Source organism: Clostridium sp., assembly GCF_018372875.1.
Taxonomy (GTDB): Bacteria; Bacillota; Clostridia; order Clostridiales; family Clostridiaceae; genus Clostridium.
In genome coordinates this window covers 1-57,671 of the sequence record NZ_JAHAIF010000005.1, presented here as the reverse complement: position 1 = coordinate 57,671, position 57,671 = coordinate 1, and the positions used below count along the sequence as shown (strand labels likewise).

At 31.0% G+C, this 57,671-nt stretch carries 48 protein-coding genes and 1 rRNA gene (1 of these 49 running past the window's edge); 5 read left to right on the top strand and 44 right to left on the bottom strand.

All coding sequences use genetic code 11. The features are described 5' to 3' along the window. The 13 genes from KIB46_RS03110 to KIB46_RS03050 all read right to left on the bottom strand — a co-directional run. Positions 1 to 1,020 carry the 5' portion of a glycoside hydrolase family 1 protein gene (locus KIB46_RS03110; RefSeq protein WP_291670820.1) on the bottom strand. 417 nt of this gene lie to the left of the window's left edge, so 1,020 of the gene's 1,437 nt are visible here — the first part of the coding sequence; it begins with the start codon at positions 1,018 to 1,020; its stop codon lies off the left edge, out of view. 16 nt (positions 1,021 to 1,036) lie between these two features. After that, complete coding sequence (locus tag KIB46_RS03105; RefSeq protein WP_099328522.1) at positions 1,037 to 2,221, bottom strand: MupG family TIM beta-alpha barrel fold protein; 1,185 nt, start codon at positions 2,219 to 2,221, stop codon at positions 1,037 to 1,039. 65 nt (positions 2,222 to 2,286) lie between these two features. After that, positions 2,287 to 3,600, bottom strand: coding sequence for a PTS transporter subunit EIIC (locus KIB46_RS03100; protein WP_291670815.1), 1,314 nt, complete (start codon positions 3,598 to 3,600; stop codon positions 2,287 to 2,289). Between the two features lie 16 nt (positions 3,601 to 3,616). After that, complete coding sequence (locus KIB46_RS03095; protein ID WP_080023389.1) at positions 3,617 to 3,913, bottom strand: PTS sugar transporter subunit IIB; 297 nt, start codon at positions 3,911 to 3,913, stop codon at positions 3,617 to 3,619. A gap of 12 nt (positions 3,914 to 3,925) precedes the next feature. Then, positions 3,926 to 4,237 (bottom strand): PTS lactose/cellobiose transporter subunit IIA, encoded by a 312-nt coding sequence (locus KIB46_RS03090; RefSeq protein ID WP_291670812.1) that lies wholly within the window; start codon positions 4,235 to 4,237, stop codon positions 3,926 to 3,928. A gap of 442 nt (positions 4,238 to 4,679) precedes the next feature. Further along, on the bottom strand, positions 4,680 to 5,930 hold the full coding sequence (gene purD, locus KIB46_RS03085; RefSeq protein ID WP_291670810.1) for a phosphoribosylamine--glycine ligase: 1,251 nt from the start codon (positions 5,928 to 5,930) through the stop codon (positions 4,680 to 4,682). Positions 5,931 to 5,965: 35 nt separating this feature from the next. After that, on the bottom strand, positions 5,966 to 7,471 hold the full coding sequence (gene purH / locus KIB46_RS03080; protein WP_291670808.1) for a bifunctional phosphoribosylaminoimidazolecarboxamide formyltransferase/IMP cyclohydrolase: 1,506 nt from the start codon (positions 7,469 to 7,471) through the stop codon (positions 5,966 to 5,968). Between the two features lie 16 nt (positions 7,472 to 7,487). Then, positions 7,488 to 8,096, bottom strand: coding sequence for a phosphoribosylglycinamide formyltransferase (purN, locus tag KIB46_RS03075; RefSeq protein ID WP_291670806.1), 609 nt, complete (start codon positions 8,094 to 8,096; stop codon positions 7,488 to 7,490). Further along, on the bottom strand, positions 8,084 to 9,085 hold the full coding sequence (gene purM / locus KIB46_RS03070; RefSeq protein ID WP_291670804.1) for a phosphoribosylformylglycinamidine cyclo-ligase: 1,002 nt from the start codon (positions 9,083 to 9,085) through the stop codon (positions 8,084 to 8,086). The genes purN and purM overlap by 13 nt, the downstream gene beginning before the upstream one ends. 10 nt (positions 9,086 to 9,095) lie before the next feature. Further along, a complete protein-coding gene (purF, locus tag KIB46_RS03065; RefSeq protein ID WP_156559219.1) occupies positions 9,096 to 10,526 on the bottom strand; it encodes an amidophosphoribosyltransferase in 1,431 nt (476 codons plus the stop codon). Positions 10,527 to 10,531: 5 nt separating this feature from the next. Further along, positions 10,532 to 11,242, bottom strand: coding sequence for a phosphoribosylaminoimidazolesuccinocarboxamide synthase (gene purC, locus KIB46_RS03060; RefSeq protein WP_055184891.1), 711 nt, complete (start codon positions 11,240 to 11,242; stop codon positions 10,532 to 10,534). Then, complete coding sequence (gene purE / locus KIB46_RS03055; RefSeq protein ID WP_291670798.1) at positions 11,242 to 11,721, bottom strand: 5-(carboxyamino)imidazole ribonucleotide mutase; 480 nt, start codon at positions 11,719 to 11,721, stop codon at positions 11,242 to 11,244. The genes purC and purE overlap by 1 nt, the downstream gene beginning before the upstream one ends. A 131-nt stretch (positions 11,722 to 11,852) precedes the next feature. Further along, positions 11,853 to 15,608: a phosphoribosylformylglycinamidine synthase gene (locus KIB46_RS03050; protein ID WP_291670795.1), complete on the bottom strand. Its 3,756-nt coding sequence runs from the start codon at positions 15,606 to 15,608 to the stop codon at positions 11,853 to 11,855. Between the two features lie 492 nt (positions 15,609 to 16,100). Between KIB46_RS03050 and speD the strand changes: the two genes are divergently transcribed. Both speD and speE read left to right on the top strand, forming a co-directional pair. Continuing rightward, positions 16,101 to 16,514, top strand: coding sequence for an adenosylmethionine decarboxylase (gene speD, locus KIB46_RS03045; RefSeq protein WP_291670793.1), 414 nt, complete (start codon positions 16,101 to 16,103; stop codon positions 16,512 to 16,514). 13 nt (positions 16,515 to 16,527) lie between these two features. After that, positions 16,528 to 17,370: a polyamine aminopropyltransferase gene (gene speE, locus KIB46_RS03040; protein ID WP_291670791.1), complete on the top strand. Its 843-nt coding sequence runs from the start codon at positions 16,528 to 16,530 to the stop codon at positions 17,368 to 17,370. A 277-nt stretch (positions 17,371 to 17,647) separates the two neighbouring features. On the opposite strand, the gene KIB46_RS03035 is transcribed toward speE, so the two are convergent. From KIB46_RS03035 to KIB46_RS02970, 14 genes are all read right to left on the bottom strand, one after another. Then, a complete protein-coding gene (locus KIB46_RS03035; RefSeq protein ID WP_291670789.1) occupies positions 17,648 to 18,541 on the bottom strand; it encodes an HD domain-containing protein in 894 nt (297 codons plus the stop codon). Positions 18,542 to 18,630: 89 nt separating this feature from the next. Continuing rightward, positions 18,631 to 19,341 (bottom strand): ABC transporter permease, encoded by a 711-nt coding sequence (locus tag KIB46_RS03030; RefSeq protein WP_156559230.1) that lies wholly within the window; start codon positions 19,339 to 19,341, stop codon positions 18,631 to 18,633. Then, positions 19,334 to 20,257 (bottom strand): ABC transporter ATP-binding protein, encoded by a 924-nt coding sequence (locus KIB46_RS03025; protein WP_291670787.1) that lies wholly within the window; start codon positions 20,255 to 20,257, stop codon positions 19,334 to 19,336. The genes KIB46_RS03030 and KIB46_RS03025 overlap by 8 nt, the downstream gene beginning before the upstream one ends. A gap of 15 nt (positions 20,258 to 20,272) precedes the next feature. Next, positions 20,273 to 21,187, bottom strand: a complete 915-nt coding sequence (locus KIB46_RS03020; RefSeq protein WP_291670785.1) for a chloride channel protein — start codon at positions 21,185 to 21,187, stop codon at positions 20,273 to 20,275. A gap of 304 nt (positions 21,188 to 21,491) precedes the next feature. Beyond that, the gene (locus KIB46_RS03015) at positions 21,492 to 21,911 is read right to left on the bottom strand and encodes a gamma-glutamylcyclotransferase family protein (protein ID WP_291670783.1); all 420 of its coding nucleotides are present in this window, start codon (positions 21,909 to 21,911) and stop codon (positions 21,492 to 21,494) included. Then, positions 21,911 to 22,552: a pyroglutamyl-peptidase I gene (gene pcp, locus KIB46_RS03010; protein ID WP_156559237.1), complete on the bottom strand. Its 642-nt coding sequence runs from the start codon at positions 22,550 to 22,552 to the stop codon at positions 21,911 to 21,913. Before pcp ends, KIB46_RS03015 begins: the two co-directional genes overlap by 1 nt. Before the next feature lie 19 nt (positions 22,553 to 22,571). Then, on the bottom strand, positions 22,572 to 23,501 hold the full coding sequence (locus KIB46_RS03005) for a DUF979 domain-containing protein (protein WP_291670782.1): 930 nt from the start codon (positions 23,499 to 23,501) through the stop codon (positions 22,572 to 22,574). A 19-nt stretch (positions 23,502 to 23,520) separates the two neighbouring features. Continuing rightward, positions 23,521 to 24,204, bottom strand: a complete 684-nt coding sequence (locus KIB46_RS03000) for a DUF969 domain-containing protein (RefSeq protein WP_049180371.1) — start codon at positions 24,202 to 24,204, stop codon at positions 23,521 to 23,523. A gap of 241 nt (positions 24,205 to 24,445) precedes the next feature. Continuing rightward, positions 24,446 to 25,135, bottom strand: a complete 690-nt coding sequence (locus KIB46_RS02995; RefSeq protein ID WP_156559241.1) for an amino acid ABC transporter ATP-binding protein — start codon at positions 25,133 to 25,135, stop codon at positions 24,446 to 24,448. Positions 25,136 to 25,146: 11 nt separating this feature from the next. Continuing rightward, positions 25,147 to 25,791, bottom strand: coding sequence for an amino acid ABC transporter permease (locus KIB46_RS02990; RefSeq protein WP_291670774.1), 645 nt, complete (start codon positions 25,789 to 25,791; stop codon positions 25,147 to 25,149). A gap of 22 nt (positions 25,792 to 25,813) precedes the next feature. Next, the gene (locus KIB46_RS02985; protein WP_156559243.1) at positions 25,814 to 26,614 is read right to left on the bottom strand and encodes an amino acid ABC transporter substrate-binding protein; all 801 of its coding nucleotides are present in this window, start codon (positions 26,612 to 26,614) and stop codon (positions 25,814 to 25,816) included. A 120-nt stretch (positions 26,615 to 26,734) separates the two neighbouring features. Next, positions 26,735 to 26,917, bottom strand: a complete 183-nt coding sequence (locus tag KIB46_RS02980; protein WP_291670772.1) for a DUF4177 domain-containing protein — start codon at positions 26,915 to 26,917, stop codon at positions 26,735 to 26,737. Between the two features lie 71 nt (positions 26,918 to 26,988). Then, entirely contained in the window at positions 26,989 to 27,930 is a 942-nt protein-coding gene (locus KIB46_RS02975; RefSeq protein WP_156559247.1) for an SPFH domain-containing protein, read from the bottom strand. 2 nt (positions 27,931 to 27,932) lie between these two features. Beyond that, on the bottom strand, positions 27,933 to 28,367 hold the full coding sequence (locus KIB46_RS02970; RefSeq protein ID WP_291670769.1) for an NfeD family protein: 435 nt from the start codon (positions 28,365 to 28,367) through the stop codon (positions 27,933 to 27,935). A gap of 291 nt (positions 28,368 to 28,658) precedes the next feature. Between KIB46_RS02970 and KIB46_RS02965 the strand changes: the two genes are divergently transcribed. After that, positions 28,659 to 30,557: an NAD(+) synthase gene (locus tag KIB46_RS02965; protein ID WP_156559249.1), complete on the top strand. Its 1,899-nt coding sequence runs from the start codon at positions 28,659 to 28,661 to the stop codon at positions 30,555 to 30,557. A 92-nt stretch (positions 30,558 to 30,649) separates the two neighbouring features. On the opposite strand, the gene KIB46_RS02960 is transcribed toward KIB46_RS02965, so the two are convergent. Continuing rightward, a complete protein-coding gene (locus tag KIB46_RS02960) occupies positions 30,650 to 34,279 on the bottom strand; it encodes an efflux RND transporter permease subunit (protein WP_291670766.1) in 3,630 nt (1,209 codons plus the stop codon). A 161-nt stretch (positions 34,280 to 34,440) separates the two neighbouring features. Beyond that, positions 34,441 to 35,088, bottom strand: a complete 648-nt coding sequence (locus tag KIB46_RS02955) for a deoxynucleoside kinase (RefSeq protein WP_156559253.1) — start codon at positions 35,086 to 35,088, stop codon at positions 34,441 to 34,443. A 181-nt stretch (positions 35,089 to 35,269) separates the two neighbouring features. Here KIB46_RS02955 and KIB46_RS02950 point away from each other — a divergent pair, with 181 nt between their 5' ends. Beyond that, positions 35,270 to 36,847, top strand: coding sequence for a DEAD/DEAH box helicase (locus KIB46_RS02950; RefSeq protein WP_156559255.1), 1,578 nt, complete (start codon positions 35,270 to 35,272; stop codon positions 36,845 to 36,847). A gap of 41 nt (positions 36,848 to 36,888) precedes the next feature. Here KIB46_RS02950 and KIB46_RS02945 read toward each other — a convergent pair whose 3' ends face one another. After that, entirely contained in the window at positions 36,889 to 37,101 is a 213-nt protein-coding gene (locus KIB46_RS02945; protein ID WP_156559257.1) for a hypothetical protein, read from the bottom strand. Between the two features lie 263 nt (positions 37,102 to 37,364). Here KIB46_RS02945 and KIB46_RS02940 point away from each other — a divergent pair, with 263 nt between their 5' ends. After that, positions 37,365 to 37,526 carry a hypothetical protein gene (locus KIB46_RS02940; protein WP_156559259.1) on the top strand — a complete coding sequence of 54 codons (162 nt, stop codon included), beginning with the start codon at positions 37,365 to 37,367 and terminating at the stop codon, positions 37,524 to 37,526. A 26-nt stretch (positions 37,527 to 37,552) separates the two neighbouring features. On the opposite strand, the gene KIB46_RS02935 is transcribed toward KIB46_RS02940, so the two are convergent. The 14 genes from KIB46_RS02935 to rrf all read right to left on the bottom strand — a co-directional run. Next, complete coding sequence (locus KIB46_RS02935; protein WP_291670761.1) at positions 37,553 to 39,340, bottom strand: ABC transporter ATP-binding protein; 1,788 nt, start codon at positions 39,338 to 39,340, stop codon at positions 37,553 to 37,555. After that, positions 39,340 to 41,076: an ABC transporter ATP-binding protein gene (locus KIB46_RS02930; RefSeq protein ID WP_291670759.1), complete on the bottom strand. Its 1,737-nt coding sequence runs from the start codon at positions 41,074 to 41,076 to the stop codon at positions 39,340 to 39,342. The genes KIB46_RS02935 and KIB46_RS02930 overlap by 1 nt, the downstream gene beginning before the upstream one ends. A gap of 321 nt (positions 41,077 to 41,397) precedes the next feature. Continuing rightward, entirely contained in the window at positions 41,398 to 41,958 is a 561-nt protein-coding gene (locus KIB46_RS02925; protein WP_156559265.1) for a hypothetical protein, read from the bottom strand. Positions 41,959 to 42,093: 135 nt separating this feature from the next. Next, positions 42,094 to 45,612 carry a pyruvate:ferredoxin (flavodoxin) oxidoreductase gene (gene nifJ, locus KIB46_RS02920; RefSeq protein ID WP_291670756.1) on the bottom strand — a complete coding sequence of 1,173 codons (3,519 nt, stop codon included), beginning with the start codon at positions 45,610 to 45,612 and terminating at the stop codon, positions 42,094 to 42,096. A 238-nt stretch (positions 45,613 to 45,850) separates the two neighbouring features. Then, positions 45,851 to 47,362, bottom strand: coding sequence for a carboxypeptidase M32 (locus KIB46_RS02915; RefSeq protein WP_291670754.1), 1,512 nt, complete (start codon positions 47,360 to 47,362; stop codon positions 45,851 to 45,853). A 67-nt stretch (positions 47,363 to 47,429) separates the two neighbouring features. Further along, on the bottom strand, positions 47,430 to 47,648 hold the full coding sequence (locus tag KIB46_RS02910; protein WP_291670752.1) for a hypothetical protein: 219 nt from the start codon (positions 47,646 to 47,648) through the stop codon (positions 47,430 to 47,432). Positions 47,649 to 47,679: 31 nt separating this feature from the next. Continuing rightward, entirely contained in the window at positions 47,680 to 48,657 is a 978-nt protein-coding gene (locus KIB46_RS02905) for a dipeptide ABC transporter ATP-binding protein (protein WP_156559272.1), read from the bottom strand. 3 nt (positions 48,658 to 48,660) lie between these two features. After that, the gene (locus tag KIB46_RS02900; RefSeq protein ID WP_156559274.1) at positions 48,661 to 49,653 is read right to left on the bottom strand and encodes an ABC transporter ATP-binding protein; all 993 of its coding nucleotides are present in this window, start codon (positions 49,651 to 49,653) and stop codon (positions 48,661 to 48,663) included. An 11-nt stretch (positions 49,654 to 49,664) separates the two neighbouring features. After that, positions 49,665 to 50,621, bottom strand: coding sequence for an oligopeptide ABC transporter permease (opp4C, locus tag KIB46_RS02895; protein WP_156559276.1), 957 nt, complete (start codon positions 50,619 to 50,621; stop codon positions 49,665 to 49,667). Positions 50,622 to 50,632: 11 nt separating this feature from the next. Then, positions 50,633 to 51,595, bottom strand: a complete 963-nt coding sequence (locus tag KIB46_RS02890; protein WP_156559278.1) for an ABC transporter permease — start codon at positions 51,593 to 51,595, stop codon at positions 50,633 to 50,635. Between the two features lie 124 nt (positions 51,596 to 51,719). Beyond that, entirely contained in the window at positions 51,720 to 53,441 is a 1,722-nt protein-coding gene (locus KIB46_RS02885; protein ID WP_291670745.1) for an ABC transporter substrate-binding protein, read from the bottom strand. A 455-nt stretch (positions 53,442 to 53,896) separates the two neighbouring features. Further along, positions 53,897 to 55,669: an ABC transporter ATP-binding protein gene (locus KIB46_RS02880; RefSeq protein WP_156559282.1), complete on the bottom strand. Its 1,773-nt coding sequence runs from the start codon at positions 55,667 to 55,669 to the stop codon at positions 53,897 to 53,899. After that, entirely contained in the window at positions 55,662 to 57,395 is a 1,734-nt protein-coding gene (locus KIB46_RS02875) for an ABC transporter ATP-binding protein (protein WP_291670742.1), read from the bottom strand. The genes KIB46_RS02880 and KIB46_RS02875 overlap by 8 nt, the downstream gene beginning before the upstream one ends. Before the next feature lie 179 nt (positions 57,396 to 57,574). Continuing rightward, positions 57,575 to 57,671, bottom strand: a 5S ribosomal RNA gene (rrf, locus tag KIB46_RS02870); the annotation flags it as partial.

Sequence of the window (57,671 nt, the reverse complement as noted above, 5' to 3'; positions counted from 1 at the left end):
GGCAAAGAATGGATTAGACACTGCTTTTCCTACTCCTGGTTTCTCTGTTAACTTAACCAAATAACTCATATCTCGATTATCAGCACCAACCATACTATTCCAATCTATTTCATAATAGTCGCAATGTTCAATTGTTTCATTTGCATAACAATTAAAACCGATAAAATCCGGGTTACAATTTTTCAAAGCCTCCATATCACCATCTTGAATATCTAATACGATATTATTTAATTCAAAATAATGATATATTGATTTTGGATACTTACCAAAAACTAATGGATCTACCCACATATTGTTACGAAGATCTTCCATATTCATAGCAGCAATGGTATCTTTAGGATCTGCACTTGCTGGATAGCAGGCACATAAATTAGGTGCTGGTCCAATTTTTGCATCTGGACACATTTCATGACATAGTGAAATAGCTTTTGCCATCGCTACCAACTGAATATGACCTGTATTGTATAAAGCATTTAAATCATTTGCTTTTCCTGTCAGCATATCTACTGCACCATAATAAATCATTACGTTATATTCGTTATTCGTTAACCAATAATGAACATCATCTTTAAAATTTTCAAAAATAACTCTACAATACTTTAAATATGCTTCTGCCGTTTTACGAGAATGCCAACCATTATATTTTTCTTCAAGAGCTGCTGGCAAATCAAAATGATAAATAGTAACTAATGGTTCTATTCCATATTTATGGCATTCTCTAAATACATCTTTATAAAATTTAATACCTTCAGGATTTACATCACTTTCACCATCAGGCAAAATTCTTGCCCAAGAAATTGACATTCTAAACATTTTAAATCCCATTTCTGCCATAAGTGCAATATCTTCTTTATAATGATGATAAAAGTCAGAGGCATATTTGAAAGAACAGCACCCTGGATTTATGCGTTTCTTATCATAATCCCATGTTGTAAGGCCTTTTCCATCTACATCATAAGCACCTTCTATTTGTGCACTAGAAGAACTTGCACCCCACATAAAATTCTTTGGAAAACTCATATAAATACCCTCCAATCTACTTTTCTAAAAATTCAACTAAATCCCCGTCATATACAAGTTCCATCATTTGATACTCATCTGAGTCAAGATGTCCAATTCTGTTTCTTGTTCCATCATTAACAATAGGAATTTTTACAATTTGAATTTCTCCAGCATAATGTTTGTAGTTATCGTTTACAATAACTACATCGCCAACCTCAAACATTTCTTTATCATAATGTCGTGGTGTTAAAATCTCATTTGGTTGACTATATTTAAAACGAGATATTCTTGTACGCCAAATCCACTCTGAACTATCACCCATTTCCAAATGTGGGAAAAAGTCAAATAATACTTCCTTCTCTTTTTCTGTAATTTCTTCATCTAGTGTTACACGTAATTTTTTTACGGGCTTGTCTAAACTAATGATTCCATGATCAACCAACATTTTTAAAGTTGGATCCAATTCCTTACTCAACTTCTCATTTTCCTGCAATACTTCTTGCAACTTTTTAAACTCATCTTCACTTGCAAAAGCATTTCCAATTAAAATATCATCTACATCTCCTGTAGCTAATAACATTCTTGCTTGCAAATCAATTGGAAGCATACGCAATTTTTCAACTGTAGGAAGTCCACATATTGCATCCCACACACCATGTGTATTAGGTGCTGTTGAAGAAATAAAAGCACCTATACGAACATCTCTTGAACAAGCTTTCAATTCTTTATTTTTATTTACAAATTTATTCCACTTCATTGCTGTATATCTCTGTGGATAAAAATTATGACAAACCAAAAAGTCTTTTGGATCAATACCATTTTCTATTAAACCTTTAACAATTTGAGGAGAATTATTAAATTCTATTGTAATTCCATATGGATTTCTTACCAACTTTGCATCATTTTCTGGACCATAGCTTAAATCCATTCGTAAAAAATCTACATCAATGCTTTTAAATACACTTAAATCATCTGGTTTAGCTCCCATTTTTTCAAAACACATAGGATTAACATCTAAAGATACTTTTAACTTGTTTTTATGTGCTGCAACAATCAATTTCTTAAAATAATCTAAAACTTCTTCCTTTGTTCCTTCTACTGAAAACATACTTGAAAACACTTTAGACACACCATAACGACTTGCTAACTCAAAATAGCTTTCAATTTTTTCTAAAGGCATTAAATCTGGATATACAGAAATCCCTAATTCATGTTTCATATTCATTTCCTCCTTATTTTATTACGGAAGTTTTTCTTTTAATTGACAATATGATTCCTTCTTAATTACTCTCCAAGTTCAGCAGCTTCTGCCTCTTCTTTTGCAATACATTGCTTTTCGTAAATCTTAAAAAATGGAAAATATACTAGATATACTATTGGCAACATTAAAGCACAGAATATAACATTACGCCAATCCAAAGAAGCCATTAATTGTTGAATTCCAACAGGTAAAGTTGTCATAATCAATACTTGAGGCAATGCCATTAAATTGAATGAGTATCCGATGTACATAAAAAGCATAACAACTAAGGAATTCAAAACAAATGGAATCAATAGAACTGGGTTATACATAATCGGAAATCCAAAAATTGCAGGCTCATTAATATTGAAAAGACCTGGAACCAAAGATGCTTTCGCAACTGCACTTATCTGTTTAGATTTACTCTTTAATCCCATAATACATAACGGTAATGTATTTCCAGAACCACCAATAACAGTTAAACAACCATATAAGAATATTGGATTAAATACAAGAGGTTGTCCTGCAGCTGCAGCTTCTGCATTTGTTGCATATGCTGCAATATAAATTGGCATAATTGCTGTAAATACAACACTACCACCGTGAATACCAAAGAACCAGCTCAAGCAGAAAACCATAACAATTACAATCATTCCTAATGGTGATACAAGGTAAGATAAAGGTGTCGCAATGGTTGTAGTGATTAATGTACCTAATGTCATTGCTCCATTGGTAAAGTTAGAAATTGCAACAGCTAAACCATACCAAACTATAATATTTAATCCGGAAGGTATAATAGAGTTAAAACTATTTAAAATTCCTTCAGGAACTACATCTGGCATACGAATTATCCAGTTATGATCCACAGCATATTTTGTAATACGAACAGATAATAAACCAATTAAAATTGCACAAAAGATTCCGTTTGCACCTAAAGCACTAACATTTAAAGAACGAATGGTAGCACCTGCTTCTGTTGTGGTTGACATAAGTGGTGAACAAACTAGGATAAAGCATACCATAGATGTAAATCCAGATTGGATTGTTGCTTTTACTCCTAAACGTTTTGCATAGTTATATGCTAATGTAAATGACATGAATAGTCCTAACAACCCCATTGTTAATTCATAAGGCATATACAATACATCATAAATTGGATGACCAGCTTTCCAGCCAAATACCAATCCACCAACAGCACAAATAATTTGTACAACAGCACCAATCATTATAAGTCCCATTGTTCCTCCCATACCTTGACTAATTGTGCCAAAGGCAGGACTTTTAGATAATTTCACGCTTACTTGTTGGATCTTTTTCATAAATGCGCTATTAGCAAATTGTTCTAATTTATTATTCATATTATCTCCTCCTAAATTATTTTCCTGTAATCTTATGAGCTAATTTCATAACATTTTCTGCATTTCCAATAGCATAATCTAACGAAGGTATTCCTGCCACAGGGATAGTTAAAATTTCTTTTAATTCATCTAAACGATAAGAAACTTGAGGACCAATCAATACACAATCATAATCATTTTGATATCCTTCTACATTATTTACAGGAACAGCATCAATTTTTAATTCTTCTCCTATTCCCTCACAATATTTCTCCATTTTTTTCATTAAAATACTTGTTGATAATCCAGCTCCACATGCTAATAAAACTCTCATTTTTATTTCCTCCTATTTATTTTTTTGTTGTTTATACATTTCAATCATTTCATTAATTAATTCTTGTGCTAACATACTTGTCATTAAATGATCTTGTGAGTGAATCAATAGAACATTTATATCTGCCCTCTCTCCATTAGCCTCTGCAACCAAAAGATCTGTTTGGGCTTTATGTGCTTGTGTAGATGCTTTTTCACTTTCCTCCATTAAGCAATCTGCTTTATCAAAATCCCCTTTTTTTGCAGCTTGTAATGCTTGAAACGCTAAAGTTCTTGCATCTCCAGAATAAGCAATCAAAGTCATTGCAATTGTTTCTGTATTCATATGTTACCTCCTTGTATGTAATTTACACTTATATTATAGATTCTGTATTTTCTATCATCAAACGACATTTTTAAACAAAATAAAATTTTCTATACATTAAATTCATTTTTAACACACATATATGCTTTTTATTTACTATCCCCTCACGTTTCACTATAAATTTTTACAATAATATATATTTTCTCATAAATATTGTATATTGATTTTTAAAATTTTTTTATACAGATAGTAAATAAATAATACACAATATTTTTGTTAAAGATAAAAATAGTGATAATCTACATAAAAAAGGTGAAGTGGATATTTATTTTGTTTGTTCCGTCGCTACGCTCCAAGTCACATCAAAACAAATATCCACCCCACCCGTACTAAAGGTAAGGAAATTATAGACATTAAAAAAAGAAATCCAGCAAGCGCTGGATTTCCTCTTAATCTCTACTACTTATTCAAATATCCCTATATCTTTTCTACAATAAGCTCCCATAAAGTCAACAAGTTCAACATTTCTATAAGCTTCTTCCCTAGCTTCCTCTAAAGTCTTACCTGTACCAATTACAGAAAGAACTCTACCTCCACTAGTCTTTAAAACTCCATTTTCAAGCTTTGCTCCTGCTAAAAAGACATTATCCTTTATACTTTCATCTATTGTAATTGGGAATCCCTTTTGGAAACTTCCTGGATATCCACTAGATGCAAGAACTACGTTTATACAAACTTCATCCTTCCACTCTACTTGAATTTCATTTAATCTTTCATCCATTGCAGCCTCAATAACTTCATATAAGTCACTTTCCATTAAATGAAGCACTGATTGAGTTTCTGGGTCACCCATTCTAACATTGTACTCTAGTAGGTATACTCCCTTTTTAGTTATCATAAGACCAAAGAAAATAATTCCCTTAAAGTCAAAGCCTTCTTCTTGTATTCCCCTTAAAGTATTAGCCATAATGTTATCTTCAAATTCTCTCATTACTTCACTAGTAACATATGGATTTGGTGCAAGAACTCCCATACCACCAGTATTAGGTCCCTTACCACCATCATATATTTGCTTATGATCTTTAGCAGATATAAATGGGATTATTCTTTTTCCATCACATATAGAAAGGATTGAAGCTTCAACACCTTCTAAGAATTCTTCCACTACTATCTTTTGCCCTGCTCCATTAAAAGCATCATCAATCATAAGGTTTTGTACAGCCTTCATGGCATCTTCTTTGCTTTCGCAAATAACTACACCCTTTCCAGCTGCAAGTCCATCTGCCTTTATAACTATTGGATATTCACAATCATAAAGATATGATAGAGCCTCTTCTGGGTTTGTAAATACTTCATATTCAGCAGTTTTAACTCCATACTTCTTCATAAAGAACTTTGAAAAACTCTTACTTCCTTCAAGTTTTGCACCTTCAGAATCTGGTCCAAAACATCTTAATCCTTCTGCCTTAAACTTATCAGTTATTCCTTTAGTAAGAGGGTCCTCAGGTCCAACCACTGTTAGATGTATATCATTATTTTTTGCAAACTCTACTAATTTATCTATATCTGTTATATTGATATTTTCACATTTATTTTCTAAAGCTGTCCCACCATTACCTGGTGCCACATATATTTTATCTACCTTTGGACTTTGTGCAAGCTTCCAAGCAATAGCATGTTCTCTTCCACCTGACCCAACTAATAATAACTTCATATTTATCCTCCCAAAAACTATTAATTCTTCACTAATTAGTGTTTGAAGTGTCTTAGCCCTGTAAATACCATAGCTATTCCATGTTCATTACATGCATCTATTGATTCTTGGTCTCTTAATGAACCACCTGGTTGAATTATAGCCTTAATTCCAGCTTTAGCTGCTTGATCTACTACATCTCTAAATGGGAAGAATGCATCTGAAGCTAAAATTGTAGCTCCCTTACCTCTCTTTAATGCATCTTCTGTTGGCCAAATTCTATTAACTTGTCCACCACCAATTCCTAGTGCAATTCCATCATGTGCTACCACTATAGCATTAGACTTAACATACTTAACTACCTTCATACCAAAGATTAAATCCTTCATTTCTTCTTCTGTAGGAGCCTTTTCTGTAACAACTTTTATTTCATCAATTAACTTTTTATCTTCTTCTTGAACTAAGATACCACCATCAACTGTAACCATGTATCTTTCATCCTTTGGAGTATTATGCATTCTAAGAACTCTTAAATTCTTCTTAGTTTTTAATACTTCTAAAGCATCTTCATCATATTCTGGAGCTGCTATTACTTCTAAGAATATTTTAACCATTTCTTCAGCAGTTTTCTTATCTACTTTTCTATTGAAAGCAACTATTCCACCAAAGATTGATGTAGGGTCAACTTCGTAAGCTTTCATATATGCTTCATAAGCATCTTTACCAGTTGCAACACCACATGGAGTATTATGCTTTAATGCACAACAAGTTGGTTCATCAAATTCATTTGCACATTTCCAAGCAATATCCATATCCTTAAAGTTGTTGTATGATAACTCTTTACCATTTAATACATCAAATGTGTTCATAGCACCTTCTACTGTTGTAGATTCATAGAAAGCTGCACTTTGATGAGAGTTTTCACCATATCTTAAACCTTGCTTTTTCTTAAATGAAACTGATAGATATTCTGGATATTCTTCAACTCCTTCTAACATAAAGTTAGCAATAGCAGCATCATATGCTCCCATTAAGTTAAATACTTTACCAGCTAATCTCTTCTTTGTATTGTAAGAAACCTCACCTTCAGCCTCTATTTCTTCCATTACCTTACCATAGTCATTCTTATCTGAAATTACAACTACGTCTTGGAAGTTCTTAGCTGCTGCTCTTAACATTGTTGGACCACCAATATCAATAAACTCAACCTTTTCTTCAAATGTTAAGTCTTCTTTAACCTTTTCAAAGAATGGATATAAATTAACTACAACGTAATCTATTGTATTTATGTCTCTTTCCTTTAAAGCATTCATATGTTCTTCATTATCTCTTATTGCCAAAATTCCTGCATGAACTAATGGATGTAATGTTTTTACTCTTCCATCTAACATTTCTGGGAAGTTAGTAACTTCATTTACTTCAATTACATTAACTCCATTTTCCTTTAAATGTTTGTAAGTTCCACCAGTTGAAAGAATTTCAACTCCTCTTTTTTCTAAAAACTTAGCAAATTCTAATACGCCATCTTTGTAAAATACGCTAATTAACGCTCTCTTTTTCATTAACTTGGCCTCCAATTTAATAAATTTTACTTCTTCCATCTATAACATTAACTTTACCTTCTGAAATCAACTTTATTGCTTTTGGTAGTAACAGGTGTTCTTTTACTAATATTCTTTTTTGAAGATCTTCCGCACTATCTTCAAAATATACTGGTACAGCTTCTTGTAAAATAATTGCTCCCCCATCTACTTCATTATTTACAAAATGAACTGTACAGCCAGAAACTTTAACTCCCTTCTTAATTGCAGCTTCATGTACATGAAGTCCATACATTTTAGGGCCACAAAATGAAGGTATTAAGGAAGGGTGTATATTAATGATCCTATTTTTAAACTTATCTAAAATTTCCCCATCTAGTATTGATAAATACCCTGCAAGGACTATTAAATCTACCTTTCCTTCAGTTAATTCTAAAATTCTATTTGATTGATTTTCCCCATATTCTTTCTTACTAACTACATATGTATCTATACCTGCTTCCTTTGCTCTCTCCAAGGCATAGACACCATCTTTACTACTAATGACCATTTCTATTTTACAGTCTAATTCCCCAACTTTAACTGCATCTATTATGGACTGAAGGTTTGTTCCTCCCCCTGATACAAGAACTGCTATCTTAAACAAATACCTTCACCTCCAGAGGTTACATGACCAATTACATAAGCCTTTTCTCCCATTTCTATAAGAGCTTTTGTTACTGATTCAGCATCCTCTTTTTTAACACATAAAACAAATCCAATGCCCATATTAAATGTGTTATACATATGGTCTTTATCAACTCCAAGTTCAACCATTCTATCAAAAATAGCTGGTATTTGGTAACTATCCTTGTTAATAACAGCTGTTAACTCTCTGCCATTAAACATTCTTGGAACATTTTCTATAAATCCTCCACCTGTTACATGAGCCATCCCTCTAATTTCAAAGCTTTCCATAAGCTTTAAAACTGGCTTAACATAAATCTTAGTTGGAGTAATTAATGTTTTCCAAACTTCTTCCCCATTAAATTCTTCATCTAAGTTTGTAAATAGCTTTCTAACTAAAGAAAACCCATTTGAATGAATTCCTGAAGATCCTATTCCCACTAAAGCATCTCCATCTTCAATTTTTGTACCATCTATTATTTCATCCTTATCTGCTATCCCCACAGCAAACCCTGCTATATCATAGTCCCCCTCTTTATAGAAACCTGGCATTTCAGCTGTTTCTCCACCTACTAAAGCGCAGTTTGATTGAAGGCATCCTTCTGATACACCCTTAACTAAATCTGCAGCTACTTCTGCTTCAAGCTTTCCACAAGCTATATAATCTAAGAAAAATAGTGGCTTTGCTCCATGACAAAGAATATCATTAACACACATTGCAACACAGTCAATTCCAACTGTATCATACTTTTTCTTTTTGCAAGCTATATCAAGCTTTGTTCCAACTCCATCAGTTCCAGAAACTAAAACTGGTTTCTTGTACCCTTCTGGAAGTTCAACCATTCCTGCAAAGCTTCCAAGACCATTTAAAACATAATTGCTCATTGTTCTTGCTGCATAGTCTTTTATAAGCTTAACTGATTTATAACCTTCTTCTATATTAACCCCTGAATCTTTGTAAGTTATCATTTTCTCTCCACTACCTTTCAAGATGATCTTTTGAAGTTTCTATTGGTGTTGATACTGGATATACTCCATTGAAGCATCCAACGCAAAATCCTTCTTTACCTTTGAATGTATTGTACATTCCATCCATACTTAGGTATCCTAAAGAATCTGCTCCTATCATATCTGCCATTTCTTCTATAGAGTGATTTGCACCTATAAGTTCACTTCTATATGGAGTATCAATTCCAAAATAACAAGGGAACTTAACTACTGGTGATGCTACAAGGAAATGTACTTCTTTAGCTCCTGCCCTTCTTAAAGAATCAACTAAATGCTTTGAAGTAGTTCCTCTAACTATTGAGTCATCTATTAAGACAACTCTTTTACCTTTTACATTTACCTTTAAAGGATTTAACTTAACTGCTACAGCCTTTTCTCTTATTTCTTGAGAAGGTGTAATAAATGTTCTTCCTACATATCTATTCTTTACAAAGGCTGTGTCATATGGAATTCCTGATGCTCTTGCATACCCTATAGCTGCTGGTATACCTGAATCTGGTACTGCTGATACTATATCTGCTTCTATAGGATGTTCTCTATATAACTCTTCTCCAGCCTTAACTCTTGTAACTTGAACATCTAGACCATCAATTATTGAATCAGGTCTTGCAAAGTAAATATATTCAAAGGCACAAGTTTGGCATAATGTGTTTTCAGAGTATTTTATAGATCTTATTCCATTTTCATCAATAACCACAACTTCCCCTGGTTCAACATCTCTAACAAATTCTGCTCCTACTGCATCTAAAGCACAGCTTTCTGATGACATTACATAGGCATCATCAACCTTACCTATACAAAGAGGTCTTATACCATGTGGATCTCTAGCTCCAATAAGCTTATCCTTTGTCGCTATAACCATAGCAAAGCTTCCTCTAACAGCCTGTATAGCATCCACAACAGCTCTTTCAATACCTCTCTTAGCACCTCTTGCTATTAATGTTGCTATAACCTCTGAATCAATTGTTGTATGGAATACATGACCACCATCTTCTAATAAATCTCTTATAACATCTGCGTTAACTAGGTTACCATTATGAGCCATTGCTATAGGACCAAGCTTTGATGATGCTAAAAGTGGTTGTGCATTTTCTACCTTAGTTGACCCTGTTGTTGAATATCTAACATGACCAATTGCTATATGCCCCTTTAATCTGTTTAAGTCATCCTTTGTAAAAGCTTCAGTTATTAAACCTAAACCCTTATGAATGTCTACTTCTTCACCATTTCCTACTGCAATACCTGCAGATTCTTGTCCTCTATGTTGAAGAGCATATAATCCATAGTAGGTCATACCTGCTACATCCATAGGTGAGTTTGAGTATACCCCAAACACACCACATTCATCTTTAAATTTATCCAGACTTGGATCTAGTATTAATTGAAAGTCAGCTTTTTTCATCCCAACTATTCCCCTTTAATTCTGTTTAAAATTTCAATGTAAGCTTCTTCTACGTTACCCATATCTCTTCTAAATCTATCTTTATCTAACTTTTCTCCTGTAGTTGCATCCCAGAATCTACATGTGTCTGGTGAAATTTCATCTGCTAAAACAATTTCTCCATTTGGAAGTTTACCAAATTCAATTTTAAAGTCTATTAAGTTAATATTTAACTTAGAGAAGAATTCCTTTAGTAAGTCATTTATCTTAGCTGTCATATCTAAAATTGTTTTAATTTCTTCAAAAGTTGCAGCTCCAATTGCTACTGCATGATAAGAATTTATTAGTGGATCTCCTAATTCATCATCTTTATAAGAGAATTCAAACACTGTAGTCTTTAGCTTGTACCCTTCTTCAAGTCCTAATCTCTTAGCCATGCTTCCTGCTGCCACATTTCTTACTATAACTTCTAGTGGTACTATTTCAACTTTTTTACAAAGTTGTTCTCTGTCATTTAGCTTCTTAACAAAGTGAGTCTTTATACCATTTTCATTTAACATTTCAAATATCATTGAAGTTATTGCATTGTTTAAGATACCCTTGTTATTTATTTGATCTTTCTTTTCTCCATTGAATGCTGTTGCATCATCTTTGTAATATACAATAACCTCTTCTGCATTTCCTGTAGCATAAATCTTCTTTGCTTTTCCTTCATACATCATTTCTAACTTTTCCATTATAGTTCCACTCCTTCTCCATTTTCTTCTATAAACTTTCTTTTCATATTCATTCTAAAATCAACTATTTTTTCTTTAATCTCTGGATATTTTAATGATAATATTTGTACTGCAAGCATCCCTGCATTGTAGCTATTATTAATTCCAACAGTTGCTACTGGAATTGATTTAGGCATTTGTACAATTGATAATAATGCATCCATACCCTCAACTGCTGCCTTAACAGGAACTCCTATTACAGGTAAAGTAGTTTGTGATGCTATAACTCCTGGTAAATGTGCTGCAAGACCTGCTCCTGCTATTATTACTTCACAACCATCCTTTTCAATCATCTCAATTGTTTCTGCTAACTTTTCTGGAACTCTATGAGCTGATAAAATATAAGCCTTGTAATCTACTCCAAATTCTTTTAAGGCATTAGCTGCACCCTTCATTACATCAGTATCGGACTTGCTACCAAAAAATATTGCTACCTTCATTTAAAATTCCCTCCTTAAGTTAATTAATAATCTATTACCTTCAACCAGCATTTTTCCTATATATTTATATAAATATATATTGGTATATTTATATATTGTTTTATTTTTATATTTATATATTTCTAACTACTTTATTTTCTAAAGTAATTAACTCCTGATTTAAATATCTTTTGATCAAATTCTCCTGGAACATTTCTATATAAATTTTCTCCAATTCTTTCAGAGTGACCCATCTTACCTAAGATTCTTCCATCTCTGCTTGTAATACCTTCAACTCCTAACATTGATCCATTTGGGTTGTATGGCATATCTAATGATACTTCTCCATTAAAATCAACATATTGAGTTGCTATTTGTCCATTCTCTTCAAGTTCCTTTAGTAAACTTTCTGGTGCTACGAATCTTCCTTCACCATGTGAAATTGCTACATTGTGAATATCTCCTGCATTTACTTCACTGAACCAAGGTGATTTAACTGAAGAAATTCTTGTTCTTATTATTGAAGACATATGTCTATTAATATTGTTATAAGTTAATGTTGCCATGTCTTCTTCAATATCTCTGATTTCACCATAAGGTACTAAACCTAACTTAATTAATGCTTGGAAGCCATTGCAGATACCTAACATTAATCCATCTCTATTATTTAAAAGATCCATTACAGCATCTTTTATCTTTTCATTTCTAAACACTGTAGCTATGAATTTAGCTGATCCATCTGGCTCATCCCCTGCTGAGAATCCACCTGGAAGCATAATTATTTGAGCTGTTCTAATTTCTTTTTCTAATCTATCAACTGATTCTATTAATGCTTCTTTATTTAAATTTCTAATTAGAACTTGTACAACTTCTGCTCCTTCTTTTCTAAAGGCTCTTGTACAATCATCTTCACAGTTTGTTCCCGGGAATACTGGAATAACAACCTTTGGATGTTCTATTCTTTCCCTTGGTTTAGAAGTATTTCTTTCAGTATAAAGCTTTGATTCAACCTTTTCTTCTTTCTTCTCAGTACTTATCTTAAATACTCCATTTAATTTTTCTTCTATAGCCTTTTCTAGTTCCTCAATTGTGAAGTCTATATCATAATCTCCTGAAACTATTCTTTCTTCACTAATTGTTTCACCTACTACCTTAAAGCTTGTACCAGTAAATTCAGTTGGTACATCAACATTTCCCTCTACTTCTAGTAAAAGTGTTCCATAGTTTAATCCAAACAGTTCTTCTACAGTTAAATTAGAGAACTTAGCACCTATTCTATTTCCTAAAGACATCTTTGTAAGTGCTTCTGCTGCTCCACCAAATTTTAATGAAGAAGCTGATATAACCTTTTTATCTCCTATTAGTGAATATAATACTTCTAAGTTCTTTTTGAACTTGTCCATATCTATTGTTCCATCACTTAATTTTTCACTCATAAGAAGAACTAATTTTGACCCAACCTTCTTAAATTCTGGTGAAATAATTCTCTCTGCCTTTTCATAACCCACAGCAAAAGATACTAATGTTGGTGGTACATCTATATCATCAAAGGTTCCTGACATTGAGTCCTTACCACCTATTGCTGGTATTCCTAAATCTACTTGTGCTTTATATGCTCCTAATAATGCTGCAAATGGTTTCCCCCATCTTTCAGCCTTCTTACCTAATCTCTCAAAATATTCTTGGAATGTAAGTCTAACTTTTCTGTAATCTCCACCCATAGCTGCTATCTTAGTAATTGATTCAATTACTGAATAGAATGCCATGTGGAAAGGACTCCAAATACCTAAGTTAGGATTATATCCAAATGTCATAAGTGAAGCATCCTTTGACTCTCCATTCATAACTGGAATCTTAGCTGCCATACCTTCTGAAGGAGTTTTTGAATACTTACCTCCAAATGGCATAAGTACTGATCTTGCCCCTATTGTGGAGTCAAATCTTTCAACTAATCCTTGTTGTGATGCAATATTTAAATCCTTTAAGTTTTCAAGCCACTTTTCCTTAACGTTAACTGTTCCAACATTGTATGGGTAGTTTTCTGGTGCTACTACCTTTACATCTGTAACTTGAGTTGCTCCATTTGTATCTAAGAAGCTTCTATGAATATCTACTATTTTATTGCCTCTCCAGTACATTCTTAATCTTTCATTATCAGTAACCTCTGCAACAACTGTAGATTCTAAGTTTTCCTCTTCAGCAAACTTCATAAATCTTTCTACATCCGTAGCTTCTACTACAACAGCCATTCTTTCTTGAGATTCTGATACTGCAAGTTCTGTTCCATCTAACCCTTCATATTTCTTTGGAACCTTATCTAAATCTATATCTAATCCTCTGCATAATTCTCCAATTGCAACTGATACTCCACCGGCACCAAAGTCATTACATCTCTTAATCATCTTTGCTGCTTCTGGAATTCTAAATAACCTTTGAAGCTTTCTTTCTGTAGGTGCATTACCCTTTTGAACCTCTGCCCCACAAGTATTTATTGATTCTGTATTATGTTCCTTTGATGAACCTGTTGCTCCACCAACACCATCTCTACCAGTTCTACCACCTAATAGGATAACAACATCTCCTAAGGTAGGCTCTTCTCTAACTACATTTTCCTTAGGTGCTGCTGCAATTACTGCACCAACTTCCATTCTCTTTGCTACATAGTTTTGATGATAAACCTCTGCAACCTGTCCTGTTGCAAGACCTATTTGGTTACCATATGAGCTATATCCATGTGCTGCTCCTAGTGTAATAGTTCTTTGTGGTAATTTTCCATTTAAAGTTTTTTCTACAGGAACTGTTGGATCTGCTGAACCTGTAACCCTCATTGCTTGGTATACATAAGTTCTTCCTGATAGTGGATCTCTTATTGCTCCACCTAAACAAGTAGCAGCTCCACCAAAAGGTTCTATTTCAGTTGGATGGTTATGTGTTTCGTTTTTAAACATTAAAAGATATTTTTCAATTCCTTTATCTGTTTCAACATCTATATTTATTGAGCATGCATTTATTTCTTCAGATACATCTAAATCCTCTAACATACCCTTTTTTCTCATTTCCTTAACTAGGATACATGCTATGTCCATAAGAGTTTCATTTCTATCTGTATTTTCTCCATATACAAAATTTCTTGACTTAATGTAGGCGTCATAAGCTTTTACTATAGGAGTTGTATATTTATTTTCTTCAATTTCTACTTTTTCTATTTTTGTTGAGAATGTTGTATGTCTGCAATGGTCTGACCAATAAGTATCAATAACCTTTATTTCAGTAATGCTAGGGTCTCTCTTTTCTTCATTTTTAAAGTATTCTTGAATCATCTTTAAATCATCAATGCTCATTGCAAGACCTTGTTCCTTATGGAACTCTTTTAAAGCTTCAAGACTCTTTTCATTAAACCCTTCTAAGATTTGAACATCATTAGGAATGCTAAGTTGTGTATCTATAGTTCTATCATCTATAGCAACTTCTTTAGAATCAACAGAATTTATATAATAGTTTTTAACTCTCTCTACATCATTATCTGATAAATCTCCCCTTAAAATTATAACCTTTGAAGATTTTACTTCTACTCTATCTCCACTAGTTAATAATTGAAAACATTGAGATGCTGAATCTGCTCTTTGATCGTATTGACCTGGTAGGTACTCTACTCCAAAAGCAATATCTCCTTTTTCAAGTGGTAATGTTTCTTCATATACCCTATCTACAGTTAATTCAGAAAATATAGTATTTAGTGCTTTTTTATAATACTCTTCTGAAACTGCCCCTAAAATATATTTGTTAATAACTCTTACTTCTTGTAGGTTGTCCATTCTTAAATTGCTCTTAAAGTCACTTAATAAACTTTGTGCTTCTACGTCAAAACCTTTTTTCTTTTCAACGAATACACATCTGATATTCATCATTTAAATACCTCCACCCATTAATTGTCATACCGAATATTATTTCTATATTTTATTTTATTCTTCGCATTTATATTTTAAGATTAACACTCATTGTATTCATTGTCAATATTAACTATATATATAGCTAATAACATTCGTATAAATCCGTACGTTTATATGTATTTTATTTTTAAACATACGAATATACGAATATTTACTTCTAGATTTTTATAAAAGCATAGCCTTTATGCACAAAAAAATACCGATAGATAAAACTACCGGCAAAGAAACCTACGCAACCTAAAAGGTCATTTATATTATTATCTAAGAATCTAATACATATTCACATTATTAATAAATATTTATTGACAAAACAAACCATCTATGTATACTATATCTTGTAAAGTTTAATATTGTTTAACTCCAAGTTTAGTTTAACTAAACTTTTGCAAATTTTTTTCATAATTTTTCTTACCTATCCTAAGGGAAATATAAATTTAAGGGGGTTTTAAATTGAAACTTGAACAGTTAGGAAGACATATCTTAGTAGAGTTTTATAATTGTGATTCTGATATTTTAGGAAATCACGAAAAAATTGAAAAAATTATGTGTGAAGCAGCAATTAAGTCAAACGCAACCATAGTAACTAGTTGTTTTCACAAATTTAATCCTTGGGGAGTAAGTGGAGCTGTAATTATACAGGAATCACACTTAACAATTCATACATGGCCTGAATATGGATACGCATCAGTGGATTTATACACTTGTGGAGATTCAGTGAATCCATGGATAGGCTTTGATTACCTAGAAAATGAATTATGTGCTGAAAGAAGTGAGTCCACAGAAGTTGCTAGGGGCATGATAGAAAAAATAAAGAATTTCTCCCATACAACTTTTGAACAAGTAACTCATAAGCCAACAGCTTAGAAAGGAGAACAATATGGAACTTTGGTACACTGAAAATCAAACAAATAACGTTAAATTCTCAATGAGGGTAAAGGAAACTCTTTATTCTAAAAAGAGCCAATTTCAACAAATTGATGTAATAGACACCTATGATTTTGGAAAAGTCCTTGTAATTGATGGATGGACTATGATTACTGAAAAAGACGAATTTATATACCACGAAATGATAACTCATGTTCCTATGATGGTGAATAAAAATATAAAAAATGTTTTAGTAATAGGAGCCGGAGATGGTGGTACAGTTCGTGAACTTACTAGATTTAATTCAATTCAAAGAATAGATATGGTTGAACTTGATGAAGAAGTAGTTAATGCAGCAAGGGAATATCTACCTTTTACTTCTTGTAAATTAGATGACCCTAGGGTAAACCTATATTTTCAAGATGGAATAAAGTTTGTAGAAAACAAAAAAAATCTTTATGATTTGATAATAGTTGACTCTACAGACCCTATAGGACCTGGTGAAGGCTTATTTACAAGAGACTTCTATAAAAATTGCTATGAGGCATTAACAGATAAAGGTATTCTTGTTAATCAAGGAGAAAGTCCATATTATGATATGAATAAGAAGGAAATGAAACGATCCAATGAAAAATTAAAAGATATATTTCCTATCTGTGAAGTGTATCAATATATGATACCAACTTATCCTTCTGGCTATTGGTTCTTTGGATTCGCTTCAAAAAAGCTTCATCCTATTAATGATTTTGATGAAGAATTTTATAACAGCTTAAACTTAAATGATAGATATTATAACAAAGATGTACATAAAGCATCCTTTGCTTTACCAAACTACGTTAAAGAGTTATTAAAATAACGTTAGAGCTATCGAATTAGCAATTAAAAAAGGTGTAGCGGATATTTATTTTGCTTGTTCCGTCGCAAGCTCCAAGTCACATCAAAACAAATATCCACTCCACCCGTACTAAAGGTAAGGAAATTATAAAATTACTATCCTTTATTTTATATTTTTTAATATGAAAATTTAATTAAACGTTATTATAATTTATCCAAAGCAAAATCCTTTGAACACCGCTTTTTTACTATAAGTTCTTAAGTTCTTAAAAACTTATATTTTTGCCTATATTTTTAATTTAATAAAGCACTCTTCCCTCAATCCTCTTGTCAAACCTACTCCATTCACCTTTTCCAATTCCTTCTCCAATTATATCTAACTTATTCATAGTTGCATCAATATAATCAGCATAATGTACTACATAAGATTCTACAGTTCTTGGTTGAACAGGGGAACCAAACTCCAATTTACCATGATGTTGTACAATAATTCCTTTTATTCTATTCTTAAAATCCTCACTAAAATCTAATTCACTTTCTACAAAGGCTTTTTCAATCATGGTTACTCCCATTACAATATGTCCTTGAAGACTTCCTGTTGTTGTATATGAAAATGTTCCATCATAATTCATCTCATAGACTTTCCCTATATCATGTAGCTTTGCCCCTAATATTGCAATCTCTTTGTATTTTATATCATATCTATAAGCTAAAGTTTTAGCTAAATACATAACGTTTAATGTATGTTCAGCTAAACCTCCTAAATAATTATGATGATTATATACTCCTCCTATTGCTTTTTTAAATTTACTTACAAAATTCTCATTCTTAAAGAAATAATCATTTAAGGCCTTACCTTCTTCTGATGTTACTTCTTCTTTTGTCATACTTTCTAATTCATTCATTATATCATTAATAGGTCTTTTTACTGTAGGTAAATAATCTTCTATGTTATATTCCTTAACATATTCAACTTTATCAGGTTTAAAAGGCTCTCCGTAATGCCCCTTTAATAGAACAACATCCCCTTCCTTTAATAATACATCTGAAGAAAACAAACATTTTATCTCTTTATATTTATCACCTGCATAGGCCCAAAGCATATTCTCATTTCTATCTAAAATTTTGTTTATCATAAGGGAAACTTCTATTTTTTCTCCCCATTTACATTCTTTTAAACTTTTCTTTCCCATTATATACACCATCCTTACCCACTTAGTATGGATATTTAAATAAAAATAATACAAAAAAGGCCAGTCATTTCTGACTACCCTATATATTTTTATATTTTTATTCCTCTTCTTATAGATAATATTATGGATATAATACCAACTATACCTATTATTAAAGGAATAGCAGGTATTCCTATAGAAAACATCTTTAAATAATCTTGTTCATACCCTGTTGTTGTAACTAAAAATGTTAATATTGAAAATCCAGTTAAAGCCTTTGAAGATTTTTTAACCATTCCTACATATAGTGGAATAAATGTTATAAAGGAAAAACACAAATCATTGTAAATAGTCATAACAATACATTCTTTTAATTCTGAAAACATTAAAGAAGCACTTGCAAAATTAAAAGTTATAGCTATAAATGAAGATACAATTATTGATATCACTTGTCCTAAAATAGTTGCCATTAAAATAGAAACCCAAACTAATATAATCTTACTTATCAAAAGCTTTATTTTATTAACTCCACAGGTAAATGGTATATTGATTGTTCCATTTTCATATTCATATATAATAGTTTTATTCAACAACTGTCCCCCAATTATTATCATTACACCTCTATACAAAACCTCAATTATTCCTGGCACACCATCATAAGAAAAAGGATTTACACTAATTCCCAAAGCCTTATTAGACTCATTTATACTATGGTAAAAGTATATCCCTAATATGGTTATTACTAATACAATAGCCAACATTATATATGTATACTTCTTCTTTTTTATTTTTCCCAGTTCAATTCTTATATACTTAATCATGAATATTGCCCCCCGATATAATATCCATAAAAAATTCTTGTAATTTTCTTTTATTCCTATTGAAGCTCTCAACAAAAACGCCAGATTTTATTAATTCAAAAATTACTTTATTATAATCTTCTTTTAAATCATATAGCCTAATAACATTATTATTTATGACCTTATATCCTTTTATTCCCAGCTTCCCTTCAATTACAAATGCAGCTTTAGATACATCATCACAAACGATCTTTACATAATCTCTTTTCTCATCAATTAAATCATATCCATCTAATTCATAGCCAATAGAACCATTATATAAGAACCCCACCCTATCAGCTACCACCTCTAGTTTATCAAGCATATGTGTAGATATTAAAAATGAGGTTTCATTTTCTCTTTTTAAATTAGTTATTAAATCTATGATCTCTTTAATTTTAATAATGTCCAACCCATTAGTAGGCTCATCTAAAATAAATAAATCCGGCCTATTTAATAACCCTCTCCCTATTGCTACCCTTTCTCTCATGCCTAAAGAAAGCTCCTTTGGTTTTTTATTTAATACTCCATGTAATCCAACAAGCTTTTTAACTTCTTCAATTCTTTCTTTATGATTTAAGTTCATATATTTACATACTATTTCAAGATTTTTTTCTATGGTAAGTTCCTCATAAAATATTGGCGTTTCAATAATTGCACTTATCCTTTTATAAACATCTTTATCATATCCAGTAACCTTATTACCAAATAAATAAACATTTCCTTTAGTTGCTTTTAAAGTATTCATGATAATTTTCATCAGTGTACTCTTTCCAGAGCCATTAATTCCAACTAATCCATATACTTCTCCAGCTTTAATATTTAAATTAACATTATTTAATACTTCCTTATTATTAAATTCTCTACTAATACCTTCTAACCTAAGCACATTACCCATATCTCTCTCCACTCTTTAGCCAACAACCTTAGTGGCTATTCTTTCTATTTCATCTAAAACTTGACTAACTCTATCTTCAGCAACTAAAACCACAAGAAAATCTCCACTTTCTATCTTTGTATTACCTTTAGGTATTATTTCTTTATCACCTCGTTTAATAGCCACTAATAAACAATCTTCTGACCAATCTACATCTTTTAAACACTTACCTTCAATAATACTTCCCATAAATACAGCCACTTCTATTAAGGTTTTATTTCCTCTTTGAAGAACTGCTTCCCTTTTATTATTTTTTAATACTCTTTCTAAAAAACTTTCGTATATAGCTTCTACTTTAAGTATATCAGCTGTTAAATAAGAAACAATAACTACAAAAGCTAAAGCTAGCATATGCTCAAAAGAGCCTGTCATTTCTGTAATTAAAATTATCCCTGTTATTGGTGCTTTAACTACTGCAGCAAAGTGCCCAGCCATAGCCAATATAATAAAATTTACAATATATTCACTTTGTAATCCAAAGGCATTACACACAATAACTCCAAATATATTTCCTACCAAAGCCCCTAATACTAATAATGGAAAGAAAATTCCTCCAGGTGCTCCTGATCCAAAACTAACAAAGGTGAAAATAAACTTTATTAAAAGAAATATGATTAAGATTTTAAGTGTAAAACCTTCATTAACTAAAGACATTATTAATTCATGTCCTCCACCTAATAATATAGGAGAAATTATTCCAACCACTGCTGCACAAAGAAAAGGAATAGCAACCTTAATTTCTACAGGTACTTTTTTTAGTTTTCCATATATATCTTGAGATTTAAGCACTCCCTTATTAAATATCATTCCTGAAATACCCACAAAAACTCCCATAATCAATAAAAACCAATAATATTTCAATGGAAAAACAGCTACATTTTTAAAACTCATAGCTGGTTCTAATCCTAAGAATTATTTACAAACAAAATCTGCCGCTAGAGATTATGCCATAGCTGACAATAAAACTAATGGAGAAAAACTTTTCTTCAATATTTATTCTCTTAAAAACCTTAGAAAACCCTTCTCCTACAGCTCCCCCCAAGCTGTTACAATAGTCCACTATATATTTTATACTATTTTGTATTTTTTTTCATTTTATTGTTGTAAATTATATATGAATTTAACCTTTAGCTAAATTACTTCAAAAAAAGAATATTCGTAAGATTTTCTTCTTACGAATATTCTTAAGTTCTTTCTATTTTGTCATATGCTTTTTCCAATCCCCATGTTCAACTAGAACTGCTTCATCATGGAATCTTGTATCAATACTTTTATTATAAAAATATGAATAACACTTTTCTTTTGTACCATCTTGAAATTCTACTTCAACCAAGACTTTATTATATTCATTGTTAGGATTTCCTTCTCCAAGAACTCCCTCCATCTTATCAACTGCTGCCATTACTTCATCATAATTAGAAAGTTCCATAACTTCCCCAACTACTTCACCTAAACCACTTAAAACAGCTGGATATCCTTTATAAGGCATATGATATAGTACTACATCCTTAATCTTAGCCCTTCTATTAGATATAACATTACCTTTTAAGTATTTATCATAATTGAAAAAACCTTCTCTTAAACTTCCATAAGCAAACATTTTTATTTGACTCATTAGCAAATAGTCCCTCCAACAGCCTTTACATCTGTGTCATTTTCAACAACTGCCTTAATGCATAATTCCAACCCCTTAGATATGTCATCTAATGACATTGCTGGAGTATTTGGCTTTGTAACTACTTGTGATGGAATATATGGTACATGTATAAATCCACCCTTCTTACCTACATACTTCTTATGAATCATATATAATACACCATACATTACATGGTTACATACAAATGTTCCTGCTGAGTTTGAAACAGATGATGGAATTCCACCTTCTTGCATTTCCTTAACCATTGCCTTAATAGGTAAGTTAGAGAAATAAGCATTTTCTCCATCTTCAAATATAGCTATATCAATTGGTTGATTTCCTTCGTTATCCTCTATTCTAGCATCATCAATATTAATTGCTACTCTTTCAGGCGTAACTCCAAATCTTCCACCTGCTTGCCCTATAGATATTATTATATCTGGATTGTGTTCTTGTACTGCCTCTTCTATCTTTTCTAATGCCTTTCTAAAAACTGTAGGTATTTCTAACTTAATAACTTCAGCTCCTGAAATTTCATTAGGTAACTTTTTAACTGCTTCTAAAGCAGGGTTTATTTTTTCTCCACCAAATGGATCAAATCCTGTTATTAAAACTTTCATATATATCTCTCCTTTATCTTTAGAATGCTAAGAAATACATTAATGGAATATGTATTGCAAGTAAAACTATTGCAAATACAGATTGTACTTTTATTACTGCATTTTTATCTTCTATTTCTAATAGTGCCACTGGTAAAACATTGAAGTTTGCTGCCATAGGAGTCATCAATGTACCACAGAACCCTGCTGTCATTGCAAGTGCTGAAGCTACTATTGGATCTCCACCTTGCATAAATACAAAAGGAACACCTATACCAACTGTTATTACAGTGAATGCTGCGAAAGCATTTCCCATTATTGCTGTAAATAATGCCATACCTACACAGTAAGCTGTAATACCAAGCCAAATATTACCTTCTGGTATAACATTTGAAATCATATTTGATATAATATCACCAACACCTGCCGCTGTAAATAAAGCACCTAATGCTGCTAGTAATTGAGGTAAAATTGCTGTAGAGCTTACGGATTGAAGCATTCTATCACTATCTTCTACAACTTCAGAAGCTGAACATTTAGTAATTATAAATGTTAATATAAGAGCTGCTACTGCTGAAATACCTATAGCTGCCACACCAGATATAGGTGTAAATTGAGCAATTGCAAGTGCAACGAAAGCTATAACTAATGAAGGTAGGAATATTTTTAACCCTATCTTTTCAGCCTTTATCTTAGAAAAAGTATTATCTAGCTGCTTTATTGTACCCATATTAACTTGATTAAATCCTGATAATACAGCTATAACTATTATTAACCCTCCAACTACTTCAGCTGGAATAAACTCTCCAAATATAAATATAACCGCTAATATTCCCCAAAATGCTGCTGTACCATATCTAGTTTTGTGTTTTTTATCTTTTAATGTGTATATCATAGTTAATGTCATCATTAACCCAACCATAATATAGAAGATATTCAATAATATATTTGAAAGTTCTTTTATATCCATCTAGATTTTCCTCCTTAGTTTATTTCTTTATTCCGTACTTTCTCTTTAAACTTCTATCTAATAAATAATTTTGTAACACACCTAATATAAAGGCTATTATTGCAACTGGAATAGATGCCTTAGCTATTGCTAATGTATCCACAGTTTCTCCAAGTCCAGGTAAATTTAAAGTACCAAGTGTACTTGCAATTAATAAAACTCCTGAGTTAGCCATAAATACGTTTTGTCCAAAAAAGTTAGCTATATTATCTGAAGCTGCAGAATAAGCTTTTATCTTATCTTCATCCTTTTTATCAATTTCTCCATACTCTGCTATTGCTGCTCCTTGAGCCATTGGATTTATAAGAGGTCTTACAAACTGAGGATGTCCACCTAATTTAACTGATAATGTAATAGCTATTTCTCTTACAAATAAATATCCACTTATTATCTTACCAGTAGATAATCCTTTTGCCTTTTTAATTAACATAATTGCCTTTTCTTTTAATCCATATCTTTCACACAGCCCTATTACTGGTAATGTTAAAAGAAATAAACACATTTCTCTTTTTGCCACAAAAGTTTCACCTAAAGTTCTAAGTATTTCTACAATACTCATATCAGCCACTAAACCTGTTACAACTCCTGCCGATATAACTACTGCAATTGTGTTAAGTTTTAATGCAAACCCAACAATAATAATTAATATTCCAATTAAAGCCACGTTTAATCAATCCCTTCTCTTTTGTACAAGCTTAATTTAATTTATTATAACTAATTTTTCGACCTTTTTCCACGATTATAATTCTCATTTTATAAATAAATCCTGAAATTACATATCATTTTGTCGATTTTTCGTATATTTTTCTTATTTTTTTATACCAACTTAACTTTATCAATAAGTTGGTACTTAAAGTTTAGGTTACAAAAAAGAGAGGATTATATTGTAATTCCTCTCTTTAACTCTAATTAATTTGTTCAAAAATTAACCCTTCAATTAACTTTCCTTTATCCATAGACACAATCCTGTCTGATACCTTTTTAGCAAAATCCATATCATGTGTTATTATAAGGGTAGCCATTCCAGTCAAACTCAAACTTTTTATAAGCTTTGCCACCTCATCTGTTAACCCTGGATCTAAAGCTGATGTTGGTTCATCAAAACATATAAGCTTAGGTTCTAATGCTAATGCTCTTCCTATTGCAACCCTCTGCTTTTGTCCACCTGATAATTGAAAAGGATAGCTATTAATTTTATCCTCAAGTCCTAAAAACCCTAAAATTTCCTTAGCCTTATTTATGGCAACCTCTTTTTTTATCCCCAATACCTTTTGAGGTGCCTCTATTAAATTTTCTAAAACACTCATATGAGGAAACAAATTTAATCCCTGAAAAACTAGCCCTATATCTCTTCTTATATCTTTAAGCCCTTTTTTATCTATATACTTACCACTATGGCACAACTCTTTTCCATTAATTTCTATATCCCCAGAATCTGCTTCCTCTAGTGCATTAATACACCTTAAAAGAGTAGTCTTACCTCCACCAGACGGCCCCACAACAACTAATATTTCTCCTGATTTAATTTCTAAGTCTACCCCTTTTAAAACCTCTACTTTCCCAAAGTTCTTAGTTAATCCACTAACTTTTAGCATAAATACCACCTCTATTCATAATAACTAAATTTCTTTTCTATACTTGATAATATTTTAGTTAACAATCCAATAAATAATAGATAAATTGCCCCTACCATTACTAGTGGAAATAATGATGCTGTTCTATTTAACGCTATAGTCCCTACCTTTAGTAGCTCATCCAACCCTACAACATAAATTAAAGCAGTATCCTTAACTAAAGTAATTATCTCATTTGATATTGGTGGTAATATTCTCTTAAAGGCTTGAGGAAGTATTATCCTAAAGAATATATCTTTATTTGATAATCCTAATACATATGCTCCCTCATACTGTCCTTTATCTATAGATTGAATTCCAGATCTAAATATTTCTGCAAAGTATGCCCCATAATTTAATACTAATGCTAATATAGCTGCTGGAAATCTTGCTATTGATATCTCTAATAAAGGTAATCCAAAGAATATAAATATAATTTGAAGCATTAGAGGAGTACCTCTCATTATAAGAACATAAATTCCAGTTATCCATCTTATAAAACCAAACTTTGATATTCTTCCTAATGCAATTATTAACCCTAATGGAATAGACATAATTAAGGTTAATATAAATATTTTTAATGTCGTTCCAAAGCCTTGAAGTAACTGAGGCATAAGTTCTATCATCATAATCTCCATTTAGTACTCCTCCTTAAATAAATTATTTTACTACTATATCATCACCAAACCATTTCTTTGAAATTTCTGATGCCTTTCCAGATTCTACAACTTGATCATAAGCCTTATTAAATGCTTCCACAAGCTTTGTATCACCTTTTTTCATACCAACTGCATAATCTTCCTCTCCAAAATTGTCTTCTAGGAAATTAAATTTATCTGCCCCTTTTTGATTAGTATAATATTTCAATAAAATTTCATCTGCAACAATAGCATCAGCTCTTCCAGCTTCTAGGTCTCTTAAAGCTTGCTCATTAGTATCAAATGTAACTAACTCCTTAAAATTGCTCTTATAATCTCCAATAGCATTAATAGCACTAGATTCACTTTGAGCTACAACAACCTTCCCCTTTAAATCCTCTTTAGTTTTTATAGATGATCCAACTAACGTTACAATAACTTGTCTATTTCTCAAATAGGGTTTTGAAAAGTCAACTTGTTCCTTTCTTTTATCAGTAACGGAAAATCCATTCCATATAAAATCTATATTACCATTGTTCAGTTCTGATTCTTTCATGTTCCAATTTATAGGTTGGAACTTTATTTTTTTCCCCATAACATTTGATATTTCCTTTGCCATTTCAATATCAAAACCAGTATATTCCCCATTACTATCCTTAAATCCCATTGGAACAAAAGTATCATCAAATCCCAATACTAATTCTTCTTTCTCTAGGGAACTTGTCTCACTTTCCTTATTATCGCCACAAGCCACTAGCCCTAAAGCCATAGCCCCTATTATTGTAAGTAACAGCCCTTTTTTAACTATCTTTTTTAATATCATATTTATACCCCCAATTTACTTTCTTTATCTATTTATTACTTTATCATAGTAAAGTAATAAAATCAACATTTTTTAACCAAAAAAAATTGTAACCACAAAATTTGTGATTACAATTAATTTCTATTCTACTTCTTTCTCAAAAACTAAATCGAATTCTCTTACTTTTCCTTCACCATTTTGGTATGTAGGTATTGCACTAACAAATCTCCATCCTTCCTTTGCGCATCTATCTATTATTTCTCTATGATCCGCATTAAAGAATAACGTTCCTCCAGTTGATTTTTCATATCTATAAACAAACATGCAAACTTCCTCTCTACTTCCATAATTTTAACAAAAGTACTGTAGCATCTACAGTACTTTTAAATATTTTTTTATTTTTCTCCTTTAAGCATTTCTCCTATTGCCGCTATACTACCAAGAGATGATAATGTTTCATTTGGTAAAATAAGCTTATTAGCTGGATTATTAGCCATTTCTTTAAGAGCTTCAACTTGCTTTAATGCAATAACCCTTTCATCAGTTCCAGACTCAATAATAGCTTGGTTTACCTTTCTTATTGCTTCTGCTTCTGCAATAGCTATTTGTTCTATAGCCTTAGCTTTACCTTCCGCTTCTAATAATTGAGACTCTTTTAAACCTTCAGCTCTTCTAATATTAGCCTCTTTTTCAGCTTCAGCTTGAAGAATCTTAGCTTGCTTTTCACCATTTGCTTTCTCTATTTGAGATTGTCTTTGACCTTCTGCTTGAAGAATCATAGCTCTCTTATCTCTTTCAGCCTTCATTTGCTTTTCCATAGCATTTTGAATTTCTGCTGGTGGAATTATATTCTTAATTTCAACTGAAAGTATCTTTATACCATAAGCATCTGTAACTTCATCAATAATACTTAATAGATCTTGGTTAATCTTATCTCTACCTGATAAAATTTCATCAAGAGTCATATTACCTAATATATTTCTCATATTTGTTGTAGCAGAATAAACTATACCTGATTTATAATCTTCAATATTATATACTGCATCTTTTGCATTAAGTAATTTATAGAATATTACATTATCAACAGATATCTTAACATTATCCTTAGTAATAACTGATTGAGGTGGTACGTCTAAAATTTGTTGTTTTGTAGATACTCTCTTTCTAACAAAGTCTACAAAAGGTATTGTAAAATGCCAACCTGGTTCTAATATTCTATGGAATTGACCAAAACGTTCAACTACATATAGGTACCCAGTATTAACAATTTTAATTGATGATAGAATTATTATAAGAACTATTAATAATCCTACCCCTAATAATATTAATCCAACCATTATTATTCCTCCCTTATTCCTTCAATAACTAATTTATTTCCTTCAATTCCAACTACTTGGAACTTTTGGCCTTTTAATATTTTTTCTCCTTTATTTTCGCCTGTCCAATAGACTCCACTAACCTTGAATCTATATCTATCATCTATATCCTCTGAGGCGATAAAAGTTTTTCCTATATACTCTTCTTCCATAAGCTTAGTACGATTAACAGTATTCTTAAACTTTTTCCTTGACCAAGGATAACCTATTGAAATTGCAATTATACTTGAAATTCCAAACAATATTAGCTGCCATGCAAAATTTACACCAGCTAAAGCAGCAATAATTGCAACTACAGATCCTATTGCAAACCATACAAATAAGAATAAACTTGTACCAATATCAAGTAGTATTACCCCTACGCCAATAACCAACCATAATATAATAGCAGGTATCATTATTTTTCCCTCCTCCTCTGGGATTTACTCCCATATATGATATTATTATATCACTTTTACTATATTATTTATATATTATTTACTTTATGCTTCTATTATACAAGAACAATTAACCTTATACAAAGTTTATTTTTACCCTTTATAAGTTATTTAATACCTCATTATAAAATATTTCTCTCCCTTTCTTTTGTTTTCATTGATTTTCTAATATTTTCATCTTATTATGTTTATATAATAAGATTTTTTCAAATAATACACTAGTAAGAATATATTAATTGGAGTTGAATTATTATGGATTTCATAAAAGTTGCATCAGCTTGCCCTGTTACTAGAGTAAGTGATGTTGAATTTAATATTAAAAACATACTGACTTGCATTAATGACGCCGTGTCGAATAATGCAAAAATGATAGTTTTTCCCGAACTATCTATTACTTCTTATAGCTGTGGAGACCTTTTTCTTCAAGACACTTTGCTAAATAACTCTCTAAAAGGTATAGAGAACTTACTTTCTTCTACAAAAGACTTAGATATCTTAATAGCTGTTGGTGCACCATTCTTGCACAAAACTACACTGTACAATTGTGCTTTTGTCTTATTTAAAGGTAAGGTATTAGGAATAGTGCCTAAATCATTTATTCCTAATTATAGTGAATTTTACGAGAAACGATGGTTTTCAGAAGGAGTAGGTGTTAGAGATAAGGTTGTATCTCTTCCTTTCCAAGAAGATATTCCATTTGGAACTAATTTAATATTCTCATGTAAAGATTTTAATTATGCTTTTGAAATATGTGAAGATTTGTGGGTTACTATACCACCAAGCTCATATTTAGCTTTAATGGGTGCTAATATAATAGGAAATCTTTCAGCATCAAATGAATTAGTTAGTAAAATGGAATATAGAAAATCTCTTATATCTAATCAAAGTGCTAGAGCTTTATGTTCCTATGTATACTCCTCTGCAGGTGTTCATGAATCATCTACTGACCTTTTATTTAGTGGACATTTACTAATTAGTGAAAATGGTACCTTATTAAAAGAAAATAAGAGATTCCAAAGAGATAATGAAGTAATTTATGGAACAATCGATTTATTCAGGTTAAAAGCTGAAAGAATGAAGAACTTAAGTTTTAGAGACTCTTCAAAACAAGTTAGTATAGAACCTAAAATAATAAAATTTAACTATGATAATACAGAACTTAAATCTTTTGATAGATTTGTAGATAAGCATCCTTTTGTTCCTTCTAATGAATATGAAAGAGAAACAAGATGTAAGGAAATATTTGATATTCAATCTGCTGCATTAGCAAAAAGATTTGAACATGTTGGTTTAAAGAAAGCTGTTATTGGAATTTCAGGTGGCTTAGATTCAACCCTAGCTTTACTTGTAGTGGTTAAAACATTTAAATTATTAAATCTACCTATGGAAAATATAATTTCTATTACAATGCCTGGTTTTGGAACTACAGATAGAACTTATAATAATGCCCTTACTTTATGTAAGGAACTTGGTTGCGATTTAAGAGAAATAAATATAGTAAAGGCTGCTCTTCAACATTTTGAAGATATTGGTCATGATAAAGATATCCATGATGTAACTTATGAAAATGTTCAAGCAAGAGAAAGAACTCAAATACTTATGGATATTGCCAATAAAGAAGGTGGGTTACTAATTGGTACTGGTGATTTATCAGAACTTGCATTAGGATGGTGTACTTATAATGGGGATCATATGTCAATGTATTCAGTAAATCCTTCTATACCAAAAACATTAGTAAGATATCTTGTTAGATATGTTGCAGAAAAGGAAGTTTCCAAAGAAGTCTCTGAAACTTTACTTGATATTTTAGATACTCCTGTAAGCCCTGAGCTTTTACCAAAGGATGCAAAGGGTGAAATTGCCCAAAAGACAGAAGATATAGTTGGACCATATGAACTACATGATTTCTTCCTATATCATTTTATTAAACATGGCTCTTCAAAGGAAAGAATATACTTCCTAGCAAAAGAAGCATTTAAAAATGATTATAGTGATGAAGAAATTCAAAAATGGTTAGACAAATTTATGTGGAGATTCTTCACTCAACAATTTAAGAGAAGCGCTCTTCCTGATGGCCCAAAGGTTGGTAGTATATCACTTTCTCCTAGAGGTGATTGGAGAATGCCATCAGATGCAGCACCATGGAAATAAACTCAAGATAATATAAACAATGAAGGCACTCAAATCTAGAGTGCCTTCACTATTTTCTAAAGCATTACTTATCCTTTTTATATCTTTTATCTTTATTCCACTTCTATAGGCTTTAACTCTTTTTTATGAAGAATATCATAAATTATAGGTACTACAAATAAAGTAAGAATTGTAGCATATGTTAATCCACCTATAGTTACTATTGCCATAGGTTGAATCATATCTGATCCCATTCCAATACCCATAGCTAAAGTTGATAATCCAAGTATTGTTGTTAATGCTGTCATAAGAATAGGTCTAATTCTTGTTCTACCAGCAATTATTAGAGCTTCCTTTTTATCTACTCCCTCTAATCTTAATTGATTTACATAATCTACGAACACTATACCATTATTAACTACAACACCTGCAAGAACTAAGAATCCAAGCATTGCTATCATACTTAAATTGAAACCTGTTAATAATAGTGCAAGTAATCCACCTGTAAATGCTAATGGTATTGTAAATAAAACTATAAATGGTGATAGGAATGATTGGAACTGTGCAACCATGATAGCATAGATAAATACTATTGCAAGTAATAACATACTTACTAAGTCTGTATATGTGCTATCCATTGATTCTTTTTCGCCACCCATTTCTACTGTATATCCTTCTGGAACATTGTAAGTGCTTAATTTCTTCTCTACATCATCACTAACTAATCCAACATTATGATCACTATCAACTCCAGCTTTTACAGATATATTTCTAACTTGATTTTCTCTATTAATACTTGATAAACTTTCCTCTTCACTTATAACTGCAATATCAGTTAGTTTTATCTTCTTTTCTTCACCATTAATAGTTGAAGTTATTTCATAATTATTTAACTTTTCTTTAGTTAATGATTTTTCATCATCATTAACTAATACCACAGGATATTCTTTAGAATTTAAATTTAAAGTTGTTGAGTTTGATTCACTCTTTATTGCAAAAGCTATATCTTGATATACTTGTGCTACTGTAAGTCCATGTTCCATAGCTTTATTCTTATCTACAGTAATCTTAGTTTCCATAGAACTTTCATCTAATCCATTTTGAATTTCCTTAGTTCCTTCTACGCTTTCTAGAATTCCAGCTATATCTTTAGCCATGGATTTTAATGTGTCCAGGTTGTCTCCCTTTATTTTAACCTCAACACCAGAACCCCCTAAAGCAGACATATCCATAGTAGAGGAATTTATTTTCAACTCACAATTTAAATCTTTAGTTTTTTCTGCAATTTCTTTTGAAAGTTCCTTACTTGTTGCTTTTTTATCTTCATTTAAAAGAACATAATAAGAAATAGATTTACTTTGCCCTCCCATTGAGCTTCCTGTGCCTGATTCCATAGCTCCAACAGTTTCTACGTCATCTATTTCTGTAATTCTTTCAATTACCTTATTACTCATTTCTCTCAAATCACTTTGAGGAGTATCTTTCTCCATACTCATAGTAACCGAAATTTGAAGACTATCCATTTCTGGCATTAATATCATTCCCTTTACCATAACACCAATAAAACTTATAACAAGTAATATAGCTACTGCCCCTAATACTACCCACTTATATCTAAGAGCTTTTCTAAGTAAGCCCTCATAAAAGTTCACAAATTTATCAAATAATCCATGCTCCTTCTCATCAATATTGGTTAATACCTTTGAAGATATTGTAGGTACTAGAGTTAAAGCTACTATTAAACTTGCTATTAATGAATATGCAATTGTAAGCCCCATATCAGTAAATAACTGTCTTGATAACCCATCTGTAAAAACTATAGGTAAGAATACACAGATTGTTGTAAGGGTTGATGCTACTATTGCACCTGCTACTTGTGATGCCCCTTGCACTGCTGCCTTTTTTATACCCATGCCTTCATTTCTTAATCTATAAATATTCTCTATAACTACAATACTATTATCTACTAACATACCAACACCTAGAGCTAGTCCAGCTAATGATATAACATTCATTGTAACCCCACTAAAATACATCATTGCAACTGCAAATAATAAACTTATTGGAATACTTAAAGCTATTATTATTGTTGGTTTTATATTTCTTAAGAATACAAATAATATTACTACTGCTAATAATCCACCTAAAACAAGATTATTTAATACAGAGCTAATTACTATATTAATATATACCCCTTGGTCTTGAAGAGGAGTAATATGTAAACTGCTATCCTTTTCTTTAAGTTGTTCTATTTTTTCATTTAGTTTGTCTGATACCTCTGCTGTGGATGAGGTGCTTTGCTTTTGAAATGCAAGAATAACTCCATCATTCCCATTTATCTTTGCATACATATCACTAGAGTTATCTACCATTTCAACTTTTGCAATATCCTTTAATTTTATGTTTCCAACATTATCTACTGGAACATTAAATAATACCAAATTCTCTAATTCATCTAAACTTGTAAATGCATCTCCTACTTTTACAAGGATTTGCTCATCCCCTTCTACTAAATAACCTGCAGGCATACTAAAGTTTTCTGCCATTAATATCTTACTTATAGTATCCTTTGTTATTGCACTACCTATACCAGCCTTTTTATATGCTTCATCTCTTGATTTTTCAAATTCTTCATAGGCTTTATTTAATTCTGCTTCTGCGTTATCTAAAGCAATTGAAGCTTTTGTTAATTCTCTTGTTAAAGTTAATTTTCCCACTTCAATTTGCTTTTGAGTTTCTACTAAGTTCTCTAATTGCTTTTCTAAATCTGGAGTTTTTTCATTAATTGAATCTATTGCTTTATCAATGGTATCTATTCCAGCTGATATCTTGTTTAAAAAAGCTTTCATTTCATCGCTAACAGGAATATTTAATCCATTAAAAAATTCTATTAGTTTATCTAAAACTTCCTTTTGTTTTATTAATTGCTCTTTTTGACTTATTAACTCTTCCTTAGTTTTTGGTAAATTCTCTAGTGCATCTTCTAACTTTAATTTTCCATCTTGAATAGCTAAGCTACCTTCCACTAATTCTTCTGTCTTTAACTGTGTTTCCTTTTCTAATAATTTTTTACTTTCTGCAATTTGCTTTTTACCTTGGTCTAACTTGGCTTGAGCTTCTGCTAATGAACTATCAACTGTAGCTAAAACCTTATTATTTATCTCGTTTATTTTACTTTCATTCAATTGAACTTTGATGCTTTCTTCAACTAATCCTGTTCCACTTACTGATGCTACTCCCTCAATTCTCTCAAATTGCGGAATAACCTCATTACTTACATACTCAGATAAATCTTTTACATTCTTACCATTATAATCTACACTAGCAACCATAATTGGCATCATATCTGGATTCATCTTCATGAACATAGGAGTTCCAATTTCATCCCCTAATTGTCCCTTTACCATATCAAGTTTACTATTCATCTCAATTATGATGCTGTCCATATTTATACCTTGCTCAAATTCTAGCATGATCATACTAGAATTTTCTCTAGATATACTATTTATTTCCTTAATCCCACTTGTAGTAGCTAATGCTTGTTCTAGTGGTTTCGTAACTGATAGTTCTACCTTTTCAGGGCTTGCACCTGGATAAGTAGTCATAACAATAACATATGGTAAATCCATGCTTGGAAGTAAATCAGTAGTCATTTTTGAAAATGAAATAAATCCTAATATACTTACTAATATTGCTGATACTATAATTGTTAGTGGCTTTTTTACACTGAATTTTGATAACATTCCCACACCCTCCATCTATTCTCTAAAAACTCGATGATATCATTTTAACATTTTTACCATGGCTTAGGATATAAAAAAAAGTATTGAATCCAATACTTTTTTTCACATAATTACATAATATTAAATAAAAATATCAATTGCAACTTTTTCCTCGTTTGCTACTATTGTCTATTCTTTAGTTTTTCTTCTACTAATCTAATAAGCTCTTTCTTATCTTCTTCACTATTTACTACATCTAATCTATCCATATCTATAATTACAACATCTGACGCACTATAGCAATTATTAACCCAATAATCATACCCTTCCCAAAGGAACTTATAATATTCCATTAAGGAATCATCTACTTCAAACTCTCTACCTCTAAGCTTTATTCTATTCATTACAGTATCAAATGAACCTTTTAAATAAACCATTAAGTCTGGAGCTTTTTTAGGTATTTCTTTTAACTCCTCCATCATGTTTTCTAAAAGATCTTCATATATCTTCATCTCTAATTCAGATATTCTACCAAGTTCCATATTCTTTTTAGCAAAATACCAATCTTCATAAATGGATCTATCTAAAATATTTTTATCAGCGTATAACGCTTCCTTAATACTCTTAAATCTAGTATTTAAGAAATAAAGTTGTAGTAAAAAAGGATATCTCTTCTTTTGAATTTCCTCTTCTGACTCACTATAAAAAAGGGGTAATAATGGATTATCATCTACGCTTTCATAGAATACTTCCGAATTAAAATGTTCCCCTAAAACCTTTGATACTGAGCTTTTTCCTAAGCCTATCATCCCGCCAACAACTATCACCATGATTCACCTATCCTTACTTTATCTTTAATTCATTTATAAGAATACAAATTTACTCTTTCATAGTCAAGAGAAAGATTTACTAATTAAAATACTTTGCATTATTGTTCAAAGTAAGCTATACTTAGAAAGTTAGTGTCGATACAATAAAATTATTCAAATATATACATGAAGGGAAAATTACATGAAAGAAATTACATTCAGAGATTTAAATTTAAAAGAAACATTATTAAAGGCAATTGATGACTTAGGATATATTAATCCTTCTCAAATTCAAGCTGAGGCTATTCCTTTAGCGATAGAAGGATATGACATAATAGGGCAAGCTCAAACTGGTACAGGAAAGACAGCAGCTTTTGGTTGCTCAATAATTAATAATATTAAAAGAGGAAAAGATATATCTTCTATAATATTAACCCCTACAAGAGAATTAGCTATCCAAATATATGAAGAATTAAATAAACTTTCTAAATATGATAAATTAAAAGTTCTTCCTATATATGGTGGAGATTCAATCACAAGACAAATTAAAGAATTAAAAAGAGGAGTAGATATAGTTGTTGGTACTCCTGGAAGAGTATTAGATCTAATTAGCAGAAAGGCTCTTCCACTTTCACATGTACAATTCTTAGTTCTTGATGAAGCTGATGAAATGTTAAATATGGGATTCATTGATGATATAGAAGAAATAATAAAGGAATTACCATCTCAAGAAGAAAGACAAACTTTATTATTCTCAGCTACAATGCCACAACCAATTAAAAAGTTAGCTCAAAACTATTTAAAAAAGGACTATAAAGTAGTTAATATAAAAAAGGTTTCAATGACAGTTTCAAAGATTACCCAAGGTTTCTTCGAAGTTAATCCAAAAACTAAGTTTGAAGCTTTCTGTAGAGTGTTAGATTTAGAAATTCCAGCATCATCAATTATATTCTGTAAAACTAAAAGGGGTGTTGATGAATTAGTTGAAGCACTTCAATCTAAGAGCTACGTTGCTGAAGGTATGCATGGAGATATGTCTCAAATGCACAGAATGAGAACTTTAAAAAGATTTAAGGAAGGTTCATTAAACTTCTTGGTTGCAACTGATGTAGCTGCAAGAGGAATTGACGTAGATGGTGTTACTCACGTATTTAACTATGATTTACCACAAGATGTTGAATCATATGTTCATAGAATCGGAAGAACTGGTAGAGCTAATAGAGAAGGTACAGCTTATTCTTTTGTTACTCCAAGAGAGCATTCAATGATTAAGCAAATAAAAAATGTTACTAAAGGATCTATTCCAAAATTACCAATTCCTACAGTACAACAAATTATAGATGCAAAGTTTAATAAAAAGTCTAAAGAAATATTAAAAGAGCTTAACGATGGTAACTTTGGTAAGTATCTAATACTTGCAAATGAACTTTGCGAAAATAATAATCCTGTTGAAGTTGTTGCAACTCTTATGAAGATGCAATTTGATAAAGAAATGAGCTTTGATTACAGCAAAAATGCTTTAGAATCCCCATCAAGCAATGATGTAAGATTATTCTTCTCTATCGGTAAGAGAGATAAACTTACTCCTAAGGCATTAGTTACTTATATAACTGAAAGAGCTAATATTAGCGGAAAGAAAGTTAATAAGGTAGATATATTAGAAAGCTTCTCATTTGTAACTGTTGATAAGGATGTATCACAAAAGGTTCTAGAAGCTTGTTCTGGTAATAAAATTAACAAAAGAAAAGTTAATGTAGAAGTTGCTACTAAGAGAAGATAGCAAAAAAGGCGATATACCTCGCCTTTTTTATTTTATATTTATTATATTTTCACTCCAGCTTCTTCATCTGATATAGGTATCAACGTGTCTCTTAAAAAACCTTTTACTCTACGTGCATAAAAGTAAAAATCATCTCCTACTTTGCATCGTATATTCATATTCTTTTCTATATTGTACTTTTTACCGTTATAGTCTTCACCAATGAAAAAATTTCCTTTTTCTTTTTTGATAATGCATCTAAATGTATCTGACAATTTAATTCCTCCCATTCACGTTCGCCTTACCATTTTAATACACTTTTATTGTTTTTTCAACATAATCTCCCAATTAATTTATTTTAAATTCTTTAATTGTGCTTTACTATAAATAATGGATATTTATCATATTAAAAATCACAAAATATAGAAAACTATTTAAAGAATATAAACCTATCCTATATTCTACAAATGTATATTTATTTAACTAGTATCTCTTAAATTTTTTTAGACAAACTATAAATGTAAGGAGTTGATGAACCATGGGAAATAAAAAACAACATAGAACAGATGGAGTAATTAATTCATCTGAAATTAGATTTCCATCGTCTATGAAGTCATTTAATACGCCAACCTCAGAATACTCTTACACTAGAGGGGAACATGCAAGTAAAACTGCATTCCAAGTCCCTACAAGATTTTAAAAAGAAAGGCATTACGCCTTTCTTTTTTATGCTCCTTCATTTAAGAACTCATATTGTGACATATATAAATTATAATAGTTTCCTTTAGTAGCCATTAAACTTTCATGATTTCCATGCTCTATAATCCTACCATCTTCAACAACCATAATTCTATCGCAGTCTCTAATAGTAGATAATCTATGAGCAATTACAAAGGAAGTTCTTCCTTGTAATAACTTTTCAATACCTTGTTGTACTAACCTTTCAGTTTTTGTATCTATATTAGATGTAGCCTCATCTAATATTAAAATTCTTGGATCTGCAAGAAGTGCTCTAGCAAATGATATAAGTTGTCTTTGTCCAAGGGATAATCTTGATCCTCTTTCATTAACTTCAGTATTATACCCATCCTCAAGATTCATAATAAAGTCATGTGCATTAACTGCCTTTGCTGCATTAATTACTTCCTCATCAGTAGCATCTAACCTACCATATCTTATATTTTCCATAATTGTATCTGAAAATAAGAAAGTATCTTGTAGCATTATTCCCATATGAGATCTAAAAGACTCTATATCCAAATCCTTTAGATTTTTACCATCAACTAATATTTCTCCAGAACTAACATCATAAAATCTACTTAATAAAGATACTATTGTAGATTTACCTGCTCCTGTACTTCCTACTAGTGCTATTCTTTCTCCTGATTCAACTTTAAAACTGACATCCTTTAAAACGTTTATCCCATCTTCATATGCAAAGTATACTTTTTTAAATTCCACATGGCCTTTTATATCCTCTACAACTTTTGCATTATCCTTATTTTTTATATTTCCTTTAATATCTAGAATATCAAAAATCCTATCTGCAGCTGATAAATTAGTTACAAAGGTATTATAAAAACTTGATATATTCATTATAGGTCTCCAGAACATTCCTACATACATAGAAAACGCTAATAGGGTACCAATTTCTATTTCTCCATTAATGATTAGATTATATCCAACTGCAAATACTACTACTGTTCCAATTCCCCAAGCAAGTTCAGATAAAGGCCAGAAAAAATCATTAATTCTTACAGCCTTTATAAAAGCTTCTACCACTTGATGAACTAACTCTTTAAACTTATTGCTAGTATGCTCTTCTCTAGCAAATCCTTCAACTACTTTAATCCCAGAAAAATCTTCATGGGTAAAAGCATTTAAATTTGAACGTTTATTTCTATAAACTTCCCAACGCCTTCTAGAAATTATATCAATCCCCACCATTGCAACACCTAGTAATGGCAATAAAGCCATACATGCTAAAGTTAACTTTACATTTAAAAATAACATTACTACTGAAACACAAATAAAACTTAATAATTCAGGAATTAATGATTGAATACTTTGATTAAATAAATTTTTTAATGCATTAACATCTCCAACCACTCTTGCTAGTATTTTCCCTACTGGCCTACTATCAAAAAATTCAAAAGATAGAGTTTGTATATGAGAATATAGTTCATGTCTTATATTGATTAAAATATTATTAGTTATTTCTGAAATCATATTCCATCTTATTTTTGAAAATACCCATGCAATTAGATTTAAAACAACTAAAACCACTCCTATTAATACTAAGCCTTTAACATCCTTATTAACAACTTTATCATCAATAGCTACCTTTAAAAGATAAGGATTGATAACTGAACATAGCATTACAAAAAACATTAATAAAATTACTATAATAGATTGTTTTTTGTATGGTTTTAAATATTTTAATAGTCTAACTACTATATCTTTTTTACTTCTTCTCGTTACCTTTTCATCTTGTTTTGTACTATTCTTAGCCATTATATCGCCTCGCTTTCTAAGGCTTCAAAATCTTTAAATTGCTCACAATAAATATCATAGTATATTCCCTTTTTCTTTACTAACTCATTATGCTTTCCTATTTCTCTTATTTCACCATTTTCTAAGTATATTATTATATCTGCATTTTTTACTGCTGAAATTCTATGAGCTATTATAAATGTTGTAGAACCGCTCTCCCTTTTCCTTAAATTTGCTAACAGCTCATGTTCTGTTTCCATATCTAAGGCTGATGTAGAATCGTCTAAAATTAATATAGGGGCTTTCCTTACTAAGGCTCTAGCTATTGATATTCTTTGCTTTTGACCACCTGATAATCCTACACCTCTTTCACCAATTTCAGTTTCAAAAGATTGTGGTAAGTCTTGTATAAATTCGTAGCAACAAGCATCTCTACATGCTTTATCTACTTCATCCTTTGTGGAATTAAGATTACCAAATCTAATATTATTTATAACAGTATCTGAAAATAGGAAGACATCTTGTGGAACTATAGACATATTACTTCTTAATTTATTTAAGTTATAGTCCCTTATATCAACTCCATCAATTAAAACCTCTCCATTGCAAACATCGTAATATCTACCAATTAAATTCATCAAACTAGACTTACCAGAGCCTGTTACTCCCATAATTGCCACTGTACTTCCTGCTGGTATTTTAAGATTAATATTCTTTAGTACTAAATCTTCATTATACTTAAATGAAACATTTTTAAGTTCTATATCTCCCCTAATATTTTCTGGGAAATATCCATCTTCTTTTCCTTGGATATTAGATATTCTATCCATAATCCTAAATACCTTCTTTGCTGATGCAATAGTTCTTGATAATAAGTCAGTGAGTTGCCCAAGCATCTTCATAGGCCATATTAAATTCCAAATATAACCGCTAAAAGCTACTAATACACCTAAAGTTATTTCTTCAGTTAAAACAAAGTATCCCCCTAAAATAATCATAATAACTAATGATATATTTGTTAAAAAATCTATTGGAGGAAAGTGATTCCCCATTATCTTTGCCTGTTCCATATTTAAATCATAGTATGATTTATTTAATTTATAGAACTTTTTAATTTCATACTTTTCTCTAGCAAATGCTTTTACCAATCTTACTCCTGCAATATTCTCTTGAGCTGTTGTATTAATTTCTGCTGTTTTATCACTTATCTTTTCATAACATTCTCCAAACTTTTTCTCAACCTTTATAGCTATTGCTCCAATAGGAATCATAACCACAAAGCAAGCTAAAGCAAGTTTCCAGTTAAGATAAAAAAGTATAATTGTAGATAAAACAAAATAAAATATATTTTCTACAAATAGTCTTAATCCATATCCAATAGTTTCCCAGATAGTATCTGTATCTTCACCTATTCTTGACATTAACTCTCCGGTATTCATACCATCAAAGTATTGAAACTCTAGCTCTTGTATATGGTTAAATAAATCGTTTTTTAGTTCTTCACTAACCATACTACTAGATACATCATATAAATATTCTTTTAAATATCCCAAAATTGCTTTAATTAAGGATATTCCTACTAGTAATACTATAATGGGTACAAATAATTCCTTTTTCCCACCTATTATCCCTTCATCTAAAAAAACTTTTTGAAGATAAGGAACACATAAATCTACTGCAATCACCCCTAACATTGAGAGGCTTCCAATAATTATGCTCACTTTATACTTGAGCAAATAATTTAATATTCTTTTCATGATGTCACATCCCCTTTTTCTTGTCCATCTACTTTTGATTTATTCTTCTAAAGAATAAAAAAAGTTCATGGTAATACCACGACCTAAAAGTACATTGCTGCAGTTATACAAAAAGGTCATGGAACTATAGTCCATGACCTCTAATACTTCAAAATAAATCAATAAAGGTAAATCTTATTTAATCTTCTCTAATAAGATAGGACTATAGAAATATTCTTTTATTCTTATACTTGCACTAATTAAATTAAACATAATCCTACCTCCTTTTAAATATTTTACCATTTATTTTATTTTATATGTGTATCTAAATTTTGTCAATTATTATTTTAATAAACTATTGATATCTCCTTCTGAAATACCTAAAATAACCTCTATAAGTGAATCATCCTCTACAACCTTCCACTCATCACCTGACTTTGTTAGATTCACTACACCAGTTCTTTCTTCTACTGATGCATCATTAATTGATTTTACTAATACATCAGTAACTAATTTTTCAGTCTCTTCATCAGTCATATTAGCAGCACCACTCTTCATAGCCTCTGCCATTAAATTTCCCATGAAGTTAGCTATTACAGTTTTAAAACTTACACCTTTAATATTTACATTAACTGTAGCTTTTTCTCCATCAACTTTTTCATCTGTTGGTGAAACCTCTAATTTTCCTAGCATGCTTATTATTGCATCTGCAGCCTCTTTAGGCATGTCCTCCTCTGATAGTTGAGCACTTATCATTTGTTGTGCTATCTTACTTTCAGTTCCACTTTTTACCTCTTTAAAATAGTCAGTTACATAGTCTTTTGGACCTTTACTACCTCCACACCCTACTAATAAGAAAATTGAAAGTATTAAAGACATTAAAATTGATATTTTCTTTTTCATTATACCCCTCCTCTATTATAATTTACTACCTTTTATATTATTTGTAAACTTTTAACATGTTACCTTAAATTTTTTTAAGATAATCTATTTTGAAAGAAAAAAGGCTGCATTATAACCATGCAACCTTCTAATCTATTATTCCTCACTTGCTAATTTCTTATATTTAGTATATCTTTCTAAGGCATCTTCTTCTGTTTTCTTAAATAACTTTTCAGCTGTTTCTGGGAATGTTTGTGCTAATGATGCATATCTTACTTCTCCCATTAAGAAATCTCTAAAGTTTGCCTTTGGTTCCTTAGAATCTAAGCTGAATGGATTCTTCTTTCCTTGAAGTTCTGGATTATATCTATATAATGTCCAGTATCCACAATCAACTGCTCTTCTTTCCTCTTCTTGTGAATTTGACATTCCTATCTTAATTCCATGAGCTATACATGGTGCATAAGCAATTACTAGGGATGGTCCATCATAGCTTTCTGCTTCTGTAATAGCTTTTATAGTTTGACTCTTATCAGCACCCATAGCAACTTGAGCAACATAAATATATCCATATGTCATTGCTATAGCTCCTAGATCTTTTTTCTTTGTTCTCTTACCTGATGCAGCAAATTTAGCTACTGCTGCTGTTGGAGTTGACTTTGATGATTGCCCTCCTGTATTAGAATACACTTCTGTATCAAAAACTAATACATTAACATCTTCTCCTGAAGCTAGCACATGATCAAGTCCTCCATAACCAATATCATATGCCCAACCGTCTCCACCAAATATCCATTGTGATCTCTTAACAAAGAATTCTTTATCATTAAGTATCTTTTTAGCTATTTCGCCATCTTCATTTTGAAGAACTTTTTCTAGTTTATTAGCTCTATCTCTTGTTCCTTCTCCTACATTCATGTTATCTAACCAATCCTGTAATACAGCTTTGGTTTCCTCAGACATATCAGATTCTAATGCTTTTCTAACATTATTAGCTATTCTAGTTCTTATTGTCTTTACTGCTATAAGCATACCTAATCCATATTCAGCATTATCCTCAAATAAAGAGTTAGCCCAAGCTGGACCATTTCCTTCTTTATTTGCTGTATATGCCATTGCACTTCCACCAGCAGCCCATATAGAGGTGCACCCTGTAGCATTAGCTATCATCATCCTATCTCCAAATAATTGAGTTACTAGCTTAGCATAAGGAGTTTCTCCACACCCTGCACAAGCACCATTATATTCAAGTAATGGTTGCTCAAATTGGCTACCTTTAACTGTAGTTTTTTTCATAGGATTTGGTTTTACAGAAAGTTCTTCAACAGCATAGTTCCAACATTCAATTTGTTCATGTTGGCTATCTTGAGGCTTCATTATTAATGCCTTACCTGGTGCTGGACATGTTTCTACGCAGTTACCACAACCAGTACAATCTAAAGGAGTTACGCCAATCATGTAATACATTGCCTCTCCTTTAAATCCATTAGCAGGTATTATCTTCATACCTTCAGGTGCATTTTCTTTTTCCTTTTCATTTATAAGGAATGGTCTAATAGTTGCATGAGGACATACATAAGAACATTGATTACATTGAATACAATTTTCAGGTATCCATTCAGGAACATTAACTGCTATACCTCTTTTTTCATATGCAGTTGTACCTACCATAAATGTTCCATCTGTCATATCTGCATTTACAAAAGCTGATACAGGTAGTTTGTTTCCTTCTAGTTTATTCATTGGTTCACAAATATTCTTTATGAAATCTGGAACATCCATATTTTCTTCAATCTTTCCATCTTCTTTTGCATCTTTCCATGAATCTGGAACATCTATTTTAACTATAGCATCTAACCCTGCATCAATAGCTGCATGATTCATATTAACAATCTTTTCACCCTTTTTGCTATATGTATTAACCACTGCTTCCTTCAAGTATTTAATAGCATCCTCTACTGGAATTATATTAGCAACTTTGAAAAACGCTGATTGCATTATCATATTTATTCTTCCACCAAGTCCTACTTCTTGAGCAATCTTAACAGCATTTATTATATAGAACTCAATGTTGTTATTAGCTATATATCTCTTTAAGTTTGCAGGTAATTTTTCCTCCACTTCTTCTGGTGACCAAATAGTATTTAAAACAAATTTACCACCCTTTTTAAGGCCATCTAATATTGGAAATGTATATACATAGGCTTGATTGTGACAAGCTACAAAGTCTGCTCTATCAACTTCGTAATGAGCCTTAATTGGAGTTTTTCCAAATCTTAAGTGTGATACAGTAACTCCTCCAGATTTTCTTGAATCATATGAAAAATATGCTTGAGCATACATTTCTGTATGATCCCCTATAATTTTTATAGCACTCTTGTTAGCACCAACTGTACCATCTGAACCTAAGCCCCAGAACTTACAAGCTGTTGTACCTTCTTGAGCTACATCTATATCCTTAACTGGTTCTAGTGAAAGATTAGTAACATCATCCACAATACCAATAGTAAATCTATCCTTTGGTTTGCTTTCTGAGAGATTCTTAAATACAGCTGCAATATCTGATGGTGTAGGATCTTTTGAACCAAGGCCAAATCTTCCTCCAATAATCATAGGTGCATTTTCTTTTCCATTAAATGCTTTTACAATATCTAGGTATAAAGGCTCTCCAATTGCCCCTGGCTCCTTTGTTCTATCTAATACAGCAATTTTCTTAACAGAAGTAGGTATAGCCTTAATAAGTTTTTCTACTGAGAAAGGTCTATATAACCTTACCTTAACTAATCCTACTTTTTCTCCATTTTTATTTAAATAGTCAACTACTTCCTCAACAACTTCGGAAACTGCACCCATTGAGATAATAATTCTGTCTGCATCCTTTGCTCCATAATAGTCAAAGCAATGATACTCTCTTCCTGTAAGCTTTGTTATTTCACTCATATAGTTTTCAACTACATCTGGTATATCTTCATAATATTTATTAATGGACTCAGCCATTTGAAAGTAAATATCTGGATTTTGTGCTGTTCCTCTAATAACAGGATGATTAGGATTTAAAGCTGAATTTCGAAAGTCCTCTAATGCTTCATAATCTATAAGCTTTGCAAGTTCTTCTTGCTCAATAACTTCAACCTTTTGAAGTTCATGAGATACTCTAAATCCATCAAAGAAATTTAAAAATGGCATTCTCTTCTTTATAGCAGTTAAATGGGCCACCCCTGATAAGTCCATAACTTCTTGAACAGAGCCTTCACAAAGCATAGCAAAGCCTGTTTGTCTTGTTGCCATTACATCTTGGTGATCACCAAATATACTTAAAGAAGATGTAGCTATGGCTCTTGCTGCAACATGTATAACCGCTGGTAATCTTTCACCCATAATCTTATACATATTAGGTAGCATTAAAAGCAAACCTTGAGAAGCTGTATATGATGTACTTAAAGCACCTCCCTGTAAAGCACCATGTAATGTTCCTGATGCCCCTGCTTCAGATTGCATTTCTACAACTTTAACTGGCTCCCCAAAAATATTCTTCTTTCCTTTTGCTGCCCACTCATCAACTGTTTCCCCCATAGGAGTTGATGGTGTAATTGGAAATATAGCAGCAACTTCAGTAAAACCATAAGAAATATGTGCTGCTGCTGTATTTCCATCCATTGTTTTCATTTTCCTCATACTGTTCCCTCTTTCTATTTTAAAATTCTATATACTATTTCTCAAATATATCTTTTACAAATATTAATAAATATATTTATAATATTTAGTATTTCTAACAATAATCTTTTTTATTTATGAAGAATATTTTTAAGATGAACTGTTAATAATACCAATAGACCTATGATATATAAAATTTAATAAGAAACAAAAAAAAATAGAGCATCACTTCTTTTAAGTAATGCTCTATTTTTTATACCTATTTTAAATCATATAACTTTGTATACTTTTCTTCTAAATAGTCTAAGAAATACCTTGTTTTAAGTTCTTCTCCAGTTACTTTCTTAACTAATTCATCAGGAGTATATATTCCTCCATGAACATGAATATTATCTTTTAACCAGTTATTTATATAAGTTAAATCTCCATTAACTAATTCTGACATAGCAGAAGGATTATCCTTTAACATTTTATTTAAGAATTGTCCACCATAAAGATTTCCTAAAGCATAGCTTGGAAAATATCCTATATTTCCAGCAGACCAATGCATATCTTGAAGTACTCCCTCTTCATCATCCTTAGGCGAAACACCTAAATATTCCTCATATTTTTTATTCCATACCTTAGGTAAATCTTCTACCTCTATTTCTCCATTTATAAGTGCTTTTTCAATTTCATATCTGATTATTATATGAAGACTATAAGTTAATTCATCTGCCTCTATTCTTATTAAAGATGGTTTAACACAATTTACAGCCTTATAAAACTCCTCTAAAGTTATATCTGATAAACTTGGGAACTTTTCTTTTATATGAGGTAGAATAAAGCTTAAAAATTCTTTACTTCTTCCTACTATATTTTCATAAAATCTTGATTGCGATTCATGAATTCCCATTGAAACACCACCATCAAGCCCTGTATTTATAAGAGTATCTGGAATATGTTGTTCATATAATGCATGTCCACCTTCATGCACAATACTAAAAATATTAGATAATAAATTATCTTCATAATAATGAGTAGTAATTCTTACATCCTTATTTCCCATATTTAAAGTAAATGGATGTGTTGTTTCATCTAATCTACCAGCTTCTTTATCAAACTTTATTACATCTAGTAAATATTCACTTAGCTCTTTTTGTGCTTCTACAGAATATTCTCCCTCTAATAATTCACTAGTAACTAATTTATTACTATTTTTAATTCTACCTAATAGATTTAAAATCCCTTCTTTTAACTCATTAAATAACTTATCTACCTTTTTAACTGTAAGTCCTTCTTCAAATTGATTTAATAATGCATCATATTTATTTTCTTCATATCCATAATATTCAGTAAATTCCCTTAATAAAGAAACTATCTTTTCTAACTTTGGTTTAAATATTTCAAAATCCTTTTTAACTTTCGCTTCTTCCCAAGCTGATTCCCCTAAGGACGTCGCAACTGTATATTCCTCAAATTTATCTTGTGGAATATTTTTTATCTCATCATAATTCTTTTTTAATGCTTTTATCATAGATCTATCAACTAAATCTAACTCATTCATAATAGGTTCAAAGAAATCAATAAATTCTTTAACCTTATCTGCTGTTACCATCTTAAATATTTCTCCTGATAAAAATCCTAAAGTGCTCGCTCTTTGTTCAGTTGCTTTAGATGGCATACTCATTTTCATATCCCAATATGCTAAGGAACTTAATTTACCAAGTTCACTTATTCTTTGGTTGTACTTTTTAACTTCTTCTAACTTTTCTTGAATACTTAAATTCATATTTTTCCCCCTTAATAATAATTAAAATAGCCCCGAAGAAAATTAATTCTTCGAGACTTAATTAAAGCTATAACCAAACTTGCGTTAAAAATAACATTATTAAAAAATAAATTAATATTATACCTAATGCAAATGGTAATACTACTTGAAACATTGCAATTATAAGGGCCCAAATATCTTTCCATGGAAGATTTTCAGCTTTAAGCTTTTTAATCCCTTCCTCTAATTCACGCTTCTTTCTATTTTTCTCTTCTATCTTTTCTATATTTCTACTGAATATTGCCATTAAAGCGCCTCCCTTATAACAATCTTAGAGTTTAAATTTCTTCAACTCTGTGACAAGCAACAAAGTGTCCTTCTTTAATCTCTCTATATTCAGGAGCCTCATTCCTACACTTATCAGTCGCATATGGACATCTTGTATGGAACTTACATCCCTTTGGAGGATTAGCAGGTGAAGGTATATCTCCTGTTAATATAATTCTCTCTCTCTTAATTGTTGGATCTGGTATTGGAATAGCAGAAAGTAATGCCTTTGTATAAGGATGTAGAGGATTATCAAATAATTCATCCTTATCTGCAAGTTCAACCATTGATCCTAAGTACATAACTCCAACTCTTTGACATAAATGCTCAACAACAGATAAATCATGTGATATGAACATATATGAGAATCCTTTTTCTTTTTGTAGCTTTGCTAATAAATTTATAATTTGTGCTTGAATAGATACATCAAGTGCAGATACAGGTTCGTCAGCAACAATGAACTCTGGATCAAGTGCTAGTGCTCTAGCAATACCTATTCTTTGTCTTTGTCCACCTGAAAATTCATGTGGAAATCTATCTATTTGATATTCAGCAAGCCCACATAGATCCATTACTTCTAAAACTTTCTCTCTTAAATTTTCTTTAGTAGCCATTTTATGATCTATTAAAGCTTCCCCAATTATTTGTCCAACTGTCATTCTTGGATTTAGTGAAGAATATGGATCTTGGAATATTAATTGCATCTTAGGTCTAAGCGCTCTCATTTCCTTCTTACTTAATTTACTTAAGTCTTGGTCTTTAAAATATACTTTCCCCCCTGTAGGCTTAAGTAATTGAAGTATAGCTCTACCAGTTGTAGATTTACCACAACCTGATTCTCCAACTATTCCTAGAGTTTCTCCTTTTCTTACCTCTAAAGATACACCATCTACAGCTTTTACATTACCTATAGTTTTAGAAAAAAATCCACCCTTTATTGGAAAATATTTTTTTAGATTTTCTACTTTTAGTATAACTTCTTGTTCCATCTACTAATTTTCCTCCTTTGATGTATTTTCTTCGTATAACCAACAAGCTACTTTATGGTTATCTTCTATTAATGTTAAACGTGGTATTGTATTCTTACATTCTGACTTACAATATGCACATCTTTCACTGAAATAACAAGAATCAGGTATTCCAACAGGATTAGGAACTTGTCCCGGTATAGAATATAATTCTTCTTTTCTTTCAGTAATTATAGGCTTTGACTTTAAAAGCCCCTTTGTATATGGATGTGATGGATTTTTAAATATCTCCATAACTCCACCCTCTTCTACAACCTTTCCTGCATACATAACAACAACATAGTCTGCCATTTCTGCAACAACACCAAGGTCGTGTGTAATTAATAAAATAGATGTATTAAAATCTTTTTTAATATTTCTCATTAAATCAAGAATCTGTGCTTGTATTGTAACGTCTAATGCTGTTGTTGGTTCATCTGCAATTAGAAGTTTTGGCTTACAAGCAAGCCCCATAGCTATCATAACTCTTTGTCTCATACCACCTGATAATTCATGTGGATAGCAATCAACAATTTCATTAGCTCTAGGTATTCCTACCTCTTCTAACAATTCTATTGCTCTCTTTTTAGCAGTTTTTTTATCTAAACCTTCGTGTAAAATCAAAGGCTCCATAACTTGAAATCCTATTGTAAATGTTGGGTTAAGAGAACTCATAGGTTCTTGGAATATCATTGCGATATCCTTACCTCTTATACTTCTCATTTCTGCATCTGTAGCTTTAACTAAATCTTTGTTTTCAAATAAAATTTGTCCACCATCATTAAAACCAGTATCCTTAGATACTAATCCCATAATACTCATAGCTGTTATTGATTTACCACATCCAGATTCACCAACAACACATACAGTTTCACCTTTTTTGACCTTAAAAGAAACATCATTTACTGCTTTAACTATTCCTGCTTCTGTTTTGAAAAAGGTTTTTAAGTTTTTTACTTCTATTAAATTTTCACTCATACCTCTTCCTCCTATCTTCTCTTCTTAGGGTCAAGTGCATCTCTTAGGGCATCCCCAAAAAGATTAACTGCCATAACTGTAACTAACATACAAACACCTGGTGGTATCCAAAGCCATGGTCTATTTTGTAAATCTATATTATTATTAGATGCTGAAATCATATTTCCCCATGATGGTGTAGGTTCAACTACTCCCATACCTAAATAACTTAATGCTGATTCAGTAAGTATTGCTGATGCAACTCCTAAAGTAGCATTTACAATTATTGTAGGAATAACATTAGGAACTAAATGCCTAATTATTTTTCTTGTATCTCTTAAACCTAATGATTCTGTTGCTTGTATAAATTCTTGTTCCCTTAGAGATAATATCTCACCTCTAACCAATCTTGCAATAGATGGCCAAGAAAGTAAACCTAGCATAAACATCAATGCTACTATCCTCATATTAGGATCTACTTTTAAATCTGACAACATACTTCCCATTAATATTACTATTGGTAAAAACGGAATAGATAAGAATATATCTGTAAATGCCATTAAAAAGTAATCTATTTTCCCTCCATAATATCCTGCAATAGAACCTACTAAAGTACCTATAACAACTGATATAACAACTGATACTACACCAACTGCTATTGAAATTCTACCTCCAACCATAACTCTAGTTAATATGTCTCTTCCAAGATAATCAGTACCAAACCAATGCTTAAATGATGGTGCTGCTTTAACCAAAGCACTTCTATCGTTATATCCGTAAGGTGATAGAAATGGTCCTATAAAAGAAAATACAAACATAAATATAAGTAACCCTAAACCTATCATAGCAAATTTATTTTGTCTTATTCTTCTTAAAACCAATTTTCCTGGGGATTCAATGTCATTATTAACTTCACTGTTGCTTTCAATAGTAGATTTATCTATCTCTTTTGGTTCTACTTTTTGTTTCTTCTTTAATTTATCTAGCATCGTTTCCCCTCCTACTTTAGTTTTATACGTGGATCAACCACTGCATAAAGAATATCTGATATTAAGTTACCCATTAAAGTAAGTACAGCCATAAACATATTAAATCCCATAAGTAAAGTATAATCTCTATTTAATATTGCTTCATATCCTATTTTACCAATACCAGGCCATACAAATATTGTTTCAGTAATAAGAGCTCCTGCAAATAAACCAGGTAAACTCATTCCAATGTAAGTTATTACTGGAATTAATCCATTTCTTAAGGCATGTTTATAAATAACAACCTTTTCTTTTAATCCCTTAGCTCTAGCTGTTCTTATGTAATCTTGATTGATTACTTCAAGCATAGATGTTCTAACATATCTTACTAATGAACCAGCTTGAAGAATAGTTAAACTAAGAACTGGTAATACCATATGGATAACTAAATCCTTAAAATAAGCAAATCCAGTATAATTAGTACCTGCTGTAGTCATTCCTCCTATAGGAAATATCTTAACTTTTAATGCAAATGCATTTATAAGCATAAGACCAAGTAGGAATGATGGCACAGATATAGAAATAAACGTTATTATAGTTGTTGTTTTATCTGCTATTGAATATTGTTTTGTAGCACATATTATACCTAATGGTATTGCAACAATAATAGCTAATAAAAATGCTGACCCTGCTAAAATAAATGAATTCCAAGCATAATCTTTTATAATTTCACTTACTGGTTGTCTTAACTTAAGGGATTCATCAAAATCTCCTTTTACTGCCTTTTTAAGCCAATTTACATATCTTTCACCAAAAGGTTTATCAAAACCATATACTGCTTCCAACTGTTCTAACTTTTCTACTGTCATATTAGGATTAACTTTAGTATCCAAGAAATTACCTGGTGCTAAATCAATAATTTTAAATAACAATAGAGAAATTATTATCAGTGTAGGTATCATTTTCAATATTCTTTTAACTGTATACTGTAACATTTTCTCTCCCCATTTCTATTTGTCTATTACATATAATAGAATAATTAGAAAAATAATCTAATTATTACTTCTAATTATTAGAGGCATTTCATAATGAAATGCCCCTAAAACTATTTGCAAACTATTATTCTAAAGTTGCTTTGTAAAGATTCCATGAATAATGAACAAATGGTGAGATATCTAATCCTTTAACTCTTCCATTGTATGCCCACATATCGCTTCTTTGATATACAAAGATATATGGTAAATCATTATTTAATTCAGTATATAATTGCTTATATAACTCTTTAGCTTTTTCTTTATCTAATTCTTTGTTGATTTGTTCGTATAATTTGTCAACCTTCTCGTTGCTGTAGTTAACCTTATTTTGAGAACCATTTGTTCCATAAACATCCATATCGTTAGGGTCATTAGTTAATCCCCAAGCCATGAACATCATATCCCAATCATTACCTTTTTGTTTTTCTCTCATAGAAGTGAAATCTAACTTTTCACTAGTGTATTTAACTCCTAGTTCTTTCCAGCCATCATTAGATACAGAAAGTATTGAATCTACAACATCATTATCAGAAGTACCAGTGAAGTTAATTGTTAATTTAACACCATCTTTTTCTCTGATTCCATCTGCTCCTACTTTCCAACCAGCTTCATCTAAGATTTTCTTAGCTTCTTCTAAGTTGTATTCGTATTTATTATCACCTTCATAGTAAGCCCATGAAGCCTTAGTTTGAGGTACATTTATAACTTCTGCATATTGATTGAAAATTGAAGAAGTTATAGTTTGTCTATCTAAAGCAACTGTTAATGCTTTTCTAACTGCAGGATCTTGGAATTGTGGTTTATTATGATTAAAGCAAATATAACCATATCCATTTGTAGGATATAATTTATATCCTATATATCCTAAATCTTGAGAGTGTTTTACATAGTCATCACTTACTGAAAGTTCAACAAAATCTATATCTCCTGCTTCTAACATTTGAAGTTTTGTTTCTTCAGTAGTAACTTTATAAACTATATTCTTAATTCCAGGCTTTCCTAAGAAGAAATCATCGTTTGCTTCTAAAACTAACTCTTCACCCTTCTTGTAGCTCTTAAACTTGTAAGCTCCTGATGTTGGTCCTGGATTTGTAAATGTTTCCTTCATTTTATCTGTATTACCTTGTGTATAGAACTTAGAAGTATACGCAGTATTAACTGGTTGTGTACCTCCTAATACTATTTCAGCTGAAGAACTCTTTTCTAATAATGTGAACTTAACAGTTTTATCATCTACTACTTCAACACCTGAAATTGAGTCAGCTTTTCCTTCAAAGTACTCTTGAGCTCCCTTTACCTTAACTCTTCCTGTTCTATAGTCTGCAACTCCTGTATAGCTACTATCACAAGCTATTTTCACAGCTAATTCTACATCCTTAGCTGTAATATCTGTTCCATCAGACCACTTAGCATCTTTTTTAATTTTATAAGTATAAGTTAATCCATCTTCAGATACTTCTGGTTGAGCTTCTGCTAAGTATGGCCCCATAGAACCATCAGCTTGAGGTGCCATTAATGGTGCAAACATAACCTCTGTTGGATAAGAATCATAAGCACTTTCTGCATATAATGGATTAAATACTCCATCTGGTGCAATAGTACCAATTACTAAAGTATCCTTTCTATTTTCAGCTGTAGCTGCTGCTGGATTTTTACTCATATCCGTTGCTTCATATGTTGTTACAACATCTGATGATAAATCTGTAGTACCACCACCATTACTTCCGTTATCACTTCCACCACATCCTGCTAATACAGATACAGAAAGAGCTGCTGATAACGCAATAGCTATTTTTTTACGTTTCATGTTTTTATCCCCCTTTATTTTTTATGTATGACTATTGCTTTATATAATTCAATATATTCATATTAACTAACAATTTATGTTAATCCTCTTTATAAATATACCGACTATATTCATTACCAATGTATTTACAATAAAAGGGTATCAGACAAGTTAATTACGTCTAACAACCCCATTGTTATCTAGTCGTTCCTTATAATACCTAGTTACCAAAATTGTACCATATAATTAATATAATAGTAGGTGGCTTGTCCTTTGTCAATATTCTTCAATAAATTTCTTATATCTTTAATAGTTTAATACAAAAATACCACTTACTTTTAACATTTTAATATTTTGTTATAAATTTTACAATTCTTTATATTAATTTGTCAATTGATTTTTAAAAATTATTTATTATAATTCAACTAAAAAAGACTCAATGAAATAACCTTAAATTATTCATTGAGTCCTTTTTATTATTTATTTGCAAACTGACTATTGTATAATTTTTCATAGACCCCTTTATAATTAATCAATTCTTCATGTGTACCCTTTTCAACAATATCTCCATCATTAATAACTAATATTAAATCTGCATTTCTTATTGTAGATAATCTATGAGCAATTACAAAACTTGTTCTACCACTCATTACGTTTTTCATTGCATTTTGAATCATAAGTTCTAATCTTGTATCTACTGAACTAGTAGCTTCATCCAGTATTAAAATAGCAGGGTCCGCTAATATTGCTCTAGCAATAGTAAGTAATTGTTTTTCACCTTGAGATATATTTGAGGCTTCCTCATTTAAAATCATATCATATCCATCTGGTAGTGTTTTAATAAAATGATGTACATTTGCAACTTTTGCTGCATTTATAACTTCCTCATCACTTGCATCAAATCTTCCGTATCTAATATTATCTTTTATTGTGCCTTTATATAACCATGTATCTTGAAGTACCATTCCAAACATCTTTCTTAACTCTTCACGCTTTATATCTCTAATATCAACACCATCAATTTTAATAGATCCCCCTTGAATCTCATAAAATCTCATTAGTAGATTAATAATTGTTGTTTTTCCTGCACCAGTTGGTCCAACTATTGCAACCATCTGACCACTTTTTATATCTACATTCAAATCTTTAATAAGAGTTTTATCTTCAGAGTAGCCAAATTTAACATGATCAAATGTTACATTTCCCTTTGGATCCTTTAGTGTTATTGAATCCACTTTGTCTTTTATTTGTTCTTCCTCATCTAAGATTTCTATTACTCTTTCCATAGCTGCTACTGCTGATTGCATAGCAGAAGATAATTGAGTTACTTGCGATAAAGGTTGGTTTATTTGCCATATATATCTTATAAACGCTTGTAAGTTTCCTGTAGTAATTATTCCTCTAATTGCATCTATAGCTCCTATTGCCCCTATTATAGCAATGCCAATATAACTAACTAATGAAACAAGCGGAGACATTGTACTTGATATAAACTGTGCTTTAAATCCAGTCCTACAAAGTTCATCATTAGTTTCCATAAACTCTTTTATAGAATCTTCTTGCTTTCCATAAAGCTTTATTTCATTAAAACCAGTATACATTTCTTGTACTTTACCATTTAATTTTCCTAATGCCTTCTGTTGTCTATAAAATAGATTTTGTGATTTACTTACAATAAATCTTGATACTAATATACTTAACGGAATTATAAAAATAGCTATCAATGCCATTTTTATATTTATAGTAAACATCATTATAAGTGCAAGAGTAATTGATAAAAATGAATTGACAACTTGCACAAAACTTTGTTGAAGGGCATTAGATATTGTATCTATATCATTAGTTATTCTACTTAATACATCTCCGTAACTATTCCCATCAAAATAGCTTATTGGTAACCTTCTTATCTTATCTTGCACAGCATTTCTAAGTGCTTTTACTGTATTTTGAATTGCATTAGTTAAAAGAAAACTTGCAATATAAGTTGAAGCAGTACTGGAAACATAAACTCCCCCTAAAATTATCATTACCTTTATTACGTATCTAAAATCAACTCCAGCTCCCTCAATTCCTTTCATTATATTGAAAGAATCTTTAGTTAATTGAGTGATTATTAATCCTTCAGTTACTGGAGCTAATGCATTAAATATTGCAGCTGAAATTATAAAAATTATAGCTCCAAAAAATGCCCATCTATATGGTCTTATAAAAGGAGAAATTTTCTTCACTATAACTTTAAACTTATTCATATTCTAATTCCTCCTTTGTTAATTGGGATGATGCAATTTCATTATAAATTGTACAACTTTTTAATAACTCTTTATGCTTTCCTATTCCAACTATTTCTCCTTCATTTAAAACAACAATTCTATCTGCCTCCATTATAGATCCAACCCTTTGAGCAACTACCAACACAACAGACTCTTTTGTTTCTTCCTTAAGTCTTTTCCTAAGTATTGAATCCGTCTTAAAATCTAAGGCTGAAAAGCTATCATCAAATATATATATTTCTGGCTTTCTAACTAATGCTCTAGCAATAGATAACCTTTGCTTTTGTCCTCCAGAAACATTCTTACCACCTTCACTTATTATTTCTTCAAATTTTTTAGGCTTATTTGATATGAAATCATATGCTTGAGCTACTTTCGCAGAATGAACTACTTCACCTGTTTTCGCATTTTTCTTACCAAACTTTATATTGCTAGATATACTTCCTGTAAATAATAAAGTCTTTTGTGGTATAAAACCTATTTTCTTTCTTAAAGCCTTAAGGTCATAATCTCTTACATCAACACCATCAACTTTTATACTACCCTCAGTAACATCATAAAATCTAGGTATAAGATTTATTAATGTACTTTTACCACTTCCTGTACTTCCTATAAATGCAATCATTTCTCCCTTCTTGCATTTAAAAGATATGTTTTTAAGTACTGGCTCTTCTCCATTAGGATAAATAAATGTTACATTATCAAACTCAACTTCACCCTTTACTTCTGTTTGCTTTACTCCATTTTCAGGGTTTTTAATTAAAGGTTCTTCATTTAATAATTCCTCAATTCTATTAGCAGATACCTGGGCTTTGGGATACATTACAAATACCATTGAAAATAGCATTAATGAAAACATTGCATGAAATAAATATTCTATAAATGCAACTAACTCTCCTATTTGAAGAGTACCAGCATCTATCATATTACTAGAAACCCAGAATATTGCTAAGATTGCTACATTAAGTAATAAAAAGAATGATGGCTGTGACACTGCCATCAGCTTAAATAACTTTTTAGATACACTTGCATATGCTTCATTTGTCTCTTCAAAACGTTCTTTTTCATGATTATCATTACCAAATGCTCTTATAACTCTTATACCTGTTAGATTTTCTCTAGATATTCTATTTAATTTATCTAGTCTTTTTTGCTGAGTTTCAGATAATGGCTCAGATATTTTAGCAATAACAATAACTCCTATAACTATAAATGGTACAGTAATAGCAAGTACTGTTGATAGGTTCACACTAGTTCTAAGTATTAGCACTAGACTAATTCCAAACATAACAGGAGTTAATACTGCCGTCCTTAAAAGGGTATTAACAAATTGCAGTAAAACAAATGCATCATTCGTAGTTCTTGTAATCATTGATGATATACCAAACTTATCATATTCACTATGAGAAAAGTCTTGAGCTTTCTTAAAAATATCATTTCTTATATCTCTAGTAATTCCGGTGGATATTTTAGCTGAACAATATCCTAAAAGAATTGTTCCTGCAACACCCAAAATTGAAATAAGTACTATAACGCCACCCATCCTTTTTATATATTGAATGTCTCTATTAGCTATCCCACTATCAATTACTTTTGCCATTATAGTTGGTATTCCTAACTCTACCAGGGCAAATCCAAATACTGATATAACATTAATAACTACTAATAACTTATAATTCTTTAAATACTTCAATATCAGTCTCATATTCTTCTTATCCTCCTTTATAATTATGTATTTCTCATTCAATTATATATCATATAATATATTATCTATTATTGTACATATTTTTATTTGCAAAAAATGGAGTAGATCTTTATTTTCCTTGTTCCGTAACAAACTTTATATAACAAAAAAAAAGAATAGCTATCGCTATTCTTTTTATAACTTGGCAACGTCCTACTCTCCCACACGGTCTCCCATGCAGTACCATCGGCGCTATAGAGCTTAACTTTCCTGTTCGGTATGGGAAGGAGTGTTTCC

Bases quoted from the DNA above. Each gene is read 5' to 3' on its own strand.
- speE (WP_291670791.1), top strand. From the start codon at position 16,528: ATGGAACTTTGGTACACTGAAAATCAAACAAATAACGTTAAATTCTCA.
- purC (WP_055184891.1), bottom strand. From the start codon at position 11,242: ATGGAAAAGTTAGAAATGATGTATGAAGGAAAAGCAAAGAAGATTTAT.
- KIB46_RS02950 (WP_156559255.1), top strand. From the start codon at position 35,270: ATGAAAGAAATTACATTCAGAGATTTAAATTTAAAAGAAACATTATTA.
- purM (WP_291670804.1), bottom strand. From the start codon at position 9,085: ATGATAACTTACAAAGATTCAGGGGTTAATATAGAAGAAGGTTATAAA.
- purE (WP_291670798.1), bottom strand. From the start codon at position 11,721: ATGAAGGTAGCAATATTTTTTGGTAGCAAGTCCGATACTGATGTAATG.
- nifJ (WP_291670756.1), bottom strand. From the start codon at position 45,612: ATGAGGAAAATGAAAACAATGGATGGAAATACAGCAGCAGCACATATT.
- KIB46_RS02930 (WP_291670759.1), bottom strand. From the start codon at position 41,076: ATGAAAAGAATATTAAATTATTTGCTCAAGTATAAAGTGAGCATAATT.
- KIB46_RS03025 (WP_291670787.1), bottom strand. From the start codon at position 20,257: ATGGGTAATGTGCTTAGGTTAGAAGGTATTAGTAGAGAATTTAATAAT.
- KIB46_RS02975 (WP_156559247.1), bottom strand. From the start codon at position 27,930: ATGGTTGGATTAATATTATTAGGGGTAGGATTATTAATAGTTCTTATA.
- KIB46_RS02985 (WP_156559243.1), bottom strand. From the start codon at position 26,614: ATGATATTAAAAAAGATAGTTAAAAAAGGGCTGTTACTTACAATAATA.
- KIB46_RS03050 (WP_291670795.1), bottom strand. From the start codon at position 15,608: ATGATGAATATCAGATGTGTATTCGTTGAAAAGAAAAAAGGTTTTGAC.
- KIB46_RS02890 (WP_156559278.1), bottom strand. From the start codon at position 51,595: ATGTTACAGTATACAGTTAAAAGAATATTGAAAATGATACCTACACTG.
- purH (WP_291670808.1), bottom strand. From the start codon at position 7,471: ATGAAAAAGAGAGCGTTAATTAGCGTATTTTACAAAGATGGCGTATTA.
- KIB46_RS03100 (WP_291670815.1), bottom strand. From the start codon at position 3,600: ATGAATAATAAATTAGAACAATTTGCTAATAGCGCATTTATGAAAAAG.
- KIB46_RS02995 (WP_156559241.1), bottom strand. From the start codon at position 25,135: ATGCTAAAAGTTAGTGGATTAACTAAGAACTTTGGGAAAGTAGAGGTT.
- KIB46_RS02905 (WP_156559272.1), bottom strand. From the start codon at position 48,657: ATGGAACAAGAAGTTATACTAAAAGTAGAAAATCTAAAAAAATATTTT.
- KIB46_RS03005 (WP_291670782.1), bottom strand. From the start codon at position 23,501: ATGGATATAAAAGAACTTTCAAATATATTATTGAATATCTTCTATATT.
- KIB46_RS02960 (WP_291670766.1), bottom strand. From the start codon at position 34,279: ATGTTATCAAAATTCAGTGTAAAAAAGCCACTAACAATTATAGTATCA.
- KIB46_RS02980 (WP_291670772.1), bottom strand. From the start codon at position 26,917: ATGTTTGTTTATAGATATGAAAAATCAACTGGAGGAACGTTATTCTTT.
- KIB46_RS02935 (WP_291670761.1), bottom strand. From the start codon at position 39,340: ATGGCTAAGAATAGTACAAAACAAGATGAAAAGGTAACGAGAAGAAGT.
- KIB46_RS03030 (WP_156559230.1), bottom strand. From the start codon at position 19,341: ATGATTAAGTATATAAGAATTGAACTGGGAAAAATAAAAAAGAAGAAG.
- KIB46_RS03090 (WP_291670812.1), bottom strand. From the start codon at position 4,237: ATGAATACAGAAACAATTGCAATGACTTTGATTGCTTATTCTGGAGAT.
- KIB46_RS03020 (WP_291670785.1), bottom strand. From the start codon at position 21,187: ATGAGTTTTAAAAATGTAGCTGTTTTTCCATTGAAATATTATTGGTTT.
- KIB46_RS02875 (WP_291670742.1), bottom strand. From the start codon at position 57,395: ATGAGACTGATATTGAAGTATTTAAAGAATTATAAGTTATTAGTAGTT.
- KIB46_RS02970 (WP_291670769.1), bottom strand. From the start codon at position 28,367: ATGATACCTGCTATTATATTATGGTTGGTTATTGGCGTAGGGGTAATA.
- KIB46_RS03095 (WP_080023389.1), bottom strand. From the start codon at position 3,913: ATGAGAGTTTTATTAGCATGTGGAGCTGGATTATCAACAAGTATTTTA.
- KIB46_RS02880 (WP_156559282.1), bottom strand. From the start codon at position 55,669: ATGAATAAGTTTAAAGTTATAGTGAAGAAAATTTCTCCTTTTATAAGA.
- purD (WP_291670810.1), bottom strand. From the start codon at position 5,930: ATGAAGTTATTATTAGTTGGGTCAGGTGGAAGAGAACATGCTATTGCT.
- opp4C (WP_156559276.1), bottom strand. From the start codon at position 50,621: ATGCTAGATAAATTAAAGAAGAAACAAAAAGTAGAACCAAAAGAGATA.
- KIB46_RS02910 (WP_291670752.1), bottom strand. From the start codon at position 47,648: ATGGCAATATTCAGTAGAAATATAGAAAAGATAGAAGAGAAAAATAGA.
- KIB46_RS02965 (WP_156559249.1), top strand. From the start codon at position 28,659: ATGGATTTCATAAAAGTTGCATCAGCTTGCCCTGTTACTAGAGTAAGT.
- KIB46_RS03105 (WP_099328522.1), bottom strand. From the start codon at position 2,221: ATGAAACATGAATTAGGGATTTCTGTATATCCAGATTTAATGCCTTTA.
- KIB46_RS03015 (WP_291670783.1), bottom strand. From the start codon at position 21,911: ATGAGTCAAATAAAAATGTTTGCTTATGGAAGTTTAAGAGAAGGTTTT.
- KIB46_RS02955 (WP_156559253.1), bottom strand. From the start codon at position 35,088: ATGGTGATAGTTGTTGGCGGGATGATAGGCTTAGGAAAAAGCTCAGTA.
- pcp (WP_156559237.1), bottom strand. From the start codon at position 22,552: ATGAAAGTTTTAATAACAGGATTTGATCCATTTGGTGGAGAAAAAATA.
- KIB46_RS02990 (WP_291670774.1), bottom strand. From the start codon at position 25,791: ATGGAGATTATGATGATAGAACTTATGCCTCAGTTACTTCAAGGCTTT.
- KIB46_RS02900 (WP_156559274.1), bottom strand. From the start codon at position 49,653: ATGAGTGAAAATTTAATAGAAGTAAAAAACTTAAAAACCTTTTTCAAA.
- KIB46_RS02925 (WP_156559265.1), bottom strand. From the start codon at position 41,958: ATGAAAAAGAAAATATCAATTTTAATGTCTTTAATACTTTCAATTTTC.
- purF (WP_156559219.1), bottom strand. From the start codon at position 10,526: ATGAAAAAAGCTGACTTTCAATTAATACTAGATCCAAGTCTGGATAAA.
- KIB46_RS03035 (WP_291670789.1), bottom strand. From the start codon at position 18,541: ATGGGAAAGAAAAGTTTAAAAGAATGTAAATGGGGAGAAAAAATAGAA.
- KIB46_RS02940 (WP_156559259.1), top strand. From the start codon at position 37,365: ATGGGAAATAAAAAACAACATAGAACAGATGGAGTAATTAATTCATCT.
- KIB46_RS02915 (WP_291670754.1), bottom strand. From the start codon at position 47,362: ATGAATTTAAGTATTCAAGAAAAGTTAGAAGAAGTTAAAAAGTACAAC.
- KIB46_RS02885 (WP_291670745.1), bottom strand. From the start codon at position 53,441: ATGAAACGTAAAAAAATAGCTATTGCGTTATCAGCAGCTCTTTCTGTA.